Annotated in this window: 50 protein-coding genes and 1 tRNA gene (1 of these 51 cut by a window edge); 32 read left to right on the forward strand and 19 right to left on the reverse strand. The window is 69.3% G+C overall.

All coding sequences use genetic code 11. The annotated features are described in order from the left end of the window. From E3T49_RS16040 to E3T49_RS00825, 3 genes are all read left to right on the forward strand, one after another. Positions 1 to 733: hypothetical protein (locus E3T49_RS16040; RefSeq protein WP_166785428.1), on the forward strand; the 733-nt coding region annotated here is incomplete at its 5' end. A 96-nt stretch (positions 734 to 829) separates the two neighbouring features. Beyond that, positions 830 to 902 (forward strand) — tRNA-Ala (locus E3T49_RS00815). A gap of 315 nt (positions 903 to 1,217) precedes the next feature. Then, positions 1,218 to 2,039: a hypothetical protein gene (locus E3T49_RS00825; RefSeq protein ID WP_166785429.1), complete on the forward strand. Its 822-nt coding sequence runs from the start codon at positions 1,218 to 1,220 to the stop codon at positions 2,037 to 2,039. Positions 2,040 to 2,053: 14 nt separating this feature from the next. Here E3T49_RS00825 and E3T49_RS00830 read toward each other — a convergent pair whose 3' ends face one another. Together E3T49_RS00830 and E3T49_RS16700 are read right to left on the reverse strand one after the other, a co-directional pair. Beyond that, on the reverse strand, positions 2,054 to 2,938 hold the full coding sequence (locus E3T49_RS00830; RefSeq protein ID WP_134422575.1) for an alanyl-tRNA editing protein: 885 nt from the start codon (positions 2,936 to 2,938) through the stop codon (positions 2,054 to 2,056). Between the two features lie 77 nt (positions 2,939 to 3,015). Beyond that, positions 3,016 to 3,138, reverse strand: coding sequence for a hypothetical protein (locus E3T49_RS16700; RefSeq protein ID WP_255408599.1), 123 nt, complete (start codon positions 3,136 to 3,138; stop codon positions 3,016 to 3,018). A 186-nt stretch (positions 3,139 to 3,324) separates the two neighbouring features. Between E3T49_RS16700 and E3T49_RS00835 the strand changes: the two genes are divergently transcribed. After that, positions 3,325 to 3,570: a hypothetical protein gene (locus tag E3T49_RS00835; RefSeq protein WP_134422577.1), complete on the forward strand. Its 246-nt coding sequence runs from the start codon at positions 3,325 to 3,327 to the stop codon at positions 3,568 to 3,570. Positions 3,571 to 3,677: 107 nt separating this feature from the next. Here E3T49_RS00835 and E3T49_RS00840 read toward each other — a convergent pair whose 3' ends face one another. Genes E3T49_RS00840 through E3T49_RS00850 form a run of 3 tightly spaced genes read right to left on the reverse strand, consistent with a single transcriptional unit; the run spans position 3,678 to position 7,053 of the window. Further along, on the reverse strand, positions 3,678 to 5,024 hold the full coding sequence (locus tag E3T49_RS00840) for a threonine/serine exporter family protein (RefSeq protein ID WP_134422579.1): 1,347 nt from the start codon (positions 5,022 to 5,024) through the stop codon (positions 3,678 to 3,680). Continuing rightward, complete coding sequence (locus E3T49_RS00845; RefSeq protein ID WP_134422581.1) at positions 5,017 to 6,183, reverse strand: acyl-CoA dehydrogenase family protein; 1,167 nt, start codon at positions 6,181 to 6,183, stop codon at positions 5,017 to 5,019. The genes E3T49_RS00840 and E3T49_RS00845 overlap by 8 nt, the downstream gene beginning before the upstream one ends. Positions 6,184 to 6,192: 9 nt before the next feature. After that, positions 6,193 to 7,053 carry a DUF4349 domain-containing protein gene (locus E3T49_RS00850; protein WP_166785430.1) on the reverse strand — a complete coding sequence of 287 codons (861 nt, stop codon included), beginning with the start codon at positions 7,051 to 7,053 and terminating at the stop codon, positions 6,193 to 6,195. Positions 7,054 to 7,180: 127 nt separating this feature from the next. Between E3T49_RS00850 and E3T49_RS00855 the strand changes: the two genes are divergently transcribed. Together E3T49_RS00855 and E3T49_RS00860 are read left to right on the forward strand one after the other, a co-directional pair. After that, entirely contained in the window at positions 7,181 to 8,149 is a 969-nt protein-coding gene (locus E3T49_RS00855) for an alpha/beta fold hydrolase (protein ID WP_134422585.1), read from the forward strand. Further along, positions 8,104 to 9,099, forward strand: coding sequence for an aldo/keto reductase (locus E3T49_RS00860; RefSeq protein ID WP_134422587.1), 996 nt, complete (start codon positions 8,104 to 8,106; stop codon positions 9,097 to 9,099). The genes E3T49_RS00855 and E3T49_RS00860 overlap by 46 nt, the downstream gene beginning before the upstream one ends. Positions 9,100 to 9,202: 103 nt before the next feature. On the opposite strand, the gene E3T49_RS00865 is transcribed toward E3T49_RS00860, so the two are convergent. Both E3T49_RS00865 and E3T49_RS00870 read right to left on the reverse strand, forming a co-directional pair. After that, positions 9,203 to 10,027 carry an aldo/keto reductase gene (locus E3T49_RS00865; RefSeq protein ID WP_134422589.1) on the reverse strand — a complete coding sequence of 275 codons (825 nt, stop codon included), beginning with the start codon at positions 10,025 to 10,027 and terminating at the stop codon, positions 9,203 to 9,205. 101 nt (positions 10,028 to 10,128) lie between these two features. Further along, positions 10,129 to 11,340 (reverse strand): MFS transporter, encoded by a 1,212-nt coding sequence (locus tag E3T49_RS00870; RefSeq protein WP_134422591.1) that lies wholly within the window; start codon positions 11,338 to 11,340, stop codon positions 10,129 to 10,131. A gap of 37 nt (positions 11,341 to 11,377) precedes the next feature. Between E3T49_RS00870 and E3T49_RS00875 the strand changes: the two genes are divergently transcribed. From E3T49_RS00875 to E3T49_RS00910, 8 genes are all read left to right on the forward strand, one after another. Further along, on the forward strand, positions 11,378 to 12,217 hold the full coding sequence (locus E3T49_RS00875; RefSeq protein ID WP_134422593.1) for a sulfurtransferase: 840 nt from the start codon (positions 11,378 to 11,380) through the stop codon (positions 12,215 to 12,217). 69 nt (positions 12,218 to 12,286) lie between these two features. Continuing rightward, entirely contained in the window at positions 12,287 to 13,381 is a 1,095-nt protein-coding gene (locus E3T49_RS00880) for a FecCD family ABC transporter permease (RefSeq protein WP_134422595.1), read from the forward strand. Further along, the gene (locus tag E3T49_RS00885) at positions 13,378 to 14,436 is read left to right on the forward strand and encodes a FecCD family ABC transporter permease (protein ID WP_134422597.1); all 1,059 of its coding nucleotides are present in this window, start codon (positions 13,378 to 13,380) and stop codon (positions 14,434 to 14,436) included. Before E3T49_RS00880 ends, E3T49_RS00885 begins: the two co-directional genes overlap by 4 nt. Further along, positions 14,436 to 15,290 (forward strand): ABC transporter ATP-binding protein, encoded by an 855-nt coding sequence (locus E3T49_RS00890; RefSeq protein ID WP_134422599.1) that lies wholly within the window; start codon positions 14,436 to 14,438, stop codon positions 15,288 to 15,290. The genes E3T49_RS00885 and E3T49_RS00890 overlap by 1 nt, the downstream gene beginning before the upstream one ends. A gap of 35 nt (positions 15,291 to 15,325) precedes the next feature. Then, positions 15,326 to 16,348, forward strand: a complete 1,023-nt coding sequence (locus E3T49_RS00895) for an iron-siderophore ABC transporter substrate-binding protein (protein WP_134422601.1) — start codon at positions 15,326 to 15,328, stop codon at positions 16,346 to 16,348. A 239-nt stretch (positions 16,349 to 16,587) separates the two neighbouring features. Then, positions 16,588 to 17,475 carry an ABC transporter substrate-binding protein gene (locus tag E3T49_RS00900; protein WP_134422603.1) on the forward strand — a complete coding sequence of 296 codons (888 nt, stop codon included), beginning with the start codon at positions 16,588 to 16,590 and terminating at the stop codon, positions 17,473 to 17,475. 3 nt (positions 17,476 to 17,478) lie between these two features. Then, positions 17,479 to 18,510 carry an amino acid ABC transporter permease gene (locus E3T49_RS00905; RefSeq protein ID WP_134422605.1) on the forward strand — a complete coding sequence of 344 codons (1,032 nt, stop codon included), beginning with the start codon at positions 17,479 to 17,481 and terminating at the stop codon, positions 18,508 to 18,510. Beyond that, entirely contained in the window at positions 18,507 to 19,307 is an 801-nt protein-coding gene (locus E3T49_RS00910; protein WP_420898520.1) for an amino acid ABC transporter ATP-binding protein, read from the forward strand. Before E3T49_RS00905 ends, E3T49_RS00910 begins: the two co-directional genes overlap by 4 nt. 99 nt (positions 19,308 to 19,406) lie before the next feature. Here the strand turns inward: E3T49_RS00910 and E3T49_RS00915 are convergent, their stop codons facing one another. Together E3T49_RS00915 and hrpA are read right to left on the reverse strand one after the other, a co-directional pair. Beyond that, complete coding sequence (locus tag E3T49_RS00915) at positions 19,407 to 20,417, reverse strand: aldo/keto reductase family protein (RefSeq protein ID WP_134422607.1); 1,011 nt, start codon at positions 20,415 to 20,417, stop codon at positions 19,407 to 19,409. 121 nt (positions 20,418 to 20,538) lie between these two features. After that, a complete protein-coding gene (hrpA, locus tag E3T49_RS00920) occupies positions 20,539 to 24,486 on the reverse strand; it encodes an ATP-dependent RNA helicase HrpA (protein WP_194087972.1) in 3,948 nt (1,315 codons plus the stop codon). A gap of 92 nt (positions 24,487 to 24,578) precedes the next feature. Between hrpA and E3T49_RS00925 the strand changes: the two genes are divergently transcribed. The 5 genes from E3T49_RS00925 (at position 24,579) to E3T49_RS00945 (ending at position 30,670) form a co-directional block, all read left to right on the forward strand. Beyond that, positions 24,579 to 25,412: an aldo/keto reductase gene (locus E3T49_RS00925; RefSeq protein WP_134422611.1), complete on the forward strand. Its 834-nt coding sequence runs from the start codon at positions 24,579 to 24,581 to the stop codon at positions 25,410 to 25,412. Positions 25,413 to 25,489: 77 nt separating this feature from the next. Next, positions 25,490 to 26,176 (forward strand): nicotinamide riboside transporter PnuC, encoded by a 687-nt coding sequence (gene pnuC / locus E3T49_RS00930; protein ID WP_134422613.1) that lies wholly within the window; start codon positions 25,490 to 25,492, stop codon positions 26,174 to 26,176. Positions 26,177 to 26,197: 21 nt separating this feature from the next. Beyond that, a complete protein-coding gene (locus tag E3T49_RS00935) occupies positions 26,198 to 28,132 on the forward strand; it encodes a thioredoxin domain-containing protein (protein WP_134422615.1) in 1,935 nt (644 codons plus the stop codon). 91 nt (positions 28,133 to 28,223) lie between these two features. After that, positions 28,224 to 28,652 carry a DUF1761 domain-containing protein gene (locus E3T49_RS00940; protein WP_134422617.1) on the forward strand — a complete coding sequence of 143 codons (429 nt, stop codon included), beginning with the start codon at positions 28,224 to 28,226 and terminating at the stop codon, positions 28,650 to 28,652. Positions 28,653 to 28,921: 269 nt separating this feature from the next. Continuing rightward, complete coding sequence (locus tag E3T49_RS00945; RefSeq protein ID WP_134422619.1) at positions 28,922 to 30,670, forward strand: stealth family protein; 1,749 nt, start codon at positions 28,922 to 28,924, stop codon at positions 30,668 to 30,670. Here the strand turns inward: E3T49_RS00945 and E3T49_RS00950 are convergent. The 3 genes from E3T49_RS00950 to E3T49_RS16045 all read right to left on the reverse strand — a co-directional run bounded on the left by E3T49_RS00950 (position 30,600) and on the right by E3T49_RS16045 (position 32,560). Further along, a complete protein-coding gene (locus tag E3T49_RS00950) occupies positions 30,600 to 31,538 on the reverse strand; it encodes a phosphodiesterase (protein WP_134422621.1) in 939 nt (312 codons plus the stop codon). The genes E3T49_RS00945 and E3T49_RS00950 overlap by 71 nt on opposite strands. Positions 31,539 to 31,708: 170 nt before the next feature. Next, positions 31,709 to 32,152: an Hsp20/alpha crystallin family protein gene (locus E3T49_RS00955; protein WP_134422623.1), complete on the reverse strand. Its 444-nt coding sequence runs from the start codon at positions 32,150 to 32,152 to the stop codon at positions 31,709 to 31,711. A gap of 183 nt (positions 32,153 to 32,335) precedes the next feature. Then, positions 32,336 to 32,560, reverse strand: coding sequence for a hypothetical protein (locus E3T49_RS16045; protein ID WP_166785431.1), 225 nt, complete (start codon positions 32,558 to 32,560; stop codon positions 32,336 to 32,338). 63 nt (positions 32,561 to 32,623) lie between these two features. Here E3T49_RS16045 and E3T49_RS00960 point away from each other — a divergent pair, with 63 nt between their 5' ends. The 3 genes from E3T49_RS00960 to E3T49_RS16780 are packed head-to-tail and all read left to right on the forward strand — an operon-like array spanning position 32,624 to position 36,836. Further along, a complete protein-coding gene (locus E3T49_RS00960; RefSeq protein WP_166785432.1) occupies positions 32,624 to 33,472 on the forward strand; it encodes a phosphatase PAP2 family protein in 849 nt (282 codons plus the stop codon). Between the two features lie 56 nt (positions 33,473 to 33,528). Continuing rightward, positions 33,529 to 34,806, forward strand: coding sequence for a type III polyketide synthase (locus tag E3T49_RS00965; protein ID WP_241972570.1), 1,278 nt, complete (start codon positions 33,529 to 33,531; stop codon positions 34,804 to 34,806). A 5-nt stretch (positions 34,807 to 34,811) separates the two neighbouring features. Beyond that, positions 34,812 to 36,836: an FAD-dependent monooxygenase gene (locus E3T49_RS16780; protein ID WP_338145412.1), complete on the forward strand. Its 2,025-nt coding sequence runs from the start codon at positions 34,812 to 34,814 to the stop codon at positions 36,834 to 36,836. Positions 36,837 to 37,067: 231 nt separating this feature from the next. On the opposite strand, the gene E3T49_RS00980 is transcribed toward E3T49_RS16780, so the two are convergent. The 4 genes from E3T49_RS00980 to E3T49_RS00995 form a co-directional block, all read right to left on the reverse strand. Next, positions 37,068 to 39,119, reverse strand: coding sequence for a glycogen debranching N-terminal domain-containing protein (locus E3T49_RS00980; protein WP_134422627.1), 2,052 nt, complete (start codon positions 39,117 to 39,119; stop codon positions 37,068 to 37,070). A gap of 95 nt (positions 39,120 to 39,214) precedes the next feature. Beyond that, a complete protein-coding gene (locus E3T49_RS00985) occupies positions 39,215 to 40,123 on the reverse strand; it encodes a carbohydrate ABC transporter permease (protein ID WP_134422629.1) in 909 nt (302 codons plus the stop codon). Further along, a complete protein-coding gene (locus E3T49_RS00990; RefSeq protein ID WP_134422631.1) occupies positions 40,120 to 41,214 on the reverse strand; it encodes a carbohydrate ABC transporter permease in 1,095 nt (364 codons plus the stop codon). Before E3T49_RS00990 ends, E3T49_RS00985 begins: the two co-directional genes overlap by 4 nt. Before the next feature lie 6 nt (positions 41,215 to 41,220). Beyond that, positions 41,221 to 42,477 carry a sugar ABC transporter substrate-binding protein gene (locus tag E3T49_RS00995; RefSeq protein WP_134422633.1) on the reverse strand — a complete coding sequence of 419 codons (1,257 nt, stop codon included), beginning with the start codon at positions 42,475 to 42,477 and terminating at the stop codon, positions 41,221 to 41,223. 330 nt (positions 42,478 to 42,807) lie between these two features. On the opposite strand from E3T49_RS00995, the gene E3T49_RS01000 reads away from it, so the two are divergent. The 5 genes from E3T49_RS01000 to E3T49_RS01025 all read left to right on the forward strand — a co-directional run bounded on the left by E3T49_RS01000 (position 42,808) and on the right by E3T49_RS01025 (position 49,117). Next, a complete protein-coding gene (locus E3T49_RS01000) occupies positions 42,808 to 43,854 on the forward strand; it encodes a LacI family DNA-binding transcriptional regulator (RefSeq protein ID WP_134422635.1) in 1,047 nt (348 codons plus the stop codon). A 19-nt stretch (positions 43,855 to 43,873) separates the two neighbouring features. Continuing rightward, positions 43,874 to 44,728: an SDR family oxidoreductase gene (locus E3T49_RS01005; protein ID WP_134422637.1), complete on the forward strand. Its 855-nt coding sequence runs from the start codon at positions 43,874 to 43,876 to the stop codon at positions 44,726 to 44,728. Positions 44,729 to 45,047: 319 nt separating this feature from the next. Further along, complete coding sequence (locus E3T49_RS01015; protein ID WP_241972571.1) at positions 45,048 to 46,700, forward strand: DUF7059 domain-containing protein; 1,653 nt, start codon at positions 45,048 to 45,050, stop codon at positions 46,698 to 46,700. 332 nt (positions 46,701 to 47,032) lie between these two features. After that, positions 47,033 to 48,505 (forward strand): flavin monoamine oxidase family protein, encoded by a 1,473-nt coding sequence (locus E3T49_RS01020; RefSeq protein ID WP_134422643.1) that lies wholly within the window; start codon positions 47,033 to 47,035, stop codon positions 48,503 to 48,505. Between the two features lie 342 nt (positions 48,506 to 48,847). Next, positions 48,848 to 49,117 (forward strand): hypothetical protein, encoded by a 270-nt coding sequence (locus E3T49_RS01025; protein WP_134422645.1) that lies wholly within the window; start codon positions 48,848 to 48,850, stop codon positions 49,115 to 49,117. Here E3T49_RS01025 and E3T49_RS01030 read toward each other — a convergent pair. From E3T49_RS01030 to E3T49_RS01040, 3 genes are all read right to left on the reverse strand, one after another. Then, positions 49,104 to 49,892, reverse strand: a complete 789-nt coding sequence (locus E3T49_RS01030; RefSeq protein ID WP_134422647.1) for a Pr6Pr family membrane protein — start codon at positions 49,890 to 49,892, stop codon at positions 49,104 to 49,106. The genes E3T49_RS01025 and E3T49_RS01030 overlap by 14 nt on opposite strands. Before the next feature lie 34 nt (positions 49,893 to 49,926). Continuing rightward, positions 49,927 to 50,196, reverse strand: a complete 270-nt coding sequence (locus E3T49_RS01035; protein WP_134422649.1) for an acylphosphatase — start codon at positions 50,194 to 50,196, stop codon at positions 49,927 to 49,929. 62 nt (positions 50,197 to 50,258) lie between these two features. Continuing rightward, positions 50,259 to 51,281: a LacI family DNA-binding transcriptional regulator gene (locus E3T49_RS01040; protein ID WP_241972572.1), complete on the reverse strand. Its 1,023-nt coding sequence runs from the start codon at positions 51,279 to 51,281 to the stop codon at positions 50,259 to 50,261. A gap of 167 nt (positions 51,282 to 51,448) precedes the next feature. On the opposite strand from E3T49_RS01040, the gene E3T49_RS01045 reads away from it, so the two are divergent. The 5 genes in view from E3T49_RS01045 to E3T49_RS01065 are tightly spaced (at most 50 nt apart) and all read left to right on the forward strand, a layout consistent with a single transcriptional unit that may run on beyond the window. Then, positions 51,449 to 53,485, forward strand: a complete 2,037-nt coding sequence (locus E3T49_RS01045; RefSeq protein ID WP_134422651.1) for a beta-galactosidase — start codon at positions 51,449 to 51,451, stop codon at positions 53,483 to 53,485. Continuing rightward, a complete protein-coding gene (locus tag E3T49_RS01050) occupies positions 53,482 to 54,444 on the forward strand; it encodes a carbohydrate ABC transporter permease (protein WP_134422653.1) in 963 nt (320 codons plus the stop codon). Before E3T49_RS01045 ends, E3T49_RS01050 begins: the two co-directional genes overlap by 4 nt. Next, positions 54,441 to 55,349 (forward strand): carbohydrate ABC transporter permease, encoded by a 909-nt coding sequence (locus E3T49_RS01055; protein WP_134422655.1) that lies wholly within the window; start codon positions 54,441 to 54,443, stop codon positions 55,347 to 55,349. Before E3T49_RS01050 ends, E3T49_RS01055 begins: the two co-directional genes overlap by 4 nt. Before the next feature lie 50 nt (positions 55,350 to 55,399). Then, positions 55,400 to 56,728 carry a sugar ABC transporter substrate-binding protein gene (locus E3T49_RS01060; protein WP_134422657.1) on the forward strand — a complete coding sequence of 443 codons (1,329 nt, stop codon included), beginning with the start codon at positions 55,400 to 55,402 and terminating at the stop codon, positions 56,726 to 56,728. 13 nt (positions 56,729 to 56,741) lie between these two features. Continuing rightward, positions 56,742 to 56,983, forward strand: partial view of an alpha-galactosidase gene (locus E3T49_RS01065; RefSeq protein WP_134422659.1) — the start only. Its footprint extends 2,011 nt past the window's final position; only the first 242 of its 2,253 coding nucleotides appear in the window; the start codon lies at positions 56,742 to 56,744; its stop codon lies off the right edge, out of view.

Genomic DNA, 56,983 nt, shown 5'->3' on the forward strand with positions numbered 1-56,983 from the left:
CGCCGCCCTCGCGGCCGCGAACCGTGCCGCCGCTGCGAAGGCCGTTGCCGCCCAGGCCGCCGCCGTGCGCGCGGGGGCCGCGGCGTCCGGTTCCGCTCGAACTTCATCGCTTCCGGCCCCCTCGGCCGCCCGTGCTCGCCGCCTGCGCCGGGTGCGTGCGATGACCTCCCTCATCCTGCTCCTGGGCACCGTGCTCTTCGTCTCGGGAATCGTCGCCGTGGCGACCGGCGGAGCCTGGACGGCCCTGGTCAGCGGCCTGGTGACGACCGTTCTCGCCCTCAGCGCTCTCACCCGCCTGGCGCGCACCGCACGCCGGGCACACCGGGCGGACGGGGTCGCTGCCGGGTCCGGCGTCGCGACGCGCGCCCGGGTCGGCCAGACGTTCGAGCCCGTGCAGTTGGAGGAGACGCCCGTTGTCGCCTCGAGCTGGACGCCGCTCCCGCTGCCGCGGCCGATGCACCTGTCGCGCGGATCCGTCGCCCAGGCGGCGATGGCATCCGTTGATGCAGCCGCCGAACTGCGCCGGGTCGCCGCCGAAGCGGAGCTCGCCCGCCGCGCCGCGGCCCTCGAAGTGGCGGTCACTCCGCTGAAGCGTGTGACGGCCGAGGCGCCGGCAACTCCTGCCGCCGCACCGGCCGCGAGCCGGTTCGCATCAATGGGGGTCGTCGGGGAGACCGCACCCGGCATGAGTGATCTCGACGACGTACTGCGCCGTCGCCGCGCCGTCGGCTGACCGAATCCCAACCGGGCGAATCCGCACCGAATCGCGCTCTCACGCGCGGGTCGGCCAAACTCGGTCGCTGCGCGTGATATTCTGCATAAGCGGCTGGGGGCTATGGCGCAGTTGGTAGCGCGTCTCGTTCGCAATGAGAAGGTCAGGAGTTCGAATCTCCTTAGCTCCACCGAGATAGTCAGTTGAAAGGCCCCCGGGAAACCGGGGGCCTTCTTCTTTTCCTCCCCTCTTGCCTTTTCTTTTTTCCTCTCTTCCCGCGGGCCGTTCCTCCGCCTCTGCACGCCTCCGCCTGCACGTATAGCCGGAGAATTTCGGGCTGGGCGGCGAGTCGTGGCTGGGGGACCGGCGTGTCGCGAAAACCTCCTCAGTTCGCGTGTGGGGTTACGGTCGAGGTTCTGGCGCACGGCTCCCCGTGGCGGGCGAGTGTCAGTGGCCGGGGATAGCGTGGGCCTGCGCCGACTGGGGCGCAGGGCGGAGCGTGCGGATGGCTGGCATGACGGGCGGTGTGGCCGGCGGGGCTGCGGGCAGCGGGGTGGCAGGCGGCGGGGTGGCAGGCGGCGGCGGTACGGCCGTGCGCTTTCGCTGCGGGCACGGGGCGCCGGCGACGGATGCCCGCATCACCCTGCAACGCGATTGCCCCCTCTGCATGCTCCTTGCCGAGACGCAGCGCAGCCGCGGACAGCTGCTGCGCAAGGTGGCAGCGGGGCGTCGCGGTGACCTCGGGCAGGAGACGCGGATCGGAGCCGAATACGAGTGGATCTGCGACCGTGGCCACTCCCGCTACGTCGCCACGGTACGGGCTGCCCTCACGGGCTCCGGGTGCCCGAAGTGCACGGCCAACGCCGAAGCGCCCAGTGCTCGGTTCGAGGGCGGAGTACCGTTCATGAAGCCCGGGTTGAGGCTGGGCACGTCGATGACCGAACAACGGCTGCGGATGCTGCTGGGCGAACGCATCCGTCTGCCGCACCGCGTCAATGCCGTGCGCATCAGCCGCACCTTCTACGGAAAGCCGGAGGTGTGGCCGGACATCATCATTCCCGCCCTGAAGGTGGCGGTCGAATACGACGACCCTGGCCGCGACGGCCGCTCCCACCGGGGGTTGAAGGAGGTGTCGGACCGTGAGAAGGACGCCGCGCTGGCCGAGGTGGGCTGGGCGGTGATCCGGGTGCGGGCCGGCGGTCTGGCCGAGCTCGGCGCGTACAGCATCGTGTGCCCGGGGGTGTCGGTGAAGGTCGTCGACCGTGTCCTCGAGCTGCTGGGGGAGATCCGCGGTACCGCCGCGGTGGAGGCGCTCCTGATCGAGTGAGTGAGCGGGGCCGCTCAGCCGACGACTGTCTCCATGGTGAGCACGGTCGTGCCGTCAACCTCGGACGTGGACAGGGCCACGCGCACGGCGCCGAGCTCGTCCAGTGAAGAGACGTGCGTGCCGCCGCAGGGGATGCGCACGCTGTGGGCCGGCAGCTCGCAGACCCAGTACCGCCGGTCGGTGAGCAGCGGGCCGTCCCGGTCGATGCGTACGCTCGCTCCGGTGGCCACCCATTCGGCGAGGGCCGCGTTCACGGCGGATTCGATCCCGGCCAGGTGCTCGGCCACCCCCTCGGCGGCGAAGCCCTTGCGGCGGAGGGATTTGCCGAGCCGGTAGGTGTCGACGGATCCGTTCTCACGGATCAGGGACACGTCGATCGCGGTGCCGTCGAAGTCGGGGTGACCGAGGGAATCCGCGCGCACCTCCTTCTTCCACCGGTCCGCCAGCGCTCGGTTGAGGGCGAGGGCGGCGAGGTGGCAGGCCGTGTGGCCCGCGGACATCCGGTGGCGGTAGTCGGCGTCGACGACCACCTCGACCGTCTGACCCTCGGCCAGGGCGGCGCCGTCGACGAGTGCGGCACCCTCGACGAGGTGAACCACGACGAACGCCCAGCCGGGCGTGCCCTTCGGCACCGGGATGTCCCGGCCCCGGTGCAGTGCCGACCCGTCCGTCGCTCCCACGATGCAGTCCAGCACCGTCAGCTCGGCCCCCGCGACGCGCAGCACGGCCCGGTCGGGCCCCTGGTCGGGCCAGCCGGCATCGACCGGGTGCACCGGGGTGGCGTCGAGGAGCACGGCGACGCGCCCGTCCGCCTGCGGCTCGACGTGCAGCACCGTCGCGGTGGTGCGGGTCAGGCCGGCCGGGTAGTCCACCTGGGTGTCCACGGAGGGAAGGGTCATCGACGGGTCCTTTCGGGACGAAAAAGGGTGTTGCCGCAGTTGGCGGCAACACCCTGAGTTTAATCGTGGAGCAGGCGCTAGGCCTTGCGTGCCTTCTCGGTCGTCTCGTTCGCCTTGGCGTGCTTGTCGGCACGCTTTTCCTTCAAGGACTTACCGGCAACCTTTTTGGATGCGTCCTTCTTGGGTGATTTGTCAGCCATGTGTACTCCTTCGAATCGAGCCCCAGCGGCACCGTGACTTCGACCCTACGCGGGTTGCCGCCAAACGGCACCTTCCCGCGGTCGGTGGCAACCGGCCCTGTGCAAGTTGCCAGCCCGGCCGTAGGCTGGGCCCGACGCGCCCCGAACGCGAGGCACCCGTCTCCACCCCGGCAGAGAGGGATACACATGAGCGATAAAACCACCTACCAGGCCATCTTCTACGGACCCAACGTGATCGCCGCCGGAACGGAGCACGAACTCGAGTACGTGAACGGCGAGTACCAGAAGGAGGTCCTGCTGGAGGCCACGGAAGACGGCGACACGGTGCGCCGCCTGTTCCGCCTCGTGCGGGCGACCGAGGAGGAGCCCATTCCCTACCGGTTCGTCGAGGACATGCAGGACGAACAGGGCGAAGCGGATATCCCCAACTAGCGGGAGCAGGCCCGCGCAGCCCGTCGCGGCGCAGCGTGGGGAATCGGGCGCACGCTACGCCCGATTCCTCACGCTGCGCCCGGACGCCACGGTGGCGGCGCCCTGAGCTAGATGCGCTTGCCGGGCCCGCGGCCGAGGCGCACCGGCAGTGCCATCAGTGGTCCCACGAACCGGCGCTGCAGGCGCCGGGCCGGACCCCAGACGAACTGCACCAAATACTGGGCGAGGATGGCGCCGGCCGCCAGCGCCGCGGCGACGGCCCCGGCGGTGAGCATGCTGAGCAGCCCGTCGATGTTGCCGTCGGACAACTGCAGCAGGCCGCGGAACAGGATCAGCCCCGGCACGAGCGGAACCAGCGCGGAGACGACGATCACCAGCGGGGGAGTGCGCACGACGCGGGCCGCGATCGCGGCCAGCAGGCCCACGCCCACGGCGCTCAGGGCCGACGACCAGACCAGGCCGAAGCCGGCCTGCGCGCCGCCCAGGTAGAGCAGCTCGGCGATGGCGCCCAGCAGGCAGACCACCCAGAACGCCCGCCACGGCACCTGCACGCCGAGGGCGAAACCGGCGACGATGACCATGGCCGCGGCGAGCATCACCGGCACCTCGGCCAGGGTCGGGGTGAGGTTGGCGTCGACGCGCAGCTGGAAGCCGAAGCGAGCCAGCAGCAGCGACGCCCCGGCCACGCCGGTGACCAGGCCGCCCGTGATCAGGAGGGCCTCCATCATCCGTGCCGTGCCCGTCAGGTAGAAGCCCGACAGGGTGTCGTGCACCGCGCCGAAGGTGGTGACGCCGGCCAGGAGCATGATGATGGTCGCGATGACGACCAGGGACGGATTCGCCGTGGGATCGATCAGGGCGACGATCGCGGCGACGATCGGCCCGATCGCCCCGCCGACGACGTTCTGGTAGAACACGGGAACCTGCCGCCGGTCGAGCGAGGTGGTGATCACGTCGATGAAGAACGTGGCGATGAAGGCGGCGATGCAGACCACCACGCCACCCCCGATGAGCACGGCGGCCCCGGCCCCGACGAGGCTCCAGCCCACCCGGCGGAAGAGGGCGGGCACCTGCGGCTTGGCGCTGACGATGGTGGCCAGGCGTTTGCGGGCGTCGGCGACCTCGGGCGGCGAGTCGAGGATCTCCGCGATCAGCTCGGAGGTGGCCGTGAGCTTCCCGTAGTTGAGCGAACGGTACTTGACGTTGCGGGTCCGGGTGATGGACTCGTGCGTGGCCGGATCCTCATGGGTGAGCGCGATGATCGTATGGGTGACGTTCGCCTCGGTGCCGCGCAGCCCGTAGGCCCGGGTGATGGCTTCCATGGCGGCCGTTGCGTCTTCGGCGCCGGCGCCGGCCGCGAAGATGACCTCAGCGAGCCGCATGGTCAGGTCGAGGACCGAGCGCGTGTAGGCGGCGCTGTCGAAGACGTTGATCGTGCGGGTGACGTCAGACATCGGTCGGGCCCAACCAGGCGGTCGCCACGGTGGCGTGCGCCGATTCGGCGTCGGACGGGTGGAAGAGCCCGGCGAGAACGTCGCGGTAGAGACGCCCGAGTTCGTTGCCGGCGAAGTAGGAGGAGCCGCCGCTCACCCGCAGCGCCTGGTCGACGACCAGGCGCGCTGTCTCGGTGGCTCGGTGTTTCAAACCGGACAGCAGGGCGAACCACCGCGGGCCGTGATCGGCCAGGGTGTCGAGGTCGTGCGCCAGCGCGTCGATCTGGGGGTACAGGCCATCCATCGTCATCGCGGCCTCCGCGACGCGCCACCGGATGTCCGGGTCCTGCGCCAGGCTGCGCCCGCCGTGCTTCAGGGACGTGCGCCGCGTCGCCGCCAGCACGGCCAGTTCGACCGCGCGCCGACCGATGCCGGTGTACACGGCGGCCAGCAGGATCTCGAAATTGGCGAAGATGGCGAACACCAGCGGGTCGGGAGTGGGCCCGGGATCGAGCCGGCGGAAGACCTGGTCGGGGCGGGCGGATGCGCCGTCGAGCAGGGTGCTGCGGCTCTGGCTGGCACGCATGCCCAGGGTGTCCCAGTCATCCTTCTGGCTGACGCCCGGGTCTGCCCGGTCGATGAACGCCCAGACGATTTTGGGGCCGTCGGCCGAATCACGGTCGATGCCCATGGTGCCGAGCCGGGTCCAGGCCGGGGAGAGCGTGGTGAAGATCTTGGTGCCGGTGAAGCGGTAGCCGCCGTCCGGTTGCGGGGCGGCCGTCGTGAGCGAGTCGGTGAGCACCAGGTCGTTGCCGGGTTCGCTGACACCGAAGCCGAAGATCTTCCCGCTGACGGCGCCGTGCAGCACGAAGGCTAGGCTGTCGTCGCCCTGCTCGTGCAGGGTGCGGGCCACACCCGTCCAGACGAGGTGCATATTGACGGCCAGGGCGGTGGCCGGGGCGTGGGCGGCGAGCCGGATCTGGTCCTGCGCGACCTGCTGCACGCCGCGTCCGAGGCCTCCGAGCGCCACCGGAACCAACGAACGGAGGTAGCCGCAGGCCACCAGCTCGGCCAGGTCCTCGGCAGGGAAGGTGTTGTCGCGGTCATGGGCGGCGGCGCGGGAACGGATGCGTTCGAGAAGCTCGTCGCCGAGCGGGGAGGGTTCGGCAGACGTGTACACCGAACAAGTTTACGCAGCCGGATGCCTCTTGCGTGCCAACCGGATCACCAGGTAGACGATCGCGGTGACCAGGCCGAGGGCGAGCAGCCAGGGCAGCGCGAACCCGATGCCCACGATCGCGATGCCGAGGGCTGTCACGAGGGCGTTCCAGCCGGCCGCGAGGGCATCCCAGAAGCCGTCCGGGGTGCCGGGAGCCACCGTGCCGGTCGAGTACAGGTCGAGTGTGATGGTGGAGAAATCGACCTGGTCGGACAGGTAGTCCCGCTGCGCCTGCAGTCCCTCGAGGTCGCTCTGCCGCTGGGACAGCGCGTTCTCGACCGCGATCAGGTCGGCCGTGGTCGTGGCCTCCACCATCAGGGCCAGCAACCGATCGACCGAGGTCTGCAGTGACGTGATCCGGGCGTCGAGGTCCTGGGTCTGCTGGGTGATGTCCGACGCGTTGAGCGAGACGAAGTTGACGGTGCCGAGCTGTTTGAGTTCCGCCAGGGTGCGGTCGAGCTCGTCCGAGGGGATGCGCAGGGTGAGATTCGCGCTCGCCGGCTGGTTGTCGGTGGCCGGGTTCTCGGTGCGGCTGTCGACCCGTCCACCGGCCTGCTCGGTGATGGTGACGGCATCCTGCACGGATGCGATCGGGTCGTCCACCGTGATCGACACCATCCCGGTGGTGATCACGTCGCGCTGGGTGGAAGTGATCTCACCGGTGCTGCCGCCCGGTTCGATGCTTCCCGGGTTCACGGTGCCGGGTTCGGCGAGGCCGGGAGCCGTGGCCGAGCCGCCGGAGTCGGAACTGCTGGAATCGCCGGGCACGGAGCATCCGGCCAGCAGGAGGGCGCCGAGGAGGACGGCGACCACTCCGGTAAAACGCTTCATGGCCTCACTGTACGGCCGCGATCGGCGGTGCCGGATCACAATCGCGTCTCGGCAGGAGGGACCGGGCGCACGCCGCGGCAGGCGGCGCAGAATGAGCCTGGTGGCGTGGGGAGGCGATACTGGAAGCATGAACTGGTGGGCGGCCCTCTCTGAACGGCTCGGCCGGCGGCGCCCGCCGCTGCTGCACATCGCCACCGACGAGGGCACCGGTCCCGTGGTGATCCTGGTGCACGGCATTGCGTCCTCCTCGGAGACGTTCCGTGAACTGGTTCCCCTGCTCGTGCCCCGGCATCGGGTCATCGCCGTCGACATTCTGGGCTTCGGCGAATCGCCGATCCCCGCCGGCTGTGAGTACCGGCTCGAGGACCACGTCGACTCGCTGGCCGCCACCATCCGGGCGCTGAAGTTGCGCGAACCGTTCATCCTGGTGGGTCATTCGCTCGGCAGCCTGATCGCGGCCCGGATGGCCGCGTTGCCGCGCACCCGCGCATCCCGGCGCACCCAGGTGTCCCGGGTGGTGCTCGTGGGTCCGCCGGTCTACCTGTCGCCGAACGATATCGGGGACCGGTGGGTGCGAGCCCGGGTCAGCACCTATCTGCGCGCCTACGATTTCCTGCGCCTGAACAAGGAATTCACCCTCGCCAACGCGGCCATCATCGCCCGGCTGCTGCCGAAGGGCATCTTCGAGCTCACCGAGCGCAACTGGACGCCGTTCGTGAAGTCGCTGGAGCACTGCATCGAGTCGCAGACCGTGGTCAGCGACATCGCGACCCTCCGGGTGCCGGTCGACGTGGTCTACGGCACTCTGGACGCGTTCATCGCCGCCGGCACCATGACGGTGATTGAACGGATGCGCCACGTCACCATGCACCGCGTCGAAGCGAACGACCACCTCATCCGCCCGCGCCTCGCCCGGGCGCTCGCCCGTGTCATCGACACGGATACGGGTGCGGAGGCGGACACCGGGGCGGGACCGGAGGCAGGCAGCGCGTCCGAGGCGGCGGCATCCGTTGCCCCACCGGGCGCTGCGCCGGTGGCTAGGCTGGGGAGATGGACACACGCACCCTCGGAAGAACCGACCGAACCGTCTCCGTGATCGGGCTCGGCACCTGGCAGCTGGGAGCGGACTGGGGTGACGTGTCGGAGGCCGACGCGGCCTCGGTGCTCGCGGCATCCGTCGACGCCGGCGTCACCTTCTTCGACACCGCCGACGTTTACGGCGACGGCCGCAGCGAGCAGATCATCGGCCGTTTCCTGGCCGAAAGCTCCGCCGCCGCCGGAATCACAGTGGCCACCAAGATGGGTCGCCGGGTCGACCAGCTGGCCGAGAACTACACGCTGGCGAACTTCAGGGCGTGGACCGACCGGTCCCGCGCGAACCTCGGCCTGGACACCCTGCACCTCGTACAGCTGCACTGCCCGCCCACCGATGTGGTCGAGTCCGACGAGGTCTACGACGCGCTCGACACCCTCGTCGCCGAGGGAGCCATCGCCGCCTACGGGGTGAGCGTGGAGACCTGCGACCAGGCGCTCGCCGCGATCGAGCGGCCGGGCCTGGCGAGCGTGCAGATCATCCTGAACGCCTTCCGGCTCAAGCCGCTCGAGGCCGTGGTGCCGGCGGCCCGCGCCGCGGGGGTGGGCGTGATCGCCCGCGTGCCGCTGGCCAGTGGCCTGTTGACCGGCACGTACACCCGGGACACCACCTTCGCGGCGAACGACCACCGCAACTACAACCGTGACGGCAGCGCCTTCGACGTGGGCGAGACCTTCTCCGGCGTCGACTACGAGACCGGCCTCGCGGCCGCCGCGGAGTTCACGGCCCTCGTGGGGTCGCTTCCCGGAGAGATCACTCCCGCGCAGGCCGCGCTGGCCTGGGTGGCCCAGATCGACGGCGTCAGCTCGGTCATTCCCGGGGCGCGTTCGGTGCAGCAGGCCCGCGGCAACGCTGCGGCCGGATCGGTCGCCCCGCTCAGCCTCGCTTTCAACGAGGGCGTCCAGGACATCTACGACCGGATGCTGCGCGACCAGATCCACCCCCGCTGGTAACACCTCACCCGATAGTCACCTTTCCGGTCGACAGTGCCCGTTCCGCCGGTCACTGTCGACCGGAACGGGCACTGTCGGTAGTCGGGGAGCCTGTTCGGGCCGTCTAGTCGAGGTCGTCGGGGTCTTTGCCGGTGCGCTCGCCCGAGTCGAGGGCGGCGATGGCCGCGTGGTCGTCGGCATCGAGGGTGAAGTCGAACACGTCGAAGTTCTCGCGGATGCGCAGGGGCGTCACCGATTTCGGGATCACCACATTGCCCACCTCGAGGTGCCAGCGGATCACGACCTGAGCGGCCGACTTGCCATGCCGGGCGCCGATGGCGTCGAGGGTCGCGTTGCCGATGGCGCGGCCGCGGGCCAACGGCGACCAGGCCTCGGTCAGGATGCCGTGGGCCGAGTCGTACTCGCGCACGGCGGACTGCTGCAGCCACGGGTGCAGCTCCACCTGGTTGATGACCGGAACGACATCCGTTTCGGCGAGCAGGCGGTCCAGGTGGTGGGGGTGGAAGTTGGACACTCCGATCGACCGGGCCCGACCCTCGGCGCGCAGGGTCTCGAGGGCGCGCCACGTGTCGACGAAGAGGTTCTGCCGGGGCGCGGGCCAGTGGATCAGGTAGAGGTCGACGTAGTCGAGGCCGAGCTTGCCGAGGCTCACGTCGAAGGCGCGCAGGGTCGCGTCGTAGCCGTGCTGATCGTTCCACACCTTGGTGGTGACGAACACGTCCTCGCGCGGCAGGCCGGAGCGAGCCACGCCCTGGCCGACGCCGACCTCGTTCTCGTACAGCGCCGCGGTGTCGATGTGGCGGTAACCGGCGTCCAGGGCGACCTGTACCGCATCGGCGGCCGCGGCATCCGGAATCTTGTAGACGCCGAGGCCGAGCTGGGGGATGCGGTGGCCGTCCTGGAGGGCAAGCAGCGGTGAGAACGTCATGTTCCCATCTAACCCTCCCCGGCCGGGCGTGAACCGACACGTTTGAGGGGTGGGCGCGACGCTCAACCCCTCGAACCTGTCGGTTCGACGAGCGGATGCGGTCAGGAGACCTGCACCTGGATGGGCGCCGTGTCGGGGAGCGGGCTCGGGTCCCGACCGCGAAGATCGGGGTGCCAGCGCCGGCCGAGTGCGGGGATGATGGTGCCGAGCCCCGCGAAACCGGCCGCGACCAGGATGGCTGCCGTGGCGCCGCTCTGGTCGATCATGAATCCGGCGATGGCGGAGCCCATGGCGGCCCCCATCAGTTGACCGGTGCCGACCCAGCCGTAGGCTTCCGCGGTGTCGCTGAACTTGACGCTCGCGGAGACGATGCCGAACAGCACGGCGAACGCCGGCGCGATTCCGATCCCCGCCACCAGCAGGGTGGCGGCGAGCCACCAGAAGCTGAGGTTGCCGGCGGCGGCGAGGCTGAGACCGGCGGTGACGATCAGCATGCGTCCCGCGAGCGCCCACGGCCCGATCGGGGCGTGCCCGAGGGCGAGGCCGCCGACCAGCGACCCGGCCGCGAAGATGCCGAGCACCCAGCCGGACGTCGAACTGCCGTGCCCGAACGCGGCCACCACGCCGGCCTCGACGGCGGCGCAGGCGGCGACCAGCATGAAGCCGACGATGGTGCTGAGCATGACCGCCGGACGTTTGAGCACGACGCCGAGCTTGCGGCGACTGCGGGGGATGCGCACCCGACCGACCTCGGGCAGCACCAGGAACCAGATGCCGCCGCCGATGAGGAAGATGGCGGCGAGCAGGATGCCGGCGACCGGGCTGACCTGGATGGCCACGAACGTGGCGATCACCGGCCCCAGCACCCAGATGATCTCCTGGGCCGACGCGTCCAGCGAGAACAGCGGGGTGAGCTGGCGCGAGTTGACGATCTTCGGATAGATGGTGCGCACGGCCGGCTGGATCGGCGGCGTGGACAGCCCCGCGACCAGACCGATGACCATCAGCGCCCAGATGGGCATCGGGACCAGGGCCATTGTGACGATGGAGGTCGCGCACACCACGAGGGTGGCCGTGATGACCGGGCGCATACCCCAGCGGCCCATCAGACGGCTGGTCAGCGGCCCGGCGATGGCCTGGCCGATGCTCATGGCGCCCAGTACGAGGCCTGCGGCGCCGTAGGAGTCGAAGATCTGCTCGATGTGGATCAGGAACGCCAGCGACAGCATCCCGAAGGGGAAGCGTGCGGTCAGTTGTGCGGCGATGACGCGAGCTACGCCCGGTGTCTTCAAAAGGGTCAGGTAGCTGCTCACTTACTCAAGTCTACGTCTGCCGCGGTAGCGTGAGCGCGTGCGAATATTGATCACGGCTGACGAGCTGGCGGGGGAGCTCCACACTCGAAGCGACATCCGGGTGCTGGACGTGCGCTGGAAGCTGGGCGGGCCTCCCGGCCGCGCCGAATACCGGGCCGGCCACATCCCGGGCGCCGCCTATGTCGACCTCGACACCGAGCTCGCCGGCGCCGGGGTCGCGGCCGACGGGCGGCATCCGTTGCCGACCCGCCCGGCCCTGCAGGCCGCCGCGCGCCGCTGGGGTCTCCGGGGCGGTGACACCGTTGTGGTGTACGACGATCTGGGCTCGATGTCGGCCGCGCGCGCCTGGTGGCTGCTGCGCCATGCGGGCGTGCGCGACGTGCTGCTGCTCGACGGGGCGCTCGCCGCCTGGCGTGCCGCCGGCCTGCCCGTCTCCGTCGGTGAGGAGACGATCGCCCCGGGCACGATCACTCTTGCGCACGACGTGCCACCCGTGCTCGACGCGGATGCCGCCGCTCGCCTGGCCAGGACCGGCGTGCTTCTCGACGCCCGCGCCGCGGAGCGCTACCGCGGTGACACGGAGCCGGTCGACCCTCGGGCCGGCCACATTCCCGGGGCGATCAGCGCACCCACGGTCGACAACCTCACCATCGACGGGCACTTCCGCCCGGCGGCCGAACTGCGTGCCCGGTTCGAGGCGCTCGGCCTGACGATGGAGAGCGCCGTGGGCGTCTACTGCGGTTCCGGCGTCACCGCCGCCCACGAGGCGGCCGCGCTCACCATCGCCGGGTTCGAGCCGGCCCTGTACCCGGGTTCCTGGTCGCAATGGTCCAACCTCCCGGGCCGCCCGGTCGCCACCGGGGGTTCCGCCGGCTGACGGCTTTGCGCTGGTCAGTGGGGATCGCCATACTTAGGTAATGCTTACCTTACTTTTGGTGGAGTGACCATGGTCCGGACCGGCCGGCGTCCTCTGGCGGCGACCAGGACGACCGCGCGGCCCACCGCGCGGCCCACCGCGCGGCCCACGGGCCTCCCACGGGCGCGCTCCCGAACGCTGACGATCGGAGTGCTGCTGACCCTGCTGGGGCTCTCCGCGGCGATTGCAGCCTCCCTGGCCGTCGGTGCGAGGGGCATCCCGCTGGAGACCGTCTGGAGCGCACTGCTCGCGCCCGATCCGACCCTTACCGACCACACGGTCGTGCGCGATCTGCGGGTGCCGCGCACCGTGGTCGGGCTGCTCGCCGGACTCGCGTTGGGCCTGGCGGGGGCGGTGATGCAGGGCCTGACCCGCAATCCGCTGGCTGATCCGGGGCTTCTGGGCGTCAACGCCGGGGCCTCCCTGTTCGTGGTGGCCGGCATCGCCTGGTTCGGGATGACATCCGCTACCGGTTATGTCTGGTTCGCCTTCATCGGCGCGGCGGTCGCCGCCGTGATCGTCTACGCCATCGGGTCTCTGGGCCGGGACGGCGCGACCCCGATCAAGCTCGCCCTGGCCGGCACCGCCCTCACCGCGGCCTTCACCTCGTTGATCACGATCGTGCTGCTGAGCGACGGGGAGGCCTTTGACCGCTACCGGTTCTGGGCGGCCGGCTCCCTGGTTTCCCGTGACCTCGAGTCCACCCTGCCGCTGGTGCCGTTCGTCCTGGCCGGGGCCCTGCTCGCCGCCGTCGCCGGGCGCATGCTCAACGCCCTCGCCCTCGGCGACGACCTGGCCCGGGGGCTGGGACAGAACCTCGTGGCGGCGCGCATCCTCTGCGGAGTCGCCGTGGTGCTGCTCTGCGGATCGGCGACCGCGATGGCCGGCCCGATCGTGTTCGTCGGGCTGGCTGTCCCGCATCTCGCCCGCTGGTTCGCCGGGCCGGACTACCGCTGGATCCTCGTCTTCTCCGCACTGCTCGGTCCCACACTGCTGCTGGCAGCGGATGTCCTGGGCCGGGTGATCGCCCGGCCCGGCGAAATCGAGGCCGGCCTGGTGGTCGCCTTCCTCGGCGCCCCGGTGCTCATCGCCCTCGTGCGTCGAACGAAGCCGGTCGGGCTGTGAACCTTCTCACGGGGACGCCCGCCGCACCCGGGAACCCGCTCGCCGACATCCGTGGGCGCAGTCGGCGCCGCGAGAACCGCCTCGTCCTCCTGCTGCTCGCGGCCGTTCTCGTGGTCGCGGCGGTGAGCCTCGCGGTGGGCGCGTACTCGCTCAGCGCGCCCGACCTGCTGCGCACGCTGATGGGCCAGGGGACAGGCAGTGAGAACTTCATCGTTCTGAAGCTGCGTCTGCCGCGGCTCGTCCTCGCGGTGCTTGCCGGGGTGGCGTTCGCCGTGTCGGGGGCCCTGTTCCAGAGCCTCCTGCGCAACCCTCTCGCCAGTCCGGACATCATCGGGGTCACCGGCGGCGCGAGCGCGGCGGCGGTGTTCGCGATGCTGGTGCTGGGAGTGGGCAGCGTGGCCACGTCGCTGGCCGCCTTCGCGGGGGCGCTCGCCACGGCCGCGGCGATCTACCTGCTGGCCTGGCGGGGTGGGGTCGCCGGTTCCCGTTTCGTGCTGATCGGCGTGGGCGTGGCGTTCATGGTGGACGGCGTGCTCGGATACCTGCTGACCCGCGCCGACATCCGTGACGCCCAGGATGCGCTCGCCTGGCTGGTCGGCAGCGTGAGTGGTGCGCGGTGGCCCGAGATCGCGGTGCTGGCGGGATTCCTGGCCGTACTCCTGCCGACCGTGGGGCTGCTGGCCGGGGGGCTCCGCGCGCTGCAGCTCGGTGACGAGGCGGCCACGAGCCTCGGGGTGAGCGTCGAACGTTCCCGGCTCGCGCTGCTCGTCACGGCCGTGGCCCTCACCGCGATCGCCACGGCCGCGGTGGGGCCGCTCGCCTTCGTCGCGTTCGTGTCCGCGCCGATCGCCCGGCGGCTGGTCGGCGGCGGGGGGCTCACCCTGCTGCCCGCGGCGCTCGTCGGCATCCTGATCACGACGGTGTCCGACTTCGCCGCCCAGCATCTGTTGCCCGGCTCACTCGAACTGCCGGCCGGCATCATCACGGGGGCCGTCGGAGCTCCCTATCTGCTCTGGCTGCTCGCCAGCACGAACCGACAGGGAAAGGGCGCCTGATGCCCCAGCCAACTCAGCCCCAGCCGCACCGTGCCGCCACGTCGCACGCGCTCCGCGCCGAGGGAGTCAGCCTCGGCTACGCGGACGCCACCATCGTCGACAACCTCGACTTCGAGGTGCCGACCGGCGCGGTGACCGTCATCGTGGGCGCCAACGCCTCCGGCAAGTCCACCATGCTGCGCGGGCTGGCCCGGCTGCTCCGGCCGCAGGCGGGCGTGGTGCGGCTGGACGGCGGCGATCTCGCCGCCGTGCCCGGCAAACGACTGGCGGCCGTGATCGGGCTGCTGCCGCAGCAACCGCTCGCCCCGGAGGGAATCGGTGTGGCCGACCTCGTCGGCCGGGGACGGTATCCCCACCAGGGGCTGTTCCGCCGGTGGACGAACGCGGATGACCGGATCGTGACGGACGCGCTCACGGCGACCAACACCCTGGATCTGGCCTCCCGCCGGGTCGACGAGCTGTCCGGCGGGCAGCGGCAGCGGGTCTGGATCGCGATGGCACTCGCCCAGGACCCGGACATCCTGCTGCTCGACGAGCCGACCACCTTCCTCGACGTCACGCATCAGATCGAGGTGCTCGACCTCCTGCTGGAGCTCAATCGCACTCGGTCCACGACCGTGGTCATGGTGCTGCACGATCTCAACCTCGCGGCGCGCTACGCCGACCACCTCGTCGTGATGGGTGCCGGACGCATCGTCGCAGAGGGCCCGCCCGCCGCCACTCTGACGGCCGAGGTGGTGCAGGAGGCCTTCGGACTGCAGGCGGTCGTCGTCGAGGATCCGGTGTGCGGGTCTCCGCTGGTGGTGCCGATCGGCCGGTTCCACGGCACCCCGACCGTGCGTGTGTTAGGTTAGCCTTACCTAATCTAACCTCACTCTCGGAGACCACCATGTCACGTCGTTCGACCTACGCCCTCGCCGCCGCGGCGACCGCGCTCGCCCTCACCCTGAGCGGCTGTTCGGCAGCACCCGCCGATTCGGCGACGGATGCCGCCACGTCGGGCTCCTTCCCCGTCACCATCGACCACGCCTTCGGTGAGACCACGATCGAGGCGCAGCCCGAGCGTGTCGTGACCTGGGGCTGGGGGAGCGCCGACGATGCCATCGCCCTCGGCGTGGTGCCGGTCGCCATCCCGTTCCAGGCCTACGGCGGCGACGAGAACGGCGTGCTGCCCTGGATCGCGGACGCGCTCGAGGAGCAGGGCGAGGACCTCCCGACCGTGCTGCCCGACTCGGAGGAGCCACCCTACGAGGACATCGCGGAGGCCGCCCCCGACGTGATCCTCGCCGCCTACTCCGGCCTGACCGAGGAACAGTACGAGCTTCTCAGCGAGATCGCCCCCGTCGTCGCCTACCCCGGCGAGCCCTGGGCTACGGACTGGCGCGAACTCGTGACCATCACCGGAACCGCCCTCGGAAAGACCGCGGAGGCCGTGGAACTGCTCGACGGCATCGATGCCGAGATCGCGGAACAGGCGGCGGCGCATCCGGAATTCGCCGGCCGCAGCATCGCGTTGACCAGTGACAGTGGCGGAACCTTCTACGTCTACACCAAGGATGACCCGCGCGTGGCCTTCACCCTCGACCTCGGTTTCGTCAGCGCCCCGAGCGTCGACGCCCTGGCCACCGACGACGCCGGGTTCTACTACACGCTCAGCTACGAGCAGCTGGACCAGCTGGACAGTGACGTTCTGGTCAACTTCGGCACGACACCGGAGGAGTCCGAAGCCTTCCTCTCGGCCGCCTACGCCCAGCCCATGCGCCAGGTGCAGAACGAAACGGTCGCGTCACCGGTGGGAGCCGCCTTCATCGCCGCGGTGTCGCCGCCCACCGGGTTGTCACTCACCTGGGGCATCGACGACTATGTCGCCCTGCTGTCGGACGCGGCCCTGCGGGCTGACCCGATCGGGTAGGCCCGACTCGGGTTGTCGGGTGGTCGACCGGGGGCGTGGCGTGAAATCCGCACGAAACACGCTTCCGGTCATACTGAGGCACGAGGATGCTTGTCCGCGCTCGGTTGGACGGGTCTAAAACGTTATCAGCGCACGGAATCGGCTATTGGGAGCTGTTATATGCTCGCTTCTGTCGAATCCCGTTAACGGACCTCAAAGACGAACCAGAAACATCCGACAACCACGAAGAAGGTTTCGCAATGCGCGCTCACCACCTGCTCCCGGCCCTCGCCGCCGTCACGGCCCTCCTCCTCACGGGCTGCGTGGACAACTCAACGGATGGTGCGACGTCCGGCTCCGGCAGCGATATCGCTGTCGATGACGCCGCGGCGGCGCTGCTCCCGGCCGACATCGCCGATGCCGGCACCCTCACCATCGGCACCGACCCCACGTACGCGCCCAATGAATTCAAGAACGAAGCAGGCGAGCCGATCGGCTGGGGCATCGAGATCGCCAGCGGCATCGCCGGCAAGCTGGGCCTGACCCCGGAATTCCAGGTCGCAAAGTTCGACAACATCATCCCCAGCGTGACGGGCGGCAAAGCCGACATCGGCGCGTCTTCCTTCACCGACACGATCGAGCGTGAGGAGCAGGTCGACTTCGTCAACTACTACGTCGCCGGCATCCAGTGGGCCTCCGCGACCGGCAACGATGTCGACCCGGACAACGCGTGCGGGCTCAAGGTCGCCGTGCAGGCCACCACCTATGAGGACACCGAGGAGGTGCCGGCCAAGAGCGACGCCTGCGTCGCCGCCGGTAAAGCGCCGATCGACAAGCTGAAGTACGACACCCAGGACCAGGCCACCAACGCGGTCGTGCTGGGCCAGGCCGACGCGCTCAGCGCCGATTCACCCGTCACGTTCTACGCGATCGCCCAGACCGAGGGCAAGTTGCAGGCCGCCGGCGAGACCTTCGACGTGGCGCCCTACGGCATCGTGGTGGGCAAGGATTCCGGTCTGGCCCAGGCCGTGCAGGCCGCACTGCAGTCGATGGTCGACGACGGCAGCTACGGTGACATCCTCGACAAGTGGGGCGTTGCGGATGGTGCGATCGACACGATCACGATCAACGCGGCGTCGAACGGATAACGCGTGAGCTCCACAACTCGTCCTGCGGCGGGCGGGGCCATCCTCCCGCCGGAGGAAGCCCGGTCAGTGCCGATCAAGGCCATCAAGCTGCGGCATCCGTGGCGGATGGTGTTCGCGGTTCTGCTCGTCGTGATCTTCGTCTCCGTCGTCGTCGACGCCGCGCTCCGGCCGGCCTACGACTGGCCCGCCGTGGGCAAGTACCTCTTCGACCGCCGCATCTCACAGGCGGCCGTCGTGACCCTGCAGCTGACCGTGTACTCCATGGTGATCGCGATCGTGCTCGGGGTGATCCTGGCCGTCATGCGACTCTCGCCGAACCCCGTGGTGAAGAGCCTGGCCTGGTTCTACCTTTGGATCTTCCGCGGCACCCCGGTGTACGTGCAGCTCACGATCTGGGGTCTGATCTCCCTGATCTACTCGAGCATCGACATCGGCATCCCGTTCATGGACCCGTGGGTCTCCTTCTCGACCAACGCGGCGCTGAGCACGTTCACCATCGCCATCATCGGGCTGGCCCTGAACGAGGCGGCCTACATGGCTGAGATCGTGCGCGCCGGGCTGCTCGCCGTGGACCGTGGCCAGGAAGAGGCCGCGACCGCGCTCGGCATGAGCTGGTCGCAGACCATGACCCGGGTCATCCTGCCGCAGTCGATGCGGGTGATCATCCCGCCGACCGGCAACGAGGTCATCTCGATGCTCAAGACCACCTCGCTGGTCACGGCCGTGCCGTTCAGCTTCGAGCTGTTCACCCGGTCGAGGGATATCTCCGCGGAGACGTTCAACCCGATCCCGCTCCTGATCGTGGCATCCATCTGGTATCTCTTCTTCACGTCCATCCTGATGGTCGGCCAGCACTTCCTCGAGAAGCGGTTCGCCCGCGGCGTGGGCGACCGGCAGCCCGATCGCAAGGATGCCGTCGGCACCGGAACGGGCACCCTCACCGGGGTCGTCCCGGTCGTCGATTCCGGGCAGCCGTCGGTGATCGCACCGCCGCGTCAGGACGATCCACCAGCCAACCCCGGAGGCGTGAAATGACCGACGTGAACACGCAGGCCGGGGCATCCGTCACGATTCCGCCCATGGTCCTGGCCGAGCAGGTCTCGAAAAGCTTCGGCTCGAACGAGGTGCTCAAGAGCATCACGCTCGAGGTCAAGCGCGGCGAGGTGATGTGCCTGGTCGGGCCCAGCGGATCGGGCAAGTCGACGTTCCTGCGCTGCATCAACCACCTCGAGGTGCTGTCCGCCGGCCGGCTCAGCGTCGACGGCGAACTGATCGGCTACCGGGAGGCGAACGGCAAGCTGTACGAGATGGCGCCCAAGGAAGCGGCCCGGCAGCGCCGGGACATCGGCATGGTGTTCCAGCGGTTCAACCTGTTCCCGCACATGACGGCGCTGCAGAACGTGATGGAGGCGCCGATCCGGGTGAAGGGACTGCCGAAGGCCCAGGTGGAGCAGAGCGCGCTCGACCTGCTGGCCCGGGTGGGACTGGCCGAACGGGCCAACTACTACCCGGCACACCTCTCAGGAGGCCAGCAGCAGCGCGTGGCGATCGCCCGCGCCCTCGCGATGGAGCCCAAGCTGATGCTCTTCGACGAGCCGACCAGCGCGCTCGACCCTGAGCTCGTCGGCGAGGTGCTCGACGTGATGAAGGGCCTGGCCAAGTCGGGCATGACCATGATCGTGGTCACGCACGAGATGGGCTTCGCCAAAGAGGTGGCCGACTCGCTCGTCTTCATGGACGGCGGTGTGGTCGTCGAGGCGGGCGACCCGGACGAGATCCTGACGAACCCGCAGCACCGCCGCACGCAGGCGTTCCTCTCGAAGGTGCTCTAGGAACGCCGCACACCGAGCGTCGCCGTTCGTGCCGAGAGTCCCCGCTGGTATGGGGACTCTCGGCGCGAACGGCGACTTTCGCGTTCTACGCCGAGGGCGCTACGCCGGACGGCTCTGCGGCGCGGTGGCCGAGGTCATCGCGGAGTCGTGCTCCACGACATCGCCGAGCACCTCATCGATCTGCTTCATGCTCTCGGCCGGGATCTTCACGCCCGCGGCCTTGACGTTCTCGCGCACCTGCTCGGGGCGGGAGGCTCCGACGAGGGCGGCCGAGACGTTGTCGTTCTGCAGCACCCAGGCCACGGCCAGCTGCGCCATCGACAGGTGGAGGTCGGCGGCGATCGGCTCGAGCTTCTGCACCCGGGTGAGCACGTCGTCGTTCATGAAGCGGCTGATCATGTCGGCGCCGCCCTTGAGGTCGGTGGCGCGGGAGCCGGCCGGCGGGGCCTGGCCCGGCTGGTACTTGCCGGTGAGCACGCCCTGGGCCACGGGGGACCAGACGATCTGGCCGACGCCGAGCTCGCGGGAGGTCGGTACGACCTCGTCCTCGATGACCCGCCACAGCATCGAGTACTGCGGCTGGCTCGAGATCAGGCTGAAGCCCAGTTCCTTCGACAGGGCGTGGCCGGCACGCAGCTGCGCGGAGGTCCACTCGCTGACGCCGATGTACAGCGCCTTGCCCTGCCGCACGATGTCGGCGAAAGCCTGCATGGTTTCTTCCAGCGGGGTCTCGGTGTCGTAGCGGTGCGCCTGGTAGAGGTCGACGTAGTCGGTCTGCAGGCGGGTGAGCGACCCGTTGATCGACTCCATGATGTGCTTGCGAGACAGCCCGACGTCGTTGTGCCCCTTGGGGCCGGTGGGCCAGTAGACCTTCGTGAAGATCTCCAGGCTTTCGCGGCGCTGGCCCTTGAGGGCGTCGCCCAGCACGGACTCTGCCTTCGTGTTGGCGTAGGCGTCGGCGGTGTCGAAGCTGGTGATCCCCTCGTCGAGCGCGGCCTGCACGCACTGCGTGGCGATGTCGTTCTCGACCTGCGAACCGTGCGTGAGCCAGTTGCCGTAGGTGATTTCGGAAATTTTCAGACCTGATGAACCGAGATAGCGGAATTCCATGACTTCAGCCTAAGGGAGCGGCTCCCGCACGCAGGAAAAGGTTGGCGAAACGACAACTCTGAGGGGTGTGCGGATGCTCCAACCCCTCACAGGTGTCGTCTCACCGAGACTGCGGGCAGCCTCAGCCGGTCAGGGCCTTGTGGATGCGCTGCAGGGAGACGGGCTCCGCGGCCTTGAGCTCCTGGGCGAAGAGGCTGATCCGCAGTTCCTCGATCAGCCAGCGGGCGCGCACCAGGTTGGCGGCGGCGTTCACCTGCAGGGGGATCGTGCCGCCGGCGACCTCGAACCGTCCGGTGGCCGCCTGGCTCTCGTTCATCCAGACCCGGTCGCGGCTCGGGTTGTCGCCGAGTTTCACGATGCGGGCGGTGATGCCGGCCAGGTACCGCGGCAGGTGGCGCAGCTGCACGAGGCCGGTGGCGCTCACGAAACCGGGGTAGACGAGCCCGGCCAGTTGCGCGCGGGCATCCGTCAGTGCCGGCAGCAGGGCCATGCTGGTGGACGCCTTGAGTGCCTTGTCGGCGGCGCGCGCGGCGGCGAGGATGCGGGCCACGAGGCCGACGGTGTCGAACATGGAGTCCATCACCACGCCGGAGACCCGGTCGCGGATGGTGTCGAATTCCGCGCGCATGAACACCTGGCCGCCCGGCTTCACCCGGAACAGCACGTCGTCGACGCTGGCCGCAAGGCAGTCGTCGAAGAGCGCCTGGGTGGTGCGGTACGGGCTGGTGGCCAGGCTGAGCTTCTCGGCCCCGGTGAGGTGCTGCTGCACATAGGCGACCGGGGAGGGCGTGGCCAGCAGCAGCAGGCGGCGCACCCCGCCGGGCAGGGTGCGGGCCTGCTCGGCCTCCGTGCTCATCATGCGGATCGCGACCGAGGTGCCCTCGTCGACGAGCGTCGGGTAGCCGCGGATGGTGTTGTCACCCTGTTTGGTGTCGAGGAACCGGGGCAGCTCGGGGAAGTCCCACGAGGTGAGTCCGGAGCGCTCGATCGCGTTGGTGGGGGTGGCAGCGGATGCCGCGGCGACGCTCTCGCGGGCCTGGTTGCCGAGCCGGCGTTGCAGGTCGGTCAGGTCCTTGCCGGAGGCGATCGGCCGACCGCGTTCGTCGACGACGCGGAACGTCATGCGGAGGTGCGCCGGCACCCGGCCCAGCTCGAAGTCGTTCGCGGCGACCGGTACGTAGGTCAGCTTCTGGATCAGCGCGGCGAGCGTCTCGGTGAACGGAACGTCGTCCCGGTCGAACAGTCCGCCGGTGGTCGAGCCGCCGGTGGTGGTCGAGCCTGTCGAGACCCCGATCGACGCCCCGCCCGCACCCGACACCCCGACCGTCACCTCGCCCGGCGCCGGCGGCAGCTCGTTCAGCAGCCGCTTCGCCCAGTCATTCGCGGGCACCACGTTGCGACGGATGCTCTTGGGCAGCGACTTGATCAGCGCCGTGACCAGGTCGGCGCGGAGTCCCGGAACCTGCCAGTCGAAGCCGGTGGGGGAGAGCCGCGCGAGCAGGGCCAGCGGGATGTGCACGGCCACTCCGTCATCGTCCGCGCCGGGCTCGAACCGGTAGCTGAGGGCGAACTTCTGGTCGCCCTGGCGCCAGATCGGCGGGAACACGGCCTCGTCGATCTCCGGCGCATCCTCGGGAACCAGCGCCTCGGCTGTCATCGTGAGCAGGTCGGGCGTCTGGGTGCGCGCCTGACGCCACCAGGTCTCGAATGTGCGGGTGGAGCAGACGTCGGCGGGAATGCGCTTCTGGTAGAACTCGAACACGGCCTCGTCGTCGAAGAGGATGTCGCGGCGCCGCGTGCGCTCCTCGAGCTCCGCGAGTTCCTTGCGCAGGCTCGTGTTGGCCCGGTCGAAGGCGGTGACGCGCTGGTCGATGCGGTCGAGGTCCCACTCGCCCTCGACCAGGGCGTGCCGGATGAAGAGGTCGCGGGCATACGCGGGGTCGACCCGGGAGAACTGGATCCGGCGCCGCGGCACGATCGGCACCCCGTAGAGGGTGACCCGCTCGTAGGCGACGACCGCGCCCTGCTTCTTCTCCCAATGCGGTTCGGAGTAGCTGCGCTTGCAGAGGTCTCCGGCGAGCGGCTCGGCCCAGGCCGGGTCGACGACGGCGTTCATCCGGGCGAACAGGCGGCTGGTCTCGACCAGTTCGGCGCTCATCACCGCGTTCGGCTGCTTCTTCGCCAGCGCCGAGCCCGGGAAGATCACGAACCGCTGCTGGCGCGCGCCGATGTAGTCCTTCTTGGCGGTGTCCTTGAGCCCGATGTGGGAGAGCAGGCCGGCCAGCAGCGAACGGTGGATGCCGTCGGGGTTCACACTGGGCTCACCGATGTGCAGGCCGAGCGGCTTCGCCATCTGCCGCAGCTGCTTGTACACGTCCTGCCATTCCCGCACCCGCAGGTAGTTGAGGAACTCGTTCTTGCACAGGCGCCGGAAGGCGCTGGAGCCGAGCTCCCGCTGCTGCGTCTCCAGGTAGTTCCAGAGGTTCAGCAGGCTCAGGAAGTCGCTGGTCGGGTCGGTGAACCGGGCGTGCTGCTGGTCGGCCTGCGCGCGGCGCTCGAGCGGTCGTTCGCGCGGGTCCTGGATGGTGAGCCCGGAGACGATCACCATCACCTCGCGGCTCACGGCCTGCGTCTTCGACTCGATCACCATGCGGCCGAACCGCGGGTCGATCGGCAGTTTCGCAAGCTGCTGGCCGATGCGGGTCAGCCGGGAGACTCCGGGCTTGCCGGTCTTGGTGCCGGAGCTGTGCCCGGCCGCGCCGAGGTCGACCGCCCCGAGCTCGGCGAGCAGGTCGAGGCCGTCCTTGATTCCGCGCGAGTCGGGCGGGGTGAGGAACGGGAACGCGGCAATGTCGCCGAGGCCGAGCGAGATCATCTGCAGGATGACCGCGGCCAGGTTGGTGCGCAGCACCTCCGGCTCGGTGTACTCGGGCCGGCGGGCGAAGTCCTCCTCCGAATAGAGGCGGATGGCGATGCCGTCGCTGGTGCGCCCGCTTCGGCCCGAGCGCTGGTTCGCGGAGGCCTGCGAGATTGCCTCGATCGGCAGCCGTTGCACCTTCGAGCGCACGCTGTACCGGCTGATCCGCGCGGTTCCGGCGTCGATGACGTAACGGATGCCCGGCACGGTCAGGCTGGTCTCCGCCACGTTGGTGGCCAGCACGATGCGGCGCCGCACGCCGGCGACCTTCGACGGCTGGAACACCTTGTGCTGGTCGGCGGAGGAGAGCCGCCCGTAGAGGGGCAGGATCTCGGTGGGGCTCGTCCGCACCGAGGAGGCGTACTTGCCGGCAAGCGCGTCGGCGGCATCCCGGATCTCGGTCTCGCCGCTGAGGAAGACGAGAACGTCGCCGCTGGACTCCCGTTCGAGCTCGTCGAGCGCGGCGGAGATCCCCTCGATGTAATCCCGGTCGACGGTGGGCGCGGCATCCGTCGTGTCGTCGTCGTCGCCCGCATCCATCGCCTCGGCGACCAGTGGGCGGTAGCGGATCTCGACCGGGTAGGTGCGCCCGGAAACCTCGATGATCGGGGCCGGCGTGCCGTCGGGGGTGGCGAAGTGCTCGGCGAAACTCTGCGGGTCGATCGTCGCTGAGGTGATGATGAGCTTGAGGTCGGGGCGCTGCGGCAGCAGCTGCCGCAGGTAGCCGAGCAGGAAGTCGATGTTGAGGCTGCGCTCATGCGCCTCGTCGATGATGATCGTGTCGTATTTGCGCAGCAACCGGTCGCGGTGCATCTCGTTGAGCAGGATGCCGTCGGTCATCAGCTTGATGCGGGTGTCCGGGCCGACCTGGTCGGTGAACCGAACCTGGTAGCCCACCGTCTGGCCGACCTCCTGGCCGAGCTCCTCGGCGATGCGCTCCGCGATCGTGCGCGCGGCGAGACGCCGGGGCTGGGTGTGGCCGATGTTCTCCCGGCCGAGCTCGAGGCAGATCTTCGGCAGCTGCGTGGTCTTGCCGGAGCCCGTCGCGCCGGCCACGATGACCACTTGGTTGTCGCGGATGGCGCGGGCGATGTCCTCCCGGCGCTGGCTGACCGGAAGCTCGGGCGGGAAGGTGATGTCGACGGGGATCATGAGCCTTCTATCGTATGACCTCCGTATGACCGTGCGGTGAACGACGGATGCTGCCGGGGCTGGCCTGTCGTGCCGCGACCTAGGGTGGTCGAATGACATTTTCCGTTCCCACCCTCACGCTCAACGACGGCCACACCATCCCGCAGCTCGGATTCGGTGTCTTCAAGGTCGAACCGGACGAGACCACCCGCATCGTCACGGACGCCCTCGAAACGGGCTACCGGCACATCGACACGGCGGCCATCTATGGGAACGAGGCCGGCGTCGGCGCCGCGCTCGGGGCATCCGGGATCAAACGCTCCGACCTGTTCGTGACCACCAAGCTGTGGAACGACCGGCAGGGCACCGCGTCGGCGTTCGAAGCGTTCGACGAGAGCCTGGAGAAGCTCGGGCTCGACTACGTCGACCTCTACCTGATCCACTGGCCGGCGCCCGCTAACGACCGCTACGTCGAGAGCATGAAGGCGCTCGAGCAGATCCGCGAGTCGGGCCGGGCCCGCTCGATCGGCGTGTCCAACTTTCTGGTGCCGCACCTCCAGCGCCTGCTGACGGAGACGGATGTCGTGCCCGCCGTCAACCAGATCGAGCTGCACCCGGCGCACCAGCAGCCCGAGGTGACCGCGTTCGCCCGTGCCCACGGCATCCAGATCGAGGCGTGGGGGCCGCTCGGCCAGGGCAAGTACCCGCTCTTCGAGGAGCCCGTCGTGGCCGTCGCGGCCGAGGCGCACGAGAAGACGCCGGCGCAGGTCGTCATCCGCTGGCACCTGCAGACCGGCAACATCGTCTTCCCCAAGTCCAACCGCCGGGAGCGCATGATTGAGAACTTCGACGTGTTCGATTTCGAGCTGAGCCGCACCGAGGTCGCCACGATCTCCGCGCTCGAGCGCGCCGGCCGGGTGAGCGCGCACCCTGCCGACGTGAACTGACCCTGTCCCGGGAATGGCACCCCGGGCGGGGCGTTAGGTTGGGGTGGGCGGAAAGCGCCCGACGAGGAAGATGACGGATGAACCCGATCGAGTGGCTTTTCGACGCACAGCTGCAGATCGGAACCCAGACGATCCTCTGGCGCGAGATCATCGGCAACACCTTCGGCATCCTGAGCGCGGTGGGCGGCATGCGCCGCAAGGTGTGGGCCTGGCCGGTCGGCATCATCGGGAACGTGCTGCTGTTCACGGTGTTCCTCGGGGCCGTCTTCGGCACCCCCAACCCGGTCAACCTGCTCGGGCAGGCCGGGCGGCAGGTCATGTTCATCGTCGTGTCCGTCTTCGGCTGGATCCAGTGGTCCCAGCATCGCCGGGGTGTGGCGCAGGCCGCCGTGGCACCGCACTGGGCGGGGAACCGGGCCCGCATCCTGCTCGGACTCGGCCTGATCGCCGGAACCCTGATCCTGACCCCCGTCTTCCGTGCGCTCGGCTCCTTCGAACCGGTCTGGGCCGACGCCTGGATCTTCACCGGCTCGCTGCTGGCGACCTATGGGATGGCGAAGGGCTGGACCGAGTTCTGGCTGATCTGGGTGGCCGTCGACATCGTGGGGGTGCCGCTGCTGCTCAGCGCCGGCTACTACGCATCCGCTGTGCTCTACATCTTCTACGGGGCGTTCACCCTCGCCGGCTTCTTCATCTGGATGCGCGTGCAACGCCGCCCGGCCGCTGCGTCCCACGCCGCCGACCTGGCCGCCACCCGCCGCTGACCCGGAGGGCACAATGGAGGCATGCCCAACCGCCTCTTCGATGCCATCAGCCCGTATCTGCGCTCGCATGCCGACAACCCCGTCGACTGGTACGGCTGGGGTGCCCAGGCTTTCGTCGAGGCCCGGCTGCGCGATGTTCCGGTGCTCGTCTCGATCGGCTATTCGACCTGCCACTGGTGCCATGTCATGGCCCGGGAGAGCTTCAGCGACCCCGAGCTCGCCGACTACCTCAACGCGCATTTCGTGAGCATCAAGGTCGACCGGGAGGAACACCCCGAGGTCGACGCCAGCTACCTGGCCGCGGCCAGCGCGTTCGTGGGCGGGCTCGGCTGGCCGCTGAACGTGTTCGTCACCCCCGACGGTGCGGCCTTCTACGCGGGAACGTACTTTCCGCCGCTGCCGTTGCCGGGACATCCGTCGTTCCGGCAGGTGCTCGAAGCGGTGACGGATGCCTGGACCACCCGCCGCGGCGAGGTCACCGACAGCGCGTCCCTCGTTGCCGAGGCCCTCGCGGCCGCCGCCGTGCCGGTCGCCGGAGGGTCGCTGCCCGGTCCGGCCGCGCTCGCCCGGGTCGCAGCCGAGCTCGTGGGCCAGGAAGACTCCCGCTTCGGCGGATTCGGCGGCGCGCCCAAGTTTCCCGTGGCGCCGGCGCTCGGGTTCCTGCTCGGCCGTGAGGGGGAGGGGCAAGCCCTGGCACTGCGCACACTCAAGCGCATCGGCGCCTCGCCCCTGCGCGACCCCGTCGAGGGCGGGTTCTTCCGCTATGCCGTGAACCAGGACTGGACCGACCCGCACTACGAGCGCATGCTCTACGACAATGCTCAGCTGCTCGACCTCTACACGCAGGCCTGGCAGATCACCGGGCAGCAGTGGGCGCAGACGGTCGCCGAGGGCATCGCCTCGTTCATCACCACGGTGCTGCGCCTGCCCGGCGGCGGTTTCGCCAGCGCGCAGGACTCCGAGAGCACGGTCGCCGGGCGCCGCGTCGAGGGGGCCTACTACGGCCTGGACGCCGACGCCCGGCTGCAGGAAACCCCGCCGGCCCTCGATGAGAAGGTGCTCACCGGCTGGAACGGCCTCGCCATCGCCGCCCTCGCCCGCGCCGGATTCGCATTCGCCGCACCCGGATTCACGGCCGCCGCCGCCGACGCGGCCGACTACCTGCTCGCGCACCACGTGCGACGCGATGGGAGCCTGGTCCGGGCGTCCATCGCGGGGCGGGCCTCCACCGCTCAGGCCACCCTGGAGGACTACGGGATGTGGGCACTGGGTCTCCTCGAGCTTGCTCTGGCCACGGGCGAGGTGCGCTTCGCCGCCGCCGCCCGTCGGCTCGTCGACGGCACCCTGGGTAGAACGGATGCCGGAACGGTACCGCCCGCCGCCGACCCACCCGCCGCCGACACGCCTGCTGTCGACTTACCCGGCGGGATGCCGTTTCGCGCGCCGGACGGCCCGGACCCGATCCTGGCGGGACAGGGCCTCGCCCTGGACGTCGACCCGTCGGAGGGTGCCTACCCGTCCGGGATCACGGCCGTCGCTGAAGCGGCCACCCTGCTTCACCAGCTCACCGCCGACGAACGTTATCGGGTGGCCGCCGTCTCCGCGATGGCGGTGGTCGGTGACCGCGCTCTCGAACGTCCGCTGGCTTTCGGGGCGGCGCTGCGCCTGTCGGGTCGATTGAACGGCCCCGTGGAACAGCTCGTGGTCGTCACGCCCGACGCTCCCGCGCCGGAGGCGGTTGCCGGAGAACCCGCGGACCTGCTCGGAACGGTTCGCCGGCGCGGAACCCGGCTCGTCGCATCCGTCACCGAGAGCCAGGCGCTGGCCTTCGCCGACGCCGGTTTCGACCTGTTCCGTGACCGGGTGGCGCACCGGGGCCGGCCGACGGCGTACCTCTGCCGTGACTTCGTCTGCCAGCTGCCCGTCACCGACCCTGCTGAGCTGCCGGCCTCCTGACCGGGAAGCGCCCCGGAGACCCACCGCCGCAGTACCCTCAGATTCAGCGGCTCACCGGACGTCGCCCCCCTCACTCGAAAGGACCCCCGCCATGGTTCCCGAAATCAATATCTGGGCCGTGCTGCTGGCCACCGCGTCCAGCATGGTCGTCGGTGCGATCTGGTACTCGCGTCGGGTGTTCGGAACCTACTGGATGAAGGCCGTCGGCCATGACGAGCAGAGTGTGAGCACGGGGTCGACGGCGCCGCTGGTCATCACGGTTGTCGTCAGTTTCATCACCGCCACGGTTCTGGCCGGCGCCGCCGCGATCGCGCAGGAGTTCTACGGCGGCGACTTCCTCGTCAACACCCTGCTGACGGCCGTGATCCTGTGGGCCGGTTTCACCGCTGCCCGGATGGTCACACACGACGCCTTCGACCGCCGGCCGTCCGGACTCACCGTACTCAATATCGCCCACGAGCTGGTCACCCTGCTGGTGATGGCACTGATCATCGGCCTGTTCGGGATCGGTGCCGCATAACGGATGCCGCTCGAGAGTGCCCGTTCCGGCCCGGAGTGACCGGCGAAACGGGCACTCCGGGCCGGAACGGGCTCCCGGCGGGGGCGGGGTGGGAGTCCGCGGCGGCGTGAGCGCGACATAGACTGAGCACGCGCCAACGCGTTCCACCGACTGCTTCGATCCCGGTCTGTGAACAGTCGTTGCCGTCCGGCATCAACGGACGCACTCTCCCCGGCATTGCGTGCGGTTGCCTCGCGGATGAGTGCTCCCCAATCTTCTCGAGGAGGACCATGGTCACGTTCGACCGCCCAGACACCGCCCGGAGCGACGCGACCGACCCTGGGGGCATCCTGCCGACGCTGTCCCTGAGCAACGAACCCGAGCTGGTGCTGCTCTCGCCCGACCCGCGCACGCGGCGCTTCGACCGCGAAGACGTGGTCGTGCGCAAGGGTGAGATCAATCTGATCAACGGACACTTCACTCCCCACGAGTCGATGGTCAAGGACCTTCTCGCGATGCGCGACGCCCTCGAACGGGCCGGCATCGACTTCCTGCTCGTGCGCGGCGACAACGACCGCCCGGTGATCGCGGTCGACCGCACCTGCCGCAAGAACCTCACCCGGGTACTCGCCGAGGAATTCGCCAATGAGCCCTTCTACGCCAAACCCCTCGACGGCAACCTGACCCCGGCGCTGCTGCTGGCCGACGGCGCCTTGTCGACGCTGCGCAAATCATCCGTCTTCCGGGTCTACCGCCCGCGGATCGAACCGATCGGCCGCCTGCGCTACGGCGCGGAGACGGCGTTCCAGTTCGAACTCTGGCACTTCGGTGACGATGAGATCGTCGCCCCGGTCGAGAACTCCCTGATGCGGGCCCGGCTGCCGCGCTCCGAGGCCCGCGAGACCACCATCGACCTCTTCGGGCGCACCTGGCGCACCCTGCAGCACATGTTCGACGACCTCGCCAGCGACGTCAGTTTCGACATCGACATGGTCTTCTCCTGGGTCGACGGCTCGTCGAGCGACTTCCAGCGTGAACGGGCCAAGCGGATGAAGGCCTACGTCGTCGGCGACGGCGACGATTCGGATGCCCGCTTCCGCCAGATCGACGAACTCAAGTACGCGCTCCGCAGCGTCTACATGTTCGCGCCGTGGGTGCGTCGCATCTTCATCGCGACGGATTCGCCGGCCCCCGAATGGCTGGCGGAGCACCCGCGCGTCACGATCATGCGCAGCGAGGATTTCTTTCCCGACCTGAGCGTTCTGCCCACGCACAACTCGCACGCCGTGGAGAGCCAGCTGCACCGCATCCCCGGGCTGGCTGAGCACTTCTTGTATTCCAATGACGACATGTTCTTCGGTCGCCCGGTCGGCCCGGAGCTGTTCTTCTCGCCGGGCGGTGTGACCAAGTTCATCGAGGCGTCCACCCGGATCGGCCTCGGCGAGAACAACACGACCCGCAGCGGGTTCGAGAACGGGGCCCGGGTCAACCGGGCGCTGCTGCGCGAGCGGTTCGGCAAGGTCACCACCCGGCACCTCGAGCACACGGCGGCGCCGCTGCGCAAGAGCGTGATGGCCGAGCTGGAGGCGGAGTTCCCCGCCGATTTCGCCCGCACCGCAGCCAGCCAGTTCCGTTCCGCGACCGATATCTCGGTCACGAACTCGCTGTACCACTACTACGCGTTGATGACCGGGCGGGCCGTCGAGCAGACCCAGGCACGCTCGCTCTACATCGAGACGACCCTGAAGCTGGCGCTGCGCCAGATGAACGCACTGCGCAAGCGTCGCGATCAGGACATGTTCTGCCTCAACGACGGCAGCAACCCCGAGATCTCGGACGACGTGCGCCGCGCGGCCGTGACCGATTTCCTCGAGCGCTACTTCCCGATCGTCGCACCGTGGGAACGGGAGAGCCAGGCCGCCACCGACCAGGCCTCCGGCGCACCCCAGTCCGGGCGCTCCCCGCTGGCTAGCGGAGAACCCGGATCGGCGTGGTCATCGGGGATTCACGGAACGCTGGCAGAGTACCCGCGGGCATGATCCGGATGCCGTCGGCCGCGAGGCGTCGCGCGCTCTCGGTGGCCTCGATGTAGTCCAGAGCCGGGTACTCGCCCAGCGGTACGACCGAGTGCAGCACGGTGTCCGCGAACACATGCACCAGGTTGAATGTGCGGGCGCCGTCGCGGCCGCGCGTGCCGCCGACCGGCACGTTGAGGTCTTGCGTGTAGCAGGTGGCCGATGCCACCGACACCGGAATGCCGGCGAACGTCGCCATCGACGAGTAGTGCAGGTGCCCGGCCAGGATGCTGCGGACATCCGTGCCGCGCAGTACCTGCGCCAGGCGGGACTGGTCGCGCAATTCGACCGACACGGCCAGGTCGAGAACACTGGGCACGGGCGGGTGGTGCATGGCGAGGATGGTGCCGTCAGGAGCCGGCACACTCAGCTGGTCGGCCAGCCAGCGCAGCTGGGCCTCGGTCACGGCGCCGTAGTGGTGGCCGGGAACGGATGTGTCCAGGGTGATCAGGCGCAGGCCGCCGATGAAGTCGACCCGGTCGATCGGTTCGTCGCTGGCCGGTTCGTTCAGCAGCGTGCTGCGAAAGGATGCCCGGTCGTCGTGATTGCCCATCACCCAGAAGACCCGGGCGCCGAGCCGCGCGGCGGCCGGCTCGACGATGCCCTGCAACGCTCGGTAGGCATCCGGTTCGCCTTTGTCGGCCAGATCGCCGGTGATGATGATGGCGTCCGGTCGGCCTGCTGAGGCTTCGACCTCCGCGAAGAGTTGCGCGAGGTGGGCGGTGCTGTCGACCCGGTCGTACAGGCGCCCGCCGTTCGCCAGCAGGTGTGTGTCGCTGAGGTGGAGCAGAAAATGATCCGGCCTGGGGTATTCGGCCGTTCGAATGTTCACGGAGCTTCCATTCGTTGGGGCTAAGCACTCTTCGGTGAGTTCGCTGACTCTACTCCGATTATCTGAGCAGTATCGGTTGAACCGGGGGTGAATGACAGGCGAACATCATGAACGGCCCGAGCAGCGCGATGGGCCCGGAGAATTCTCCGGGCCCATCGCCGATCACGGTCTCAGGACTTGATCTTCTTCGCTCCCTCTTTCACCTGCAGGGGCTGCTCGGTCGAGGTCTTCACTTCGATCCGGCGTGGCTTTGCCGCCTCGTGCACCGGGATGGTCACGCTCAGCACACCGTTGTTGTAGGTGGCGCTGATGTTGTCGACGTCGACGCCCTGGCCGAGGTTCAACTGGCGCAGGAACGACCCGGCCATGCGCTCACGAGTGATCCACTTCACATTCTCGTGGTTCGCCATCGTGCGCTCCCCGCGGATGGTGAGGAGTTGGCCGTCCACGTCGATGTCCACCGAGCCGGGGTCGATACCCGGCATGTCGGCGTTCAGAACGTAGTGGTCACCCTCGCGGAAGAGGTCCATCGGCATCACGCGCGGCCCCCGGTTGTCCATCAGAGCGGCGGCCATTCGGTCCAGCTCGCGAAACGGGTCATAGTTCGTTGCCATAGCGCTTCCTTTCGTCGGTCCGGTTGCCCCCCAAAGTTGAGTCAATGTGGCTCAACTATGGATCAATGTAATCCGGAGCGTGGAGTTCTGCAATCGGTGGAACGAGGCGCTGTGTTCGCGCTGAGCGAAGGCGGTTCGGGCCGCGGGCATCCGGGCGTGGCGGACCGGGCGTGGTGGACCGGGTCAGGGGTGGGTCAGCCCGGACGTGGAATCGGGGAAGGCCGGCCGGTCCAGCCGATCGTCTTCGTACGGTTCGATCGGTTCGTCGGCAGCCTCGGCGGCCCGGCGGCGTTCGGCCTCGAAGTCTCCCTCCAGACCGGTGAAACCGCCGATCCGAGGCTCGGACCTGTTCTTCCTGTGGCGCGGCCCTCGGGCGGCACCGGCCTGCCTGCTCTTCTTTTCGTCCATCTTTTCACGCTACGCCGACCCCGAACGGAGTCAACGGTGCTTCGCGCCGTGGGAAGCTTGACCGTGCGCACCTCTCCGACGATCAGCCCCGTTCGCTACCTCGCGGGGGCGTTCGCCGGCATCGGCCTGTTCACCGGGCTGTACGTCTTCTTCGTGCGCACCCTCGCCGGTCAGGCCATGGATCAGCTCGCGTTCGACGGCGCGGAGTTCGGTCGTCGCAGCGTCACCCCCCTGGCCCAGGAACTCCTGGACGCCGTGCCGCTCGTGTCCGTTGTCATCGGGTTGCTGCTCACCGGAGTCGTGACGGTGGTGCGGCGCAACGGCAAGACCCTGGTCGTGGCCTTCGGGGCGGCGCTCGGCGCCGTCGTCAGCACGCAACTGCTCAAGATGGCCATCCTGACCCGTCCCGATCTCGGTGTCGAAGGCTACGACGGTAATTCATTCCCTTCAGGGCATACGACGGTCGCTGCGGCATCCGCTCTCGCCGTCTTCCTGGTCGCGAGCCCACGCACGCGCGGACTGGCCGCACTGGGCGGCTCCGGCTTCGCCATCGTGGCCGGTGTGGCCACACTGGCCAACGGCTGGCACCGGCCGAGCGATGTGATCGCCGCGCTGCTGGTCGTCGCGATCTGGGGCTGTGTGGCCGGCCTGGTCCTGACCCGAGGTCCGTGGTCCATGGGCATCGTCGGCGAGGGGCGCACCATCCGCCCCGCCGGCGTCGACCGCCTCCAGCTGCGCCTCTTCATTCCCGTCGCCGTGGTCGCGGTGGCCGCGTTCCTGGTGACCTGGTTCCGGGCGTTCGGCGACACCCCGAGCACCCTGATCGCCTACATCGGCGGCGTCACCGCGATCGTGGCCGCGGGTCTCGGAATCGGGCTCACAGGCATCCGCCTGTTTGCACGGCTGCCCTGATCTGAGGCCGAATCCGGGGGTGCGCCCGTTCGGGAGGGCGTGTCACACTGGGGTCTATGTCCGTCACTCTCAGAGCGTTGCAGACCGTGGTTCCCCCGACAGTGCTGATCCAGGATCAGGTGCGCGATGTGTTTTCCGCGCAACCCGGACTCAGCCGACTGGCCCAACGACTGGTGACGGCGTCATTCAACCTGTCCGGGATCGACACCCGGCACAGCGTGATCGATGAGCTCACCCTTGACGGGGCGTCGTCGCCGGATCCCCAATTCTTCGACGGCACGACGCAGCAACTGCTGCGGCCGAGCACGCGGGTGCGCAACGAGCTCTACATCGTCGAGGCGACGAAGCTGTTCGTCGAGGCCGGCCGGCGTGCCCTCGCCGCGTGCCCCGGTATCGAGGCGTCGGATGTCACGCATGTGGTGACCGTGTCCTGCACCGGTTTCTTCGCGCCCGGACCGGACTACATGCTCGTGCGCGAGCTGGGACTGAAACCCTCCACCCAGCGCTACCACCTGGGATTCATGGGCTGCTACGCCGCGATGCCGGCGCTCCGCACGGCGAAGCAGTTCGTGGAGGCCGACCCGAACGCCGTGGTGCTGGTCGTCAGCGCCGAACTGTGCTCCCTGCACCTGCGCACCTCGGACGACCCCGACACCATCGTGGCCTCCTCGCTGTTCTCGGACGGCGCGGCGGCCGGAATCGTGAGTTCCCGCTCCCCGGCGGCGGGCGAGAAGGCGCTCAACCTCGACCTGTTCGAAACCGTGATCACCCCCATCGGCGAGGGGGACATGGCGTGGAAGATCGGCGATGAGGGGTTCGAGATGGTGCTCAGCACCTATGTGCCGCACATCATCGACGAGCACATCGAGAGTGCGCTCGCTCCGCTTTTCGCCCGGGATGCTGCGCTCAGTGCCGTGCTGGCGCCGGCCCCGGTGCCGGTGCTTGTTCCTTCCGCGGTGTCGGCGGGTGTTCCCGAGGGAGTGTCGGCCGGGTCGGTGGCGACCCTGGCCGCTCCGGTGGCGCTTCTCGTCGAAGAGCCCGGCGCCACACCCGGCGCCACACCCGCCGCCGCGATCGCGCACTGGGCGATCCACCCCGGCGGGCGCAGCATCCTGGACAAGACCGAGGCGAAACTCGGGCTCAGCGAGGCTCAGCTGGTGCCCTCGCGGGAGACCCTGCGCAACTACGGCAACATGAGCAGCGCGACGGTCCTGTTCGTGCTCAAGGCGATCCTCGACGCCCCGGCCACGGATGACGGTGAGCGGGTCTGCGCGATGGCGTTCGGCCCGGGGCTCACGGTCGAATCCGGGCTGATGACCGTTTCCGCCGGGTAGCGGGCGTGCCTCTCCCGTCGCTGCGCCGGCGCGCGAGTGACGCCGTCGAGCTCATGGACGACCCCGACTGCGACCCTGACAAACTCGACAGCACCTATGCGAACTTCCGGTTCGTGAACGCCGTGGTGTCGGGGTGGCGCGGGATGTACCGCCGCGAGATCCGGCCGGCGCTGTCGCCGACCCGGGAGAGCACCCTGCTCGACGTCGGGTGCGGTGGCGGCGACGTGGCCCGGGCACTGGCCCGCTGGGCCGCCCGCGACGGACTGCGCCTGCGGATCACGGCCGTCGACCCGGATGCCCGGGCGCACGCCTACGCGACGAGCCTGCCGCCGCTGCCCGGGCTCACGTTCCGTCGGGCGCTCAGCTCGGACCTGGTCGCCGAGGGGCTCCGCTTCGACTTCGTGGTCTCCAACCACGTGCTGCACCACCTCACCGGTGAGCAGCTCGGCGGGCTGCTCGCCGATTCGGAGCTCCTGGTGGCCCCGGGGAGCCTTCTGGCCTCCGGGCGCCGTCCTGCGGCACGGGTGTTGCACGCCGACATCGAGCGCAGCCGGTTCGCGTATCTCGGGTTCGGGCTCGGCACCTGGCCGCTGTTTCGCCGGTCGTTCATCCGCGACGACGGGCTCACCTCCATTCGCCGCAGCTTCACGGCACCGGAGCTCCGCGCGGTGGTGCCGCCCGGGTGGCAGGTGACGCGCGAGCATCCGTCACGCCTTGTTCTGCGCTGGAAGGCGCCGGCGGCCTCGTCGGGGCCTGGTAGGGCGGTTCTTGCTGCGGCGGATGCTGCCGCGAGTGTGTCCGTTCCGGTCGAGAGTGACCCGCGCAACGGGCACTCTCGACCGGAACGGGACCTATCGAGCCAGAGTGGGGGGCCGGTGCCGGTTCGGACGACCGACGTGATCGTGGTCGGCGGGGGGCCGGTGGGCATCCTGCTCGCGGGTCTGCTGGCCGTGCGCGGTGTCGACGTGGAGGTGCTCGAGCAGCGCGCCGAGCCGTCCCTGCGGTCCCGGGCCATCGGCATCCACCCGCCGTCGTTGCGGGCGCTGGAGCAACTGGGTGTGGCCGGGCAGGTCCTTGATCGAGCGGTACGGATCCGTGGTGGCGTGGTGCGCTCGGACGGGCGAACCCTGGGCCGGATGTCTTTCGCCCCGTCCGCCGACCGCACGCAGAGCGTGATCTCCCTGCCGCAGACCGAGACCGAGGCGGTGCTGCGTGCCCGTTTCGCGGAGCTCGCGCCCGGCCGGCTCCGCGCGGGCGTCACCGTGACCGGAGTCTACGATCGGGGCGACCGGGTGGCGGTCGACACCGTGCGCACGGCCGGGGAGGCCGTGGAGACTCTCGAAGCCCGTTACGTCGTGGCGGCCGACGGTGCGCGCAGTCTGGTGCGCGACCTCCTCGGCATCCGTTCTGCAGCACGCACCGGCGGAGAGACGTATCTGATGAGCGACTACCCCGACACGGGGGAGCACCCGGGGGAGGCGGTGCTCTTCTTCGAACGGGGAGGGGTGGTCGAGTCGTTCCCGCTGCCCGGAGGGCGACGCCGCTGGGTGGCCATGACCGAGGCCCTGCTGACGGAGGCCACGTCCGAGGACCTGGCCGCGCTCATCCGAGACCGCACCGGTGTGCGCCTGCCCCCGACGGACGCTGTGGCCAGCGCGTTCTCGGTGCAGCAGCGTCTGGCCGCGAGGCTGGTGGCCGGGCGGGTCGTGCTCATCGGGGACGCGGCGCACCAGATCAGCCCGATCGGCGGGCAGGGCATGAATCTCGGCTGGCTCGACGCGCTGCAGCTGGCCCCGGCGCTGGACCGGGCGTTGCGCGAACCGGATGCCGCGGCCTCGGTCCTCGGGGACTACGACCGCCGCCGCCGGCGCAGCGCCCGGATGGCCGCCCGGCAGGCCGGCTTCAACATGGCGATGGGAGGCCCCGTGCAGGGGCTGCGCCTGCGCGCACGCAACGGTCTCGTGCGCATGCTCGCGGTGCCGCCGGCCAGCGCCGTGCTCGCCCGCGCCTTCACGATGCGCTGGCTGTAGTCCGCCCCTTCTGGTCCCCATTCGGAAGTGCAGGGTTCGGAGGTGCAGGCCGGGCCATGTGCATAACTCCTGCAATTCGGCGGAGCAGCGGAACGGTTGCCCGGAATTCCGGGGGTGGCTCCCGGCCGGCACCAGAATTTGCAGGAGTTATGCAACGGGTGACGGATGACCTGGTCCGGGCTGCCGGGCTCCCGGGCAGGCGACGGACCGCCCGCCAGCCCGGCGCGAGCCCTAGCCGACCGGGGCCGGGGCGAGCGGGGTCCGGAGGCCGTGCACCGTCACATCGCCGACGACGGCGGGGCTGATCGGGGTGGCGGTGACGTGGCCGGTGACCGGGTCCGGCGCCAGGCCGAGCACGGTGCCCAGCACGGAGACCGCGGCGGCCGCCGACCAGGCCTGCGGGCGGCAGGCGGCCGGGTAGGGCACCGCCTGGGCGACCGCGGTGGACGCGTCGCCGGAGTGCAGCTCCGGCATGCGGTAGTCGAAGGATTCGGCTGCGGCGAGCAGCCCCTCGATCAGGATGCCGGCCTCGGCGCCGAATCCGGCGCGCCCCAGTCCGGAGATCGCGATGGCGGTGTCGTGGGTCCAGACCGAGCCGCCGTGGTAGCTCAGCGGCCAGTAGCCGGTGGAGTCCGTCGACATCGTGCGCAGGCCGTAGCCGGAGCTGAGCTCGGGGGAGACCAGCCGGGCGGCCACGAGGGCGGACTCCTCGGCGGAGAGCAGCCCGGTGCCCAGCAGGTGGCCGATGTTGCTGGTCACGGTGTCGACGGGGCGCTTGAAGGCGTCGAGGGCGACGGCCGGGTAGCGGCCTGCCGGCGAGTCGATCCAGAACGAATCCCGGAACCGGGTCTGGAGCGCTTCGGCCCGGGCCCGCCAGGCGTCGCCGCCGGGCCGGTTGAACGCGTCGAGCAGCTCGGCACCGCCGATGTAGGCCTCGTAGGCGTAGGCCTGCACCTCGCACAGGGCGATCGGCCCGTCGGCGAGGCTGCCGTCGCGCCACTGGATCGAGTCGCCGGAGTCCTTCCAGCCCTGGTTCGCGAGTCCGTGGCCGGTGATGTCGACGTATTCGAGGAAGCCGTCGCCGTCGCTGTCGCCGAAGTCGCGCATCCAGCCGAGGGCCGCCTCGAGCGCCGGCAGCAGCGCCTCGACCTCGTCGGAGGCCAAACCCCACCGGTAGGCGTCGCGCAACAGGCAGATCCAGAGCGGGGTGGCGTCGACGGTGCCGTAGTAGAGCGGCGGCAGCGACAGGCTCTCGCCCGGCATCGAGAACACGTCGGGGCGCAGCTCGTGCATGATCTTGCCGGGCTGTTCCGCCGTCTCGGTGTCGCTCTTCGTGCCCTGCAGCTGGGCGAGCAGGCGCAGCGTGGAACCGGCGATCTCGGTGCCGAGGGGCAGCAGGAAACGTGCCGCCCACAGCGAATCCCGGCCGAACAGGGTGAAGAACCAGGGTGCGCCGGCGGCCAGGAACGGCTCGTCCGGGCTCTCCCGGGTGGCCATCCGCAGGCCGGTCAGGTCGTCGAGCGCGCGCGCCACCCAGCGGCCCAGGCGCGCGTCGCCGGAGCGCACCGACACGCCGGCCCACTCCGGCAGCCCGGGCGCGCCCTGCACCACGGTCGCCGCGTGCGCGACGTCGACCGACCACTCCACGGCGACGCTGCCCCTCGCGGGCACCGTGACCGCCCAGGTGCCGGTGACCTCGGTGTCAGCCTCGGCGGTGGACCCGGCCAGCACCCCGTCGCCGCTGACGCCGATCAGCGCCGACACGGCGGCGGTCGACAGACGGATGCCCCCGCTCGCCTCCGTCACGGCGACATCCGGTGCCGCGGGCAGGTCCGCGCCCCCGAAAGCGTCGCGCTCGGCAGCCCCCGCGAGGCCGGCCTTCACGGTCTGCATATCGGCGAAATCGGGCGTCAGGCGCACGGACACGGTCGTCTCGACGGCCTGCTCGAGTCCCGAGATGATCTCGATCCGCTCGGTCATGCGCCCCGCGGTGACCGTGCGGGTGACCTCGAGTCGCAGCCGCGGGTCGGCGGTGCGGTCGTCGAGGTGGCGGAGCAGCGACGTGAAGGTGACCGCGCCTGCACCGCGCTGGGCGTGTCCGATCGCCTCGCCGGTCTGGCCGCCGATCAGCAGCGACCAGCCGGAGAGGACCCGGGTGTCCGCGTGGTAGAGGCCGTGGATGGGCTTCTCCGTCTGCCCGTCGGACCGCGACCACGCCTGGGTGGGGGCCGCCAGAACGATGGCGGAGTCATGGAGCAGAGGCTGGACAGGGTGAGAGAACATGAGTGAGGTACGACTCCAGAGTGGGGTTGTGGTGCGGAATTACCGGGCAAATTGATAAAGAACGGAGTGCCGGGAGAACGGGGAGGGAGGAGGGGTTACTCCTTCACCGCCCCGTCGGTGGTGTTCATGATGCGTTTCTGGAAGATGAAGAACATCACCGCGACCGGGATGGTCATGATCGCCGCCGCGGCCAGCTTGAGCGGGTACTGGGTGCCCTGGCTGAGCTGCCCGGACGCCAGTGAGGCCACACCCTTGGTCAGGGTGGTCAGCTCGGGCGACTGCGTGGCGACGATGAAGTGCGACAGCTCGTTCCAGGAACCCTGGAACGACAGGATGATGATGGTCACCAGCGCCGGACGGGCCATCGGCAGCACGATCGACCAGAACACCCGGAAGGTGCCGGCCCCGTCGATGCGGGCCTGCTCCTCCACGCTGGCGGGAATCGACTCGAAGAAGTTCTTCATGATGAAGACGCCGGCGGCGTCCGTGAGCAGCGGCACGATCATGGCCACGTAGGTGTCGTAGATGCCGAGCTGGTTGATCACCAGGAACTTGGGGATCAGCAGCACCACACCGGGCACGCTCATCACGGCGATGAGCAGCGCGAAGATCACGTTGCGGCCCCGGAAGTGCAACCGGGCGAGGGCGTACCCGGCCAGAGAGTTGAAGAAGACGCGGCCGAGGGTGACGAAGACCGTGACGATTGCGGAGTTCTGGAACCAGACCGGGAAGTCCGAGTTGAGGAACAACCTTTCGTACGCGGCCGTGGACCAGGTCTGCGGGAGCAGCGACATGGGATTGCTGGCGGCGTCGCCATCCGTTTTGAAGGAGGTGGCGACCTGGATCAGAAACGGGGCGATGTAGATCATCGCGAGCACGATCAGGATCGCGTAGAGCAGCGACTTGCCGGCGACCTGGCGGTTCGGCAGCTGTTCCCGGCTCAGGGCGCGCAGGCGCCGGGACGGGGAGACGGTGCGCTCGCGGGTTCTCGTGGTGGTGCTCATTTCGAACCTCCGGATGTCGGATTCTGCAGATACGGACGCATCCGTCGTTCGGAGACCTGACGTTCGGCCAGCAGCCAGCGCTGGAAGAGGGTGAAGGCCACGATGATCACGAACAGGATGAACGCGATCGCGGCACCCTGGCCCCAGGCCTGGTTGGTGAAGGCCGCCTGATAGGAGAGGTAGGCCGGCGTGAGTGTTGTCTTGCCCGGACCGCCCTGGGTGCCGGTGTAGATCTGGTCGAAGACCTGCCAGGCGCCGATCAGGCCGAGGGTGAGCACGGTGAAGAGGGTCGGCCGCAGCTGGGGGAGGGTGACCCGCCAGAACCGCTGCCAGCCGTTGGCGCCGTCCATCATGGCTGCCTCGACGACGTCGCCGCTGAGGTTCTGCAGCGCGGCGATGAACAGCAGCATGAACGTGCCGCTGGTGGTGAACACGGCCATCAGGATGAAGGCGCTCATGGCGACGGATGGCCCGGCGAGCCACTCCCAGAAGGAGATTCCGAGGAACGTGTTGCCGGTCAGGGCGGCCGGCCCGGTCTCGACGCCGAACAGGCCGAGGAAGTTGTGCAGCACACCGCTGGGGTCATTGAACCAGTTCGGTCCGTTGATGCCGATGAACGCGAGCAGTTTGTTGACCGCTCCGCTGGCGCTGAACAGGAACAGCCAGAGCACCGTGATGGCGACCGAGCTGGTCACCGACGGGAAGTAGAACGCGGTGCGGAAGAAGCCGCGGCCGCGCAGGATCTGCCGGTTGACCAGCACGGCCAGCAGCAGCGACAGCATGGTCTGGGTCGGCACGACCAGGAGGACGTACCAGGCGTTGTTGCGCAGCGCCGTTCCGAAGTCCTGTTCGGCCAGGCCGCCGCCGCCGACCAGGGCGGAGTAGTTGTCGAGGCCCACAAACGACACGGTGCCGCCGAAGGGGCTGCCGCGGCCGTTCCAGTCGGAGAAGCTGACCCAGAGGGCCATCAGCACCGGAATGACCAGGAACATGCCGAGCAGGATGATCATCGGGGCGGTGAAGAGCCACCCCGAGGCGGCCTCGCCGCTCCGGAGGCCGGAGCGGCGAGCTGTGCGTGCGGGCGTCGACATGGTGGACTACTTCAGCAGTGCTTCGAGGTTCTTCTGCACGGAGTCGAGGATCGCCTGGGCGTCCCCGGTCTTGAGCGACTCGAGCTGCGCGTTCAGGTCGCTCACGACATCCGCGGCGCCCTTCACGTTGGGCACGCCCTGGGCGTAGTCAGCGCCGTCGAGGAAGGCGACGAGGGTGGGGTTGGCGGTCTTCCACTCGTCGGCGGCGGACTCGATCGAGGGCATCGGACCGAACTCCTCGGAGAAGGTGAGCTGGGCGTCCTTGCTGGTGAGCTGTTCCACCAGCTCGAGGGCGGCAGCCTGGTTGGGGCTGTCGGCGGCGATGCCCCAGCAGTTGGTGAACTGCAGGGTGCCCTTGCCCTCCGGGCCCGCGGGGAGCTCGGCGACCGTGTAGTTGACCGCGGGGAAGTCGCTCTTCATCGCGCCCGTGATCCAGTTGCCTTCGATGGTCATGGCCGAGAGCTGCTTGCCGAACGCCTCGCCGCCCCAGCCGGCGCCGATTTCGCTGGCGTAGCTCATCACCCCGTCGTTCAGGAGGGTCTGCGCGTATTCGAGGCCCGCGACGCTCTCCGCGCTGTTCGCGGTGACCTCGGTGCTGTCCTCGTTCATCAGGCTGCCGCCGGCCTGCGCCATGAAAGCGCCGAGGCGGGCGTACTCGCCCCCGAGGGAGAGTCCGACCTGGGTGTCGGTGGTGAGGGTCTTGCTCACGGCGGCAAGCTCATCCCAGGTGGTGGGGATGTCGGCGTCGGTGAGCCCGGCCTGGGCCCAGAGGTCGGTGTTGATGACCAGGCCCAGGGTCGAGAAGTCCTTCGGTGCGCAGTAGAACTTGTCCTCGTAGGTGAAGGAGTTGACCAGGCTCGGGTAGAAGTCGTCCTTGTTGGCGAGCTGGTCGCCGTAGGCCAGGAGCGAGCCGTTCGAGGCGTAGCCGGCGAGGGCATCCGTCGAGAGGTAGAAGACGTCGGCGGGCTTCTGGGCGGCGAAGCCCTGGGCGAGCTGCTGGTTGAGGTCGCTGGCGACGCTGACCTTGGCGTCGGTGCCGGATTTCTCGGACCAGGCGGCGACCGCGGCGTTGACGGATGCGGTCTCGGCGTCTCCGCTGGAGCCGATCAGCACGTTGAGTCCCTGGGAGGAGTCGCTGGTGAGCTCTCCGCCCGCATCGGCGGTGTCGCCGAAGCCGGATCCGGAACCGCAGGCGCTGAGAGTGAGGGCGCCGGCGACGGCGAGCCCGGTTCCGATCAACCAGCGAGAGTTGCGTCGTTGCATCTTGTTTCTCCTTGTGTCGCGCATCGATGCGCGTTTGCTTGTGTAGAGGTCACGATAGCTGACTTTATTTGATCGATCAAACTTTTCTTTTGATCGATACAATCCGCGTCTTTCCGGGGAACAGGTCCGCGGGGTGGCCGAGCGGAGAATTGCCTGACCGGCGGGGCGATCGCAGGGGGCGCGCGGACGGGCGCTCGGACGGGCGGTCGGGCGGGCGCCCCCGTTCCCTGCGATCCGGCGGCACGCGGTAGCCTGTGCAGAACGGTATTTGATCGTTCAATTCAGGCGCGGTCGTGCGCGGTCATCGGCAGGCTTGGGGCAGGAGCAGGTATGAGCGGGCTTCCCACGGTGACGGATGTCGCCCTTGCGGCCGGCGTCTCCCGCCAGACCGTCTCGAATGTGATGAATTCGCCCGGCATCGTGCGCGCTGACACCCGCGAGCGGGTCGAGGCCGCCATCAAGGAGCTCGGGTATCGGCCCCACGCCTCCGCCCGGCGCCTCCGCACGCGGCGCAGCTCGACCATCGGCATCCGTCTGGACCCGATGATCGACGGCATCTCCGGGTCGGTGCTCGACCGGTTCCTGCACGCCCTGACCGAACAGGCCGACGCGCAGGGGCTGCGCGTGCTGTTGTTCACGGCGACGAGCCCCGACGACGAGATCACCCAGTTCCAGCGTCTGAACGACGGCGCGGACGTCGACGGCTTCGTGCTCACCTCGACGTTCGCCGGCGACCCGCGCACCCAGTGGCTGATCGCGAACGGCATCTCCTTCGTCACCTTCGGACGCCCGTGGGGTGACGACGATCTGAACGACCCGCAGCACCTGTGGGTGGATGTGGACGGCTGGGCCGGCCTGCACGAAGCCACCCGGGCGCAACAGGACGCCGGTGCCCGGCGGATCGCCTACATCGGCTGGCCCAGCCCGTCGGGCACCGGCGACGAACGCCGCCGGGGCTGGTACGACGCGATGATGGAACGCGGCGACGTCTCGGCCGAGGAACTCGCCCGGCTCGAGATCGTCACCACCGACGGTGTCAGCCAGGGCACCGCCGCGATGACGGAGCTGCGGCAGAACGCCGGCCGGCTCGACGCCGTGCTCTGCGCGAGTGACTCGCTCGCCCTCGGCGCGATGATCGCCAACCCGGGACGCGTGCCGGTCACCGGGTACGACAACACGCCGGTTGCCGCCGCGGTCGGTCTCTCCAGCGTCGACCAGGCCGTCGACGAGGTCGCCGCCGGAGTGCTCGACCTCCTCACGGGAGAATTCGGCGGACGCGTGCACGGCGCCCCGGAATCGGACGAGCCGCGGCACCGGCTGATCACGCCCCGGCTGGTCGTGCGCGAGTTCGCCGCCATTCCGATGGACGTGCCGTAGTAGCCGCTAGCATGACGCCATGACTCTCCCCGAGGTTGTCGGTCTCCCTGTTTCCCCCGGTGTGCCCGTGTCTGCCGGCCTCCCGGCCGCCCTGCCCGACGCGTGGAACCTCACCGGCCGCACCGCCCTGGTCACCGGGGCCGGCAGCGCCTCCGGGATCGGATTCGCCGCGGCCCGGATGCTGGGGGAGCTCGGTGCGCTGGTCGTGCTCACCGCCACGACCGAACGCGTGCACGAGCGCGCGGCCGAGCTGGCGGAACGGGGCATCGGGGCATCCGGTTTCGTCTGCACCCTTGACACCGAGGCCGGGGCGCGGCTGCTGGCCGACGCCCTGCTCGAGGCCGGCCTGGCACCCACGATCCTGGTCAACAACGCGGGCATGGTCGCGGTCGGCGACGCGGAGATGCTGCACGGCGACGTGAGCACCACGTCGCCGGAGGAATGGGACCGCGGCCTCGCGATCAACCTGTCGACGGCGTTCCATGCCACGCGCACCGTGATCGGCTACATGCATGAGGCGAACTGGGGACGCATCATCACGGTGTCCAGCGTGTCGGGGCCGGTGATGGCCTCCCGCGGGGACCTGACCTACGCGGCGGCGAAGGCCGGCCTGGCCGGGCTGACCCGGGCGCTCGCCGTGGACGAGGCCTGGCTCGGCGTGACCGCGAACGCGGTCGCGCCGGGCTGGATCGAGACCGGGTCCCAGCTGGAGAGCGAAGCGGTCGAGGGCGCGCTCGTTCCGGTGGGACGCAGCGGCACGGCGGCGGAGGTTGCATCCGTGATCGCCTGGCTCGCGTCGCCCGGCGCGTCGTACGTCACCGGCCAGACCATCGTCGTCGACGGCGGCAACAGCGTGGCCGAGGAACGCCGCTAGGCCGGTTGCCGGTGCGGCTTGCGGTTCGATTCGCCTGCGTCTGCGCCTGAGTCCTGGTCCGAGTCCGAGTCTGGGTCTGGGTCTGGGTCTGGGTCTGGGTCTCGGTCCGAGTCCGGGCAGTGGTCCTCCGCAATGGTGCATAACTCCTGCAATTCGTCGCCCGGGCAGGAAACAGGCCCGGAATCACGCGGAAGTCCGGCGACGCCGGTGCAAATTGCAGGAGTTATGCACACGACCGGCGGTTGACCCGGCCGGAGACCGGCGGTTGAGCCGGGGCTGCGGAGTCGGTGCGGTTGAGCGGGTGCAGTTGAATAGACCGGTGACTTCTGCACTGATCGCCCGGCTTCGCTCCGACCTCGCCACCGCCAACTTCTCGGTTTCGGCCCTCACGGGCCTGTGGGGGATCGACGCCGATGCCGCGCTGCGCCGCAATCAGCGGGTCCCGGCGCTGCGTGCGCTGGACGGCCTCCGGGAGACGCTCGGGCACACCGAGCCCTGCGCCACATTGGCCCGCCTGTTCGTGCTCGGCCTGCCCGTCGACCGTGCGGAGCTCGAGGCCGCCCTGCCCGCACTGGGTGCCGCCGGGGCCGAAGAGCTGGGGCTCGCGGCATCCGTCGCTGCCGACCGGGGCGCCGACGCAGACACCGGTGCCACCGTTCGCCCGCTGCTCGAACTGCGGCCCTACAGCTTCGTCGACGCGCAGGGTGCCGGCAGCTGGTGGATCCTGTCCGACCTGGGTGAGCTCGCGCTCGGCCACCCGCTCGGCGAGAGCCATGTGCTGGGCGTGGGCGGGGCATCCCTGACGCTCAGCGGGCTGCTGATCCCCACCCCGGTGGCCAGCGCCCTCGACCTGGGCACCGGCTGCGGCATCCAGGCGATGCACGCGTCCCGGCACGCGGACCGGGTGGTGGCCACCGACATCTCGGTGCGCGCGCTCGAGCTCGCCGCTCTGAACGCGGCCCTGAACGAGATCGGCAACATCGAGTTCCGCCTCGGCAGCCTGTTCGAACCCGTCGCGGGGGAGCGCTTCGACCACATCATCTCCAACCCGCCGTTCGTGATCACCCCGCGGGTTCCGGGGGTGCCTGCTTACGAATACCGCGACGGCGGCCTGGTCGGCGACGCCCTAGTGGAGGCCGTGGTGCGCGGCGCGGCCGAGCACCTCACCCCGGGCGGCGTCGCCCAGCTGCTCGGCAACTGGGAGTATCACGCCGGCCAGGACGCCTTCGAGCGACTGGCCGGCTGGCTCGATGCCCCTGACGAATTCGACGGAGATTCTGCCCGAAACACCCCGAATTCGACACCTGCGGCCCCTCCGGGAGCAAAATCTCCGTCGAATTCGCACGTGGCGCTCGACGCCTGGATCATCGAACGCGAGGTGCAGGCACCCACGCTCTACGCCGAGACGTGGATCCGCGACGGCGGCACCCGCGCCGACACCGCCGACTTCGACCGTCTCTACGGTGCCTGGCTGGACGACTTCGAGGCCCGCGGCGTGAGCCAGGTCGGCTTCGGCTACATGCTGCTGCGCCGAACGGTCGCCGGCCCGCCCTCTCTCCGCCGCCTCGAACGACTTCCCGGCGGCCTCGGCCACAACCCCGGAGGAATGGGCAGCCACCTCGCCGCCTGCCTCTCCGCCCATGATTGGCACGCGGCAACGGATGACGCCCGCCTCGCCCGTGCGCGGCTCACCGTCGCAGCCGATGTCACCGAGGAGCGGCACTACTGGCCCGGCCAGGAGGACCCCACCCTGATGACCCTGCACCAGGGCAGTGGCTTCGGCCGGTCGGTCCCGCTGGACACCGGCCTCGCCGCACTCGTCGGAGCCTGCGACGGTGACCTCGACGTGGGCTCGATCGTGGCCGCGCTGGCCGAGCTGCTCGACGTCGACGAACGCGAACTCGCCGCGGACCTGTTTCCGCGGGTGCGTGAGCTGCTGGACGACGGCTTCCTGCAGCATCCGCTCGCCTGACCCGCGCTCGCCGGCTGCGCCGACGTCTGCTGGTGCCCGAGTCAACCTCCGTTCCCAGGCATAACTCCTGCAATTTCGGCGCGTGCAGCGGGTCTCCCGCGTGATTCCGGGCCTGTATTTCCCCCGCACGACGAATTGCAGGAGTTATGCACACCAGCGGGATGCACACCAGCGGGCGAAGGCTGCGAGCACACACAGGCCGACGCGACGTGCGTGCGTCCCGCCACACTCGCCCCGACCAGCCACTTCGCCGACCTCTGCGGTAGTTTGGTCATACTGCCCGGCCCGCTCGGAAAGGAGAGCGTCAGCGCCACACGTGACGCGGACACACTATGAAACGTCGAACCTTTCTGCTCGGCTCGGTCTCCGGCCTGTCCCTGGTCGCGCTCACCGCGTGCGTGTCGCCGACTCCCCGGCCCTCGGCCTCCGTCACGCCCAAACCGACTTCGGCACCCTCGCTCGTGCCGAAGCCCGCGGCCATGCGTCGCACGTCGTGGTCGGCCGATCCGTTCGCGCGCGGTTCGTTCAGCTTTCCCGCCGTGGGCGCGACGCCCGAGCAGCGGGATGCCCTCAGCCAGCCGGTCGACGACCGGCTGTTCTTCGCCGGTGAGGCGACCTCCACCGATGCGTTCGGCACCGTGCAGGGTGCCCGCGACTCCGGTCAGCGCGCCGCCCGCGACGTGATCGCGGCCGCCGACGTGGGGGAGCGCATCGCCGTGATCGGCGCCGGAATGGCCGGGCTCGCCGCTGCCCGCGACCTGCAGGACGCCGGCTTCGATGTGTTCGTGGTGGAGGCCCGTAACCGCATCGGCGGCCGGATCGACACCGTCACCGACACGGACTGGCCGTTCCCGATCGAGCTCGGCGCGGCCGTCGTGCGGCGCACCGGGGACACCACCCTCGATGAGGACCTCACCGACCGCGGCGTCGCCACCGCCCCGTTCTCCGGAGTACCCGAGGCACGCACCGCGGCCGGCGCGGTCGTGGAGGTGCCGGACACCGGCGCGCAGGCGGTCGCCACCGCCCTGGCCTGGGCCGCCGAGCAGCCTGCCGATGTGTCCATCGCCCAGGCGCTGGCCGATTCCGGGGCCTCCAAGCTCTCGACGACGGATGCCGACATCGGCGTTTCCGACGCCGACTGGCTTGATTACCAGATCACGGTGGTGCTCGATCCGAAGACCGGCGCTCCCGTCGCGGAGCAGTCGTCCTGGTATTCGGCTGCCGATACCGCCGCGAAAAACGGCGCCGACGACGACGGCGCCGACGACGGCGCCGGCGAGGACCGCATCGTGCTCGGCGGCTACGCCACCCTGCTCGAGGACCTGAGTGACGGCATCGACGTGCTCGGCTCGAGCGTGGTCACCCGGATCGCCTACAGCGACTCCGGCACCAGCCTGCGGCTCGGCAACGGCGAGTCGCTCTCCGCCGACCGGGTCATCGTCACGGTGCCGCTCGGCGTGCTGAAGACCAAGGTGATGGAGTTCGACCCGCCGCTGCCCTTCGCACATCGCGGTGCCATCGCGGCGCTGGGCATGGGCACGCTCGACAAGATCTGGCTGCAGTTCGAGGAACCGTTCTGGGACACGGATGCCCCGCTCTGGTCCACGGTCGGCGTCGTCGACGATTTCCGCGTCTGGATCAACATGGTTCCGCTCACCGGCGAACCGGTCCTGGTCGGTCTCGTCACTGCGGAAGCGGCTCTGCGCCTCGCGGAGGTCGATGACGACGAGTTCCTGGCGGCCGCACTGACCAGCCTCGAACCGTTCTACGCCGGAGTGCCGACCTCCACCCCGACCCCGGAGTAGGCGCGAACCACCCGTCATCAAAACACCTGACCAGCGCCTCGCCGAAGTCAACCCTTGGCAATCTCGAGATTCGTCGTGTATGCTCCTGCCAACGTCCAGTCGGTGAAATTTGGCCCCCCTTCGGGGTGCGTTTTCATGCAGGCGCAGCCCGTCGTGGTGCAGCGCCCAGAGGTCCAGTCGTTACCCTGACTGGCTGTGCCGACGGATTCCTGAGGGGTGAGTACCCCCGGTCCAGGCCGGGCTCAGCCGCCGGCCGTCCCAGCGTGGTTGCCACTGGGATGCACCACCTCCACCCGCGACTGTTCCACCTCTCTGCTTGACCGTGTGATTGCTGTGCTCCCCATGGATACCCTCCTCGACATTGACCTCGAATCCGTCGTTCTTCTCGACTTCGACCCTGACCTGCCGTGCGAAGGCACCCACCACATCCGTGGGCTGAGCGGGCACCTGCCCACCGCCCCGGGCTCCTATATGGTCATCTCGCCCTGCTGCGGCCCGAAGGTGGTGCAGTGCACGCCCCGGGTGCTCGCGATGCAGGCATCCGGTGTGCTTTATTGCGGAGCCTGTCAGGGTGAGCATCTGACCAGCGAATACTCGTTCATTCCGCTGTAGACCCGCGCCGCCACATCCACTGGGGCAGCCGCGACGTGGCCGTGAGAACGGCTGCGATAGCGGTGAAGAGCGTCAACGCGACCAGGCAGTAGACCGCCGTTTCGAGCGGCCCACTGACCTGCACCGGGTCGAGGAAGAAGTATGGGTACCAGCCCACGATCGACCCGCGGATGAGCGTGAATACTCCCCAGATACTGGGCACCACGAGTCCCCAGGCCAGGATTTTCCAGGGCAGGCGGGCCTTGCCGGCATCCGTCAGCCAGTCCAGGAGGGCGATCGCCGGAATCCAGAAGTGCAGCAGCTGGCTCGACCAGGGCACCTCGATCGTGTAATCCCGGTTTGAGGACTGGATGACGATGGTCAGGAACACGATCCCCGAGACGGTGATGTAGGTCGTGACCAGCAGCCGGAACCAGTCCAGCCACGGTGGGTCGACCGTGTGCCGGAACGCGACGATCGCACCGGCGACGAACGCGACGACCGCCGCCATGCCGCTTTGCACCGTGAAGTAACTGTAGAAGTTGTAGATCTGGAACGTGGCGAAGCCGAGCACGTAGTCGAAGTAGCCGAGGAGGGCCGCCACGCCCAGCCCGGCAAGCAGGAGCCGACCCACGCCGAATGCCTGGCGCACGCGGCGCACGGGGAACGGGCGCGGCCCCCGGGTCAGTGCCGGGCGGGTGCCTGCCGCCGGCAGTGCGCGCATGACCGGGTTCGCCGCCGCCGGGACGCGTTCCGTGGGTTTCGTCCGAGCGGGATCGGCAGCTCGCGCGCACATGCTTCCACGCTACCTCTGCAGGTCGGGTTCCCGCTCAGTAGCCGATCCGGAACCCGGTCTCGTCGAGCGGGGCAATCGTGCTGACCTCGACGGCCTCGACGTGGGCCGACGGCGGTCCGTGCTGCAGCCACGCGAGCATCGCCCAGACGGATGCCGCGTTCCCCTCCACCTCGACCTCCACCGTGCCGTCCGCGCGGTTGCGCACGAATCCCGCGAGGCCGAGGCGACGGGCCTCGGCCTGGGCGTAGTAGCGGAACCCCACCCCTTGCACGACCCCGCGCACGACGGCCTGTTTGCGAACCATGCTCCCAGTCTGCCCCGCGCCCGGCCTGCTCGCACCCCGCGCGGAGTGGCTTGCCCGCCCGTTCAGGCGGAGTCGCGCCAGACGATCGGGGTCTCCAGCAGGATGCCGCCGGGCGGCTGCTCCTCGCCGCGCAACTGGCCGAGCACGCACTCGGCCGCCGCCGCACCGAGGCCGAAGGCAGGCTGGTGCACGGTGGACAGGTGCGGCTGGGTGCGCAGCGCCCAGGTGCTGTCGTCGAAGCCGACGATGCCGACGTCACTGGGCACGCTGCGCCCGGCGTCGCGGAGGGCCTCGAGGGCTCCGGCCGCGACGGCGTCGGACGCCGCGAACACGCCGTCGATCAGCGGGTCGCGTTCGAGCAGTTCGCGCATGCCCTGAGCCCCGTCGGCGAAGGTGTACAGCGGCACACGGGCGACGAGGGCCGGGTCGAAGCGGTCGCCGAGGGCATCCGTGAAACCGGCCAGGCGGTCGGCGCCGGAGTCGCGGTCGAGGGCCGCGGCGACCATGCCGATGCGCGTGCGGCCGGTCTGCATCAGGCGTTCGGTGATGGCGCGCGCCGACGCCCGGTTGTCGATGCCCACGAAGGGGAGCGCCTGCAGGTCGGGCGGATGTCCCACGAAAGCGGCCGGGAGGCGCAGCTTCTCGATCACCCGGGTGATGGGATCTTCGTGGCGGGCGGAAACGATGACGACACCGTCGACGAAACCGCCGCTGAGGTAGCGGGCGACACGGTCGGTGTCGCGCTGGGAATCAATGACGAGGCTGACCATCTGGTAGTCGGCGCGGGAGAGCACGGTGTTGGCGCCGAGCAGGATGCCGCCGATGTTGGGGTCGTCCAGAAAGAGGGAATGGGGCTCGTGCACGATGAAGCCCACGGCCTCCGAGCGCTGCATGACCAGGCTGCGGGCGGCGTTGTTGGGCACGTAGCCGACCTTTTCGATGGCGGCCTCGATGGCGATGCGGGCCGACGCCGAGACGTAGGGTTCGTCGTTCACGACCCGGCTGACCGTGCCGCGGGAGACGCCGGCCTCCACGGCGACGTCGTGGATCGTCGCGCGTCTGCGTCGAGCCGGAATCATCACCATTCGATAACTGTAACGCTCCCACGGGGCAGACGTGCTTGACACGGGAGCCGTGGCGTCCGTACTCTGTGTACGTTCACAGAAAACCCGATGGTGAGTTTTGCTCTCGACTCTGTGCACGTTCACAGAGTCGTCAACACCGGTGTCTGCACACCACGGTCAGGGAGCACATGAACACGCGCGCAGCCACTCACGACGGAACGGCTTCGGCCAGCCCGTTCGTTCACGAGGGCATCGCCTACGGCTGCGACTACAACCCGGAGCAGTGGGGCCCGGGCACCTGGGCCGAGGACGTGCGCCTGATGCGCGAGGCCGGCGTCGACCTGGTGGCCATCAACATCTTCGGCTGGTCGCACATCGAACCGCGCCCCGGCGAGTACGACTTCACGACACTCGACACGGTCATCGAGCTGCTGCACGCCAATGGCATCCGGGTCAATCTCGGCACCGGCACCTCGTCTCCGCCGCCGTGGCTGACCACGCGCCACCCCGAGATCCTGCCGGTGACCGACGACGGAACCAGCCGCTTCCCGGGCGGTCGCCAGGCCTGGTGCCCGAGTTCGGCCGTGTTCCGCGAGCACGCGCTCGCCCTGGTCGAGCAGGTCGCGAAGCGGTACGGCCACCATCCGGCCATCGCGCTGTGGCACGTGTCCAACGAGCTGGGCTGCCACAACGCGCTCTGCTACTGCGACGACACCGCCGCGGCGTTCCGCCTCTGGCTGCAGGCACGGTACGGCACGATCGAGGCCCTCAACGAAGCCTGGGGTACCTCCTTTTGGAGCCAGCGCTACGGCCAATGGGCCGAGATCCTCACCCCGCGGCTCACCCTCTCCAGCCGGAACCCCGGCCAGGTGCTCGACTTCCACCGGTTCAGCTCCGCCGAGCTGCTCGACTATTACCGTCTGGAGACCGCGGTGCTGCGCCGCCACTCGACCGTGGCCGTCACCACCAACTTCATGGTCACCGCGCACATCCGCAACCTGGACTACTGGTCCTGGGCCGGTGACATGGACATCGTCGCCAATGACCACTACCTCGACCACCGCCTCGCCGACCCCACCACCGAGCTGGCCTTCGCCGCCGACCTCACCCGCGGGCTAGCGGGCGGCGCGCCCTGGCTCCTGATGGAGCAGGCCGCCGGCGCCGTCAACTGGCAGCCGCACAACCTGGCCAAGGCGCCCGGCGAGATGACCCGCAACTCCCTCGCCCACGTCGCCCGTGGCGCCGACGGCATCTGCTTCTTCCAGTGGCGCGCCTCCCTGCAGGGCTCGGAGAAGTTCCACTCCGCCCTGGTGCCCCACGCCGGCACCGACACCGTGCTCTGGCGCGAGGTCGTGGCTCTGGGCGCGACCCTCGACCGGCTCGCCGAGGTCACCGGCAGCCGGGTCGTGGCGGATGCCGCCATCCTCTTCAGCTGGGAATCCTGGTGGGCCGGCGACGGCGAATCCCGCCCCTCCCACGCGGTGCGTTACCTCGACCAGGTACACGCCGCCTACACGGCTCTGCACGAGGTCGGCGTCACGGTCGACATCGTCTCCCCGGATGCCGACCTCTCGGGCTACCGCCTCGTCGTCGCCCCGGCGCTGTACCTGGTCTCGGACACGCAGGCTGACAACCTGAACGCGTATGTCGCCGCCGGCGGCCACGCCCTGATCACCTTCTTCAGCGGCATCGTCGACGAAGACGACCGGGTGCGCACCGGCGGCTACCCCGGCGCGTTCCGCGAGACCCTCGGCATCACGGTGGAGGAATTCTCCCCGCTGCTTCCCGGGCACGTGCTCGCCCTCGACTCCGGCGCCACCGCCACCCTGTGGGCGGAACGCCTGCGCGTCGACACCGCCGAGGTGATCGCGAGCTATCTCGACGGGCCGCTGCCCGGCATCCCCGCTGTGACCCGCAACCGGCACGAGGACGGCACCGCCTGGTACGTCGCCACCGCGTTGGAGGCCGGAGCGCTGCGCGACCTCGTGCGCACCATCGCCCAGGAGGCCCGGGTCACCAGGCTCGGCCCGGAGAGCGCCGGCCGGGTCGAGGTCGTGCGCCGCGTGGGCCTTGCCCACAGCTACCTGTTCATCATCAACCACGGTCCGGATGACATCGAGCTTGCGGCCGCCGGCCATGAACTCGTCACCGACGAACCCGTCGGTCGAATTGTGCGCGTGCCGGCGGGAGCCGTTCGCGTGATTAGAGAGGACCCCGCATCATGAGCGCACCTGCCGTTCCCCTGACGGATGCCCCGGGCAGCGCTGCCCGGAAGAAGCCCCGCGCAGCGAAGCCCGCCAAGCCGGTCGGAGCGAAGCCCCGCGTACAGCACAAGGGCGCGATCCTCGCGTTCGTTCTGCCGTTCGGCACCCTGTTCGCCCTGTTCTACCTTGTGCCGATCGGCTACGCGATCTACCAGTCGCTGCTCGTGATCGAACGCGAGGGCACCTTCGGCCAGGCCACAGAGGTCTTCGGCGGGCTGACCCAGTACATCCTGGTGTTCCAGAACGGCCCGTTCTGGGAGTCGATCGGCCGGGTGCTCTCCTTCGGCGCCGTGCAGGTGCCGATCATGCTCGGTCTCGCGCTGCTGTTCGCCCTGCTGCTGGACTCGCCGCTGGTGCGCGGCAAGAAGTTCTTCCGGCTGGCCTTCTTCGTTCCCTACGCGGTTCCCGGCGTCATCGCCGCGATCATGTGGGGCTACCTCTACTCACCGAATCTGTCGCCGTTCAGCGCCGTCACCGAGAACATCAACTTCCTCTCGGCCGACCTCGTGCTCTGGGCCATCGCCAACGTCGTCACCTGGGTGTTCGTGGGCTACAACATGCTGATCATCTACTCGGCGCTGCTGGCGATCCCGGCCGAACTCTACGAGGCTGCCCGCCTCGACGGCGCCGGGCAGCTCCGCATCGCCTGGTCGGTCAAGATCCCGCTGATCATGCCGGCGATCATCCTGACCGCGATCTTCTCGATCATCGGCACCCTGCAACTGCTCGCCGAACCGCAGGTCTTCCGCAGCTTCAGCTCGGCCGTGACCAGCACGTTCACGCCGAACCTGACGGTGTACTCCACCTCGTCGATCCCGAACTTCAACCTGGCCGCCGCGTTCTCCGTGGTGCTGGCCCTGGCCACGTTCATCCTCTCCTTCACGTTCCTGAAGTTCACCCAGCGGAAGGAAGCCAAATGAGCACCCTGACCCCCGCCAAGCCGGCCCGCGGCATCCGTTCGACCGCGGAAAAGGCGCCGCGCGCCCAGCGCGAGAGCCCGTTCGCCCGGGTCAGCGCCATGATCGTGATGGGCGTCTTCACGCTCTACTTCCTGGTGCCGATCTGGTGGCTGCTGGTCGCGGCCTCCAAGAACCGGTCCCAGTTCAACAGCACCAACCCGCTGTGGTTCGCCGACTTCTCCCTGTTCGAGAACATCGGCAACCTGATCGCCTACCGCGACGGCGTCTACCTCAAATGGATGCTGAACAGCGCCCTCTACGCCGGTGGCGGCGCCCTCGTGGGCACCATCATCGCCGGCATGTGCGGCTACGCCCTGGCCAAGTACAACTTCCCTGGCCGGGAACTGATCTTCAACGTCGTGCTCGGCGGCGTGCTCGTGCCCGCGACGGCGCTCGCACTGCCGCTGTTCCTGATCTTCAGCCAGATCAGCCTCACCAACACGTTCTGGTCGGTGTTCCTGCCCAGTCTGGTCAGCCCGTTCGGGGTTTATCTCGCCCGTATCTACGCCTCGGCCAGCGTGCCCGACGAGCTGATCGAGGCTGCCCGCCTCGACGGCGCCGGCGAGCTGCGCACCTTCTTCACCGTCTCGGTACGGATGATGGTGCCCGCCCTGGTCACCGTCTTCCTCTTCCAGTTCGTCGCCATCTGGAACAACTTCTTCCTGCCGCTGATCATGCTGCGCGACGAAACCCTGTTCCCGGTCACGCTCGGTCTCTACGCCTGGAACTCGCAGGTCAACCAGATCCCCGTGCTGCGCGACTACGTGCTGATCGGCGCGCTCTTGTCGATCATTCCGTTGATCATCATCTTCCTGCTGCTCCAGCGCTTCTGGCGAAACGGCCTCAGCGCCGGTTCGGTGAAGTAACCCCCCCCCCAGCTGCCCCACCCCACCCCCACCAAGAGAAAAGAAGAACAATGCAAATCAAGAAGAGAGCAGCCGCCGTCGCCTTGCTCACGGCAGCCACGGTCGTGCTGACCGGCTGCGCATCGGGTTCGACCACGTCCGGCGGCGACGCCGCCGCGTGTGAGCCTTCCGAGGGCAAGGTCGACCTCACGTTCACCACCTGGATCCCCGGGATGGAAGACGTCGCTGCAGTGTGGAACGAGGAGAACCCCGACGTTCAGGTGAAGGTGCAGACCGGCCCGAACGGCAACGGCGGCACGTACCAGAACTTCTTCAACCAGCTCAAGGCCGGCAACGCGCCCGACCTCGGCCAGATCGAATACGACGCCCTCCCCAACTTCCGGGTGCAGGACGGCCTGATGGACCTCGCCGCGTGCGAGGGTGTGCTCGACGCCAAGGCCGACTTCGTGGACTGGACCTGGGGTCAGGTCAACTTCGGTGAAGACGACGCCGTGTACGCGGTGCCGCAGGACGCCGGACCCATGGCCATGTTCTACCGCGCCGACCTCTTCGCGGCCAACAACATCGCGATCCCCACCACCTGGGAAGAGTTCGCGGTTGCCGCCGAAGCCGTGCGCGCCACCGGCGGATACATCACCAACTTCTCGCAGAGCGACATCAACCAGTTCGCCGGCTTCGTCTGGCAGGCCGGCGGAAGCTGGTTCGAGAACGACGGCGACAACTGGACCATCGACCTGACCAGCCCCGAGTCCGTGAAGGTCGCCGACTACTGGCAGGACCTGATCGACCGCGACCTCGTCTCCACCAACCCGCCGTGGACCGACGAGTGGAACAACGCCTACAACACCGGCTCCAACTGGACCTGGAACTCCGCAGCCTGGGGTGCCAACTCCATCGCCAGCGGCGCTCCGGACACCTCCGGCAACTGGTCCGTGGCACTGTCCCCGCAGTGGGCAGCCGGTGACGACGCGGCCGGCAACTGGGGTGGCTCGTCCACCGCAGTGTTCAAGGGCTCCAAGCACCCCTACGAGGCGGCCCAGTTCGCGCTGTGGCTGAACACCTCGGACGAGGCCCTCACGATGCTGAACAAGTCGGCCAACCTGTACCCGGCCGCCAAGAGCGGCCTCGAACTGCCCGCCCTCAAGGAAGGCGTCGAGTTCTACGGCGGCCAGGCCATCTACGACGTGTTCGCCGAGGCATCCGCTCAGGTCTCGCCCGACTTCATCTGGGGCCCGACCATGACGCAGGTCTACAACGACACCTCCGACGGCTTCAAGGGTGCGGTCACCGGCAACGGAACGCTGACGGATGCTCTCACGAGCGCCCAGCAGAGCACGATCGACGCTCTCGAGGCCCAGTCGATCCCGGTCAACAAGTAGCATCAGTCCCACTGTGTCGATTCCCTACCTCCGTGCCGCGGGCACCAGCCTTGTGCTGGATGCCCGCGGCACGGGCGTGCCCGTCATCGTGCACTGGGGTGCCGACCTGGGCGACCTGACCGGTGAGCTGCTCGCTGCGCTGGCCGACGCCTCCGTGCCCGCGATCTCGCCGAGCTCGATCGATGTGCCCCTGCGGCTCAGCCTGCTGCCGACCCTCACGGAGGGGTGGAGCGGACGCCCGGGGGTGAGCGGGTT

The organism is Cryobacterium cryoconiti, from assembly GCF_004403065.1.
GTDB classification, from domain to species: domain Bacteria; phylum Actinomycetota; class Actinomycetes; order Actinomycetales; family Microbacteriaceae; genus Cryobacterium; species Cryobacterium cryoconiti.

Coding starts and splice junctions, on each gene's coding strand:
- E3T49_RS00825 (WP_166785429.1), top strand. CDS start 1,218: ATGGCTGGCATGACGGGCGGTGTGGCCGGCGGGGCTGCGGGCAGCGGG.
- E3T49_RS00830 (WP_134422575.1), bottom strand. CDS start 2,938: ATGACCCTTCCCTCCGTGGACACCCAGGTGGACTACCCGGCCGGCCTG.
- E3T49_RS16700 (WP_255408599.1), bottom strand. CDS start 3,138: ATGGCTGACAAATCACCCAAGAAGGACGCATCCAAAAAGGTTGCCGGT.
- E3T49_RS00835 (WP_134422577.1), top strand. CDS start 3,325: ATGAGCGATAAAACCACCTACCAGGCCATCTTCTACGGACCCAACGTG.
- E3T49_RS00840 (WP_134422579.1), bottom strand. CDS start 5,024: ATGTCTGACGTCACCCGCACGATCAACGTCTTCGACAGCGCCGCCTAC.
- E3T49_RS00850 (WP_166785430.1), bottom strand. CDS start 7,053: ATGAAGCGTTTTACCGGAGTGGTCGCCGTCCTCCTCGGCGCCCTCCTG.
- E3T49_RS00855 (WP_134422585.1), top strand. CDS start 7,181: ATGAACTGGTGGGCGGCCCTCTCTGAACGGCTCGGCCGGCGGCGCCCG.
- E3T49_RS00860 (WP_134422587.1), top strand. CDS start 8,104: ATGGACACACGCACCCTCGGAAGAACCGACCGAACCGTCTCCGTGATC.
- E3T49_RS00865 (WP_134422589.1), bottom strand. CDS start 10,027: ATGACGTTCTCACCGCTGCTTGCCCTCCAGGACGGCCACCGCATCCCC.
- E3T49_RS00880 (WP_134422595.1), top strand. CDS start 12,287: ATGGTCCGGACCGGCCGGCGTCCTCTGGCGGCGACCAGGACGACCGCG.
- E3T49_RS00890 (WP_134422599.1), top strand. CDS start 14,436: ATGCCCCAGCCAACTCAGCCCCAGCCGCACCGTGCCGCCACGTCGCAC.
- E3T49_RS00895 (WP_134422601.1), top strand. CDS start 15,326: ATGTCACGTCGTTCGACCTACGCCCTCGCCGCCGCGGCGACCGCGCTC.
- E3T49_RS00900 (WP_134422603.1), top strand. CDS start 16,588: ATGCGCGCTCACCACCTGCTCCCGGCCCTCGCCGCCGTCACGGCCCTC.
- E3T49_RS00910 (WP_420898520.1), top strand. CDS start 18,507: ATGACCGACGTGAACACGCAGGCCGGGGCATCCGTCACGATTCCGCCC.
- E3T49_RS00915 (WP_134422607.1), bottom strand. CDS start 20,417: ATGGAATTCCGCTATCTCGGTTCATCAGGTCTGAAAATTTCCGAAATC.
- hrpA (WP_194087972.1), bottom strand. CDS start 24,486: ATGATCCCCGTCGACATCACCTTCCCGCCCGAGCTTCCGGTCAGCCAG.
- E3T49_RS00925 (WP_134422611.1), top strand. CDS start 24,579: ATGACATTTTCCGTTCCCACCCTCACGCTCAACGACGGCCACACCATC.
- pnuC (WP_134422613.1), top strand. CDS start 25,490: ATGAACCCGATCGAGTGGCTTTTCGACGCACAGCTGCAGATCGGAACC.
- E3T49_RS00935 (WP_134422615.1), top strand. CDS start 26,198: ATGCCCAACCGCCTCTTCGATGCCATCAGCCCGTATCTGCGCTCGCAT.
- E3T49_RS00940 (WP_134422617.1), top strand. CDS start 28,224: ATGGTTCCCGAAATCAATATCTGGGCCGTGCTGCTGGCCACCGCGTCC.
- E3T49_RS00945 (WP_134422619.1), top strand. CDS start 28,922: ATGGTCACGTTCGACCGCCCAGACACCGCCCGGAGCGACGCGACCGAC.
- E3T49_RS00955 (WP_134422623.1), bottom strand. CDS start 32,152: ATGGCAACGAACTATGACCCGTTTCGCGAGCTGGACCGAATGGCCGCC.
- E3T49_RS16045 (WP_166785431.1), bottom strand. CDS start 32,560: ATGGACGAAAAGAAGAGCAGGCAGGCCGGTGCCGCCCGAGGGCCGCGC.
- E3T49_RS00965 (WP_241972570.1), top strand. CDS start 33,529: ATGTCCGTCACTCTCAGAGCGTTGCAGACCGTGGTTCCCCCGACAGTG.
- E3T49_RS00980 (WP_134422627.1), bottom strand. CDS start 39,119: ATGTTCTCTCACCCTGTCCAGCCTCTGCTCCATGACTCCGCCATCGTT.
- E3T49_RS00985 (WP_134422629.1), bottom strand. CDS start 40,123: ATGAGCACCACCACGAGAACCCGCGAGCGCACCGTCTCCCCGTCCCGG.
- E3T49_RS00990 (WP_134422631.1), bottom strand. CDS start 41,214: ATGTCGACGCCCGCACGCACAGCTCGCCGCTCCGGCCTCCGGAGCGGC.
- E3T49_RS00995 (WP_134422633.1), bottom strand. CDS start 42,477: ATGCAACGACGCAACTCTCGCTGGTTGATCGGAACCGGGCTCGCCGTC.
- E3T49_RS01000 (WP_134422635.1), top strand. CDS start 42,808: ATGAGCGGGCTTCCCACGGTGACGGATGTCGCCCTTGCGGCCGGCGTC.
- E3T49_RS01005 (WP_134422637.1), top strand. CDS start 43,874: ATGACTCTCCCCGAGGTTGTCGGTCTCCCTGTTTCCCCCGGTGTGCCC.
- E3T49_RS01020 (WP_134422643.1), top strand. CDS start 47,033: ATGAAACGTCGAACCTTTCTGCTCGGCTCGGTCTCCGGCCTGTCCCTG.
- E3T49_RS01025 (WP_134422645.1), top strand. CDS start 48,848: ATGGATACCCTCCTCGACATTGACCTCGAATCCGTCGTTCTTCTCGAC.
- E3T49_RS01030 (WP_134422647.1), bottom strand. CDS start 49,892: ATGTGCGCGCGAGCTGCCGATCCCGCTCGGACGAAACCCACGGAACGC.
- E3T49_RS01035 (WP_134422649.1), bottom strand. CDS start 50,196: ATGGTTCGCAAACAGGCCGTCGTGCGCGGGGTCGTGCAAGGGGTGGGG.
- E3T49_RS01040 (WP_241972572.1), bottom strand. CDS start 51,281: ATGGTGATGATTCCGGCTCGACGCAGACGCGCGACGATCCACGACGTC.
- E3T49_RS01045 (WP_134422651.1), top strand. CDS start 51,449: ATGAACACGCGCGCAGCCACTCACGACGGAACGGCTTCGGCCAGCCCG.
- E3T49_RS01050 (WP_134422653.1), top strand. CDS start 53,482: ATGAGCGCACCTGCCGTTCCCCTGACGGATGCCCCGGGCAGCGCTGCC.
- E3T49_RS01055 (WP_134422655.1), top strand. CDS start 54,441: ATGAGCACCCTGACCCCCGCCAAGCCGGCCCGCGGCATCCGTTCGACC.
- E3T49_RS01060 (WP_134422657.1), top strand. CDS start 55,400: ATGCAAATCAAGAAGAGAGCAGCCGCCGTCGCCTTGCTCACGGCAGCC.